64 protein-coding genes and 1 pseudogene (2 of these 65 running past the window's edge) are annotated in these 54,348 nt (G+C 58.4%); 22 read left to right on the top strand and 43 right to left on the bottom strand.

Going from position 1 to position 54,348, the window contains the following annotated elements; genetic code table 11:
* Positions 1-4,820, bottom strand: partial view of a DUF4011 domain-containing protein gene (locus AB8B33_RS06565; protein WP_439014735.1) — the 5' portion only. The gene continues 640 nt to the left of window position 1, outside the view; 4,820 of the gene's 5,460 nt are visible here — the first part of the coding sequence; its start codon is at positions 4,818-4,820; its stop codon lies beyond the left edge, outside the window.
* Positions 4,821-4,978: 158 nt separating this feature from the next.
* Positions 4,979-5,752: a thermonuclease family protein gene (locus AB8B33_RS06560; protein WP_439014734.1), complete on the bottom strand. Its 774-nt coding sequence runs from the start codon at positions 5,750-5,752 to the stop codon at positions 4,979-4,981.
* A gap of 538 nt (positions 5,753-6,290) precedes the next feature.
* Here AB8B33_RS06560 and AB8B33_RS06555 point away from each other — a divergent pair.
* Together AB8B33_RS06555 and AB8B33_RS06550 are read left to right on the top strand one after the other, a co-directional pair.
* Complete coding sequence (locus AB8B33_RS06555) at positions 6,291-6,596, top strand: hypothetical protein (RefSeq protein WP_439014733.1); 306 nt, start codon at positions 6,291-6,293, stop codon at positions 6,594-6,596.
* Between the two features lie 177 nt (positions 6,597-6,773).
* Positions 6,774-7,544: a hypothetical protein gene (locus tag AB8B33_RS06550; RefSeq protein ID WP_439014732.1), complete on the top strand. Its 771-nt coding sequence runs from the start codon at positions 6,774-6,776 to the stop codon at positions 7,542-7,544.
* Between the two features lie 75 nt (positions 7,545-7,619).
* Here AB8B33_RS06550 and AB8B33_RS06545 read toward each other — a convergent pair whose 3' ends face one another.
* From AB8B33_RS06545 to AB8B33_RS06515, 7 genes and pseudogenes are all read right to left on the bottom strand, one after another.
* Complete coding sequence (locus AB8B33_RS06545; RefSeq protein ID WP_439014731.1) at positions 7,620-9,770, bottom strand: hypothetical protein; 2,151 nt, start codon at positions 9,768-9,770, stop codon at positions 7,620-7,622.
* A gap of 283 nt (positions 9,771-10,053) precedes the next feature.
* Positions 10,054-10,690: pseudogene (locus AB8B33_RS06540) on the bottom strand (OB-fold nucleic acid binding domain-containing protein); the annotation flags it as partial.
* A gap of 41 nt (positions 10,691-10,731) precedes the next feature.
* Positions 10,732-11,496, bottom strand: coding sequence for a metallophosphoesterase (locus AB8B33_RS06535; RefSeq protein WP_439014730.1), 765 nt, complete (start codon positions 11,494-11,496; stop codon positions 10,732-10,734).
* Positions 11,497-11,590: 94 nt separating this feature from the next.
* Entirely contained in the window at positions 11,591-12,577 is a 987-nt protein-coding gene (locus AB8B33_RS06530) for a hypothetical protein (protein ID WP_439014729.1), read from the bottom strand.
* Positions 12,578-12,626: 49 nt separating this feature from the next.
* On the bottom strand, positions 12,627-13,397 hold the full coding sequence (locus tag AB8B33_RS06525) for a metallophosphoesterase (protein WP_439014728.1): 771 nt from the start codon (positions 13,395-13,397) through the stop codon (positions 12,627-12,629).
* A complete protein-coding gene (locus tag AB8B33_RS06520) occupies positions 13,397-15,331 on the bottom strand; it encodes an AAA family ATPase (protein WP_439014727.1) in 1,935 nt (644 codons plus the stop codon). Before AB8B33_RS06520 ends, AB8B33_RS06525 begins: the two co-directional genes overlap by 1 nt.
* A gap of 61 nt (positions 15,332-15,392) precedes the next feature.
* Complete coding sequence (locus AB8B33_RS06515) at positions 15,393-15,662, bottom strand: hypothetical protein (protein WP_439014726.1); 270 nt, start codon at positions 15,660-15,662, stop codon at positions 15,393-15,395.
* Positions 15,663-15,822: 160 nt separating this feature from the next.
* Between AB8B33_RS06515 and AB8B33_RS06510 the strand changes: the two genes are divergently transcribed.
* The 3 genes from AB8B33_RS06510 (at position 15,823) to AB8B33_RS06500 (ending at position 19,518) form a co-directional block, all read left to right on the top strand.
* On the top strand, positions 15,823-16,104 hold the full coding sequence (locus tag AB8B33_RS06510) for a helix-turn-helix domain-containing protein (protein ID WP_439014725.1): 282 nt from the start codon (positions 15,823-15,825) through the stop codon (positions 16,102-16,104).
* A 1,408-nt stretch (positions 16,105-17,512) separates the two neighbouring features.
* Positions 17,513-18,184 (top strand): response regulator transcription factor, encoded by a 672-nt coding sequence (locus AB8B33_RS06505; RefSeq protein WP_439014724.1) that lies wholly within the window; start codon positions 17,513-17,515, stop codon positions 18,182-18,184.
* The gene (locus tag AB8B33_RS06500) at positions 18,184-19,518 is read left to right on the top strand and encodes a sensor histidine kinase (RefSeq protein WP_439014723.1); all 1,335 of its coding nucleotides are present in this window, start codon (positions 18,184-18,186) and stop codon (positions 19,516-19,518) included. The genes AB8B33_RS06505 and AB8B33_RS06500 overlap by 1 nt, the downstream gene beginning before the upstream one ends.
* Before the next feature lie 292 nt (positions 19,519-19,810).
* Here AB8B33_RS06500 and AB8B33_RS06495 read toward each other — a convergent pair whose 3' ends face one another.
* Positions 19,811-20,800, bottom strand: a complete 990-nt coding sequence (locus tag AB8B33_RS06495; protein WP_113324646.1) for a potassium channel beta subunit family protein — start codon at positions 20,798-20,800, stop codon at positions 19,811-19,813.
* Between the two features lie 199 nt (positions 20,801-20,999).
* The gene (locus AB8B33_RS06490) at positions 21,000-21,191 is read right to left on the bottom strand and encodes a hypothetical protein (RefSeq protein WP_113324664.1); all 192 of its coding nucleotides are present in this window, start codon (positions 21,189-21,191) and stop codon (positions 21,000-21,002) included.
* Positions 21,192-21,460: 269 nt separating this feature from the next.
* Here AB8B33_RS06490 and AB8B33_RS06485 point away from each other — a divergent pair, with 269 nt between their 5' ends.
* Positions 21,461-21,829 (top strand): hypothetical protein, encoded by a 369-nt coding sequence (locus AB8B33_RS06485; protein ID WP_439014722.1) that lies wholly within the window; start codon positions 21,461-21,463, stop codon positions 21,827-21,829.
* Between the two features lie 8 nt (positions 21,830-21,837).
* On the opposite strand, the gene AB8B33_RS06480 is transcribed toward AB8B33_RS06485, so the two are convergent.
* Entirely contained in the window at positions 21,838-23,526 is a 1,689-nt protein-coding gene (locus tag AB8B33_RS06480; protein WP_439014721.1) for a dihydroxyacetone kinase family protein, read from the bottom strand.
* Between the two features lie 133 nt (positions 23,527-23,659).
* Positions 23,660-24,148 (bottom strand): GAF domain-containing protein, encoded by a 489-nt coding sequence (locus tag AB8B33_RS06475; protein WP_113324643.1) that lies wholly within the window; start codon positions 24,146-24,148, stop codon positions 23,660-23,662.
* Between the two features lie 117 nt (positions 24,149-24,265).
* On the opposite strand from AB8B33_RS06475, the gene AB8B33_RS06470 reads away from it, so the two are divergent.
* Together AB8B33_RS06470 and AB8B33_RS06465 are read left to right on the top strand one after the other, a co-directional pair.
* Complete coding sequence (locus AB8B33_RS06470; RefSeq protein WP_439014720.1) at positions 24,266-24,685, top strand: NUDIX hydrolase; 420 nt, start codon at positions 24,266-24,268, stop codon at positions 24,683-24,685.
* 97 nt (positions 24,686-24,782) lie between these two features.
* Positions 24,783-25,388, top strand: coding sequence for a carboxymuconolactone decarboxylase family protein (locus AB8B33_RS06465; protein WP_439014719.1), 606 nt, complete (start codon positions 24,783-24,785; stop codon positions 25,386-25,388).
* Positions 25,389-25,418: 30 nt separating this feature from the next.
* Here the strand turns inward: AB8B33_RS06465 and AB8B33_RS06460 are convergent, their stop codons facing one another.
* Positions 25,419-26,348: an alpha/beta hydrolase gene (locus AB8B33_RS06460; protein WP_439017193.1), complete on the bottom strand. Its 930-nt coding sequence runs from the start codon at positions 26,346-26,348 to the stop codon at positions 25,419-25,421.
* Positions 26,349-26,611: 263 nt separating this feature from the next.
* Here AB8B33_RS06460 and AB8B33_RS06455 point away from each other — a divergent pair, with 263 nt between their 5' ends.
* Complete coding sequence (locus AB8B33_RS06455) at positions 26,612-27,034, top strand: lipocalin-like domain-containing protein (RefSeq protein ID WP_439014718.1); 423 nt, start codon at positions 26,612-26,614, stop codon at positions 27,032-27,034.
* Positions 27,035-27,037: 3 nt separating this feature from the next.
* Here AB8B33_RS06455 and AB8B33_RS06450 read toward each other — a convergent pair whose 3' ends face one another.
* The gene (locus tag AB8B33_RS06450; RefSeq protein WP_439014717.1) at positions 27,038-27,925 is read right to left on the bottom strand and encodes a LysR family transcriptional regulator; all 888 of its coding nucleotides are present in this window, start codon (positions 27,923-27,925) and stop codon (positions 27,038-27,040) included.
* A gap of 125 nt (positions 27,926-28,050) precedes the next feature.
* On the opposite strand from AB8B33_RS06450, the gene AB8B33_RS06445 reads away from it, so the two are divergent.
* The 7 genes from AB8B33_RS06445 to AB8B33_RS06415 all read left to right on the top strand — a co-directional run bounded on the left by AB8B33_RS06445 (position 28,051) and on the right by AB8B33_RS06415 (position 32,255).
* Positions 28,051-28,890, top strand: a complete 840-nt coding sequence (locus AB8B33_RS06445; RefSeq protein ID WP_439014716.1) for an SDR family NAD(P)-dependent oxidoreductase — start codon at positions 28,051-28,053, stop codon at positions 28,888-28,890.
* Between the two features lie 153 nt (positions 28,891-29,043).
* Positions 29,044-30,048, top strand: coding sequence for a ketopantoate reductase family protein (locus AB8B33_RS06440; protein WP_439014715.1), 1,005 nt, complete (start codon positions 29,044-29,046; stop codon positions 30,046-30,048).
* A gap of 103 nt (positions 30,049-30,151) precedes the next feature.
* Positions 30,152-30,310, top strand: a complete 159-nt coding sequence (locus AB8B33_RS06435; RefSeq protein WP_439014714.1) for a hypothetical protein — start codon at positions 30,152-30,154, stop codon at positions 30,308-30,310.
* A 9-nt stretch (positions 30,311-30,319) separates the two neighbouring features.
* Positions 30,320-31,240, top strand: coding sequence for a 4-hydroxy-tetrahydrodipicolinate synthase (gene dapA, locus AB8B33_RS06430; protein WP_439014713.1), 921 nt, complete (start codon positions 30,320-30,322; stop codon positions 31,238-31,240).
* Between the two features lie 122 nt (positions 31,241-31,362).
* Positions 31,363-31,542 (top strand): hypothetical protein, encoded by a 180-nt coding sequence (locus AB8B33_RS06425; protein ID WP_113324636.1) that lies wholly within the window; start codon positions 31,363-31,365, stop codon positions 31,540-31,542.
* A gap of 22 nt (positions 31,543-31,564) precedes the next feature.
* A complete protein-coding gene (locus AB8B33_RS06420; protein ID WP_037106596.1) occupies positions 31,565-31,828 on the top strand; it encodes a hypothetical protein in 264 nt (87 codons plus the stop codon).
* 124 nt (positions 31,829-31,952) lie between these two features.
* Positions 31,953-32,255: a DUF1883 domain-containing protein gene (locus AB8B33_RS06415; protein WP_113324635.1), complete on the top strand. Its 303-nt coding sequence runs from the start codon at positions 31,953-31,955 to the stop codon at positions 32,253-32,255.
* Between the two features lie 18 nt (positions 32,256-32,273).
* Here the strand turns inward: AB8B33_RS06415 and AB8B33_RS06410 are convergent, their stop codons facing one another.
* Entirely contained in the window at positions 32,274-33,590 is a 1,317-nt protein-coding gene (locus AB8B33_RS06410; protein ID WP_439014712.1) for a replication-associated recombination protein A, read from the bottom strand.
* Positions 33,587-34,987, bottom strand: a complete 1,401-nt coding sequence (locus AB8B33_RS06405) for a DegQ family serine endoprotease (RefSeq protein WP_439014711.1) — start codon at positions 34,985-34,987, stop codon at positions 33,587-33,589. The genes AB8B33_RS06410 and AB8B33_RS06405 overlap by 4 nt, the downstream gene beginning before the upstream one ends.
* A gap of 279 nt (positions 34,988-35,266) precedes the next feature.
* On the opposite strand from AB8B33_RS06405, the gene AB8B33_RS06400 reads away from it, so the two are divergent.
* Entirely contained in the window at positions 35,267-35,617 is a 351-nt protein-coding gene (locus AB8B33_RS06400) for a lysozyme inhibitor LprI family protein (protein WP_439014710.1), read from the top strand.
* Positions 35,618-35,621: 4 nt separating this feature from the next.
* Here AB8B33_RS06400 and AB8B33_RS06395 read toward each other — a convergent pair whose 3' ends face one another.
* Entirely contained in the window at positions 35,622-36,083 is a 462-nt protein-coding gene (locus AB8B33_RS06395; protein ID WP_439014709.1) for a MarR family winged helix-turn-helix transcriptional regulator, read from the bottom strand.
* 75 nt (positions 36,084-36,158) lie between these two features.
* On the opposite strand from AB8B33_RS06395, the gene AB8B33_RS06390 reads away from it, so the two are divergent.
* Complete coding sequence (locus tag AB8B33_RS06390; protein WP_113324630.1) at positions 36,159-36,563, top strand: GFA family protein; 405 nt, start codon at positions 36,159-36,161, stop codon at positions 36,561-36,563.
* A gap of 58 nt (positions 36,564-36,621) precedes the next feature.
* Here AB8B33_RS06390 and ilvD read toward each other — a convergent pair whose 3' ends face one another.
* The gene (ilvD, locus tag AB8B33_RS06385) at positions 36,622-38,460 is read right to left on the bottom strand and encodes a dihydroxy-acid dehydratase (RefSeq protein ID WP_439014708.1); all 1,839 of its coding nucleotides are present in this window, start codon (positions 38,458-38,460) and stop codon (positions 36,622-36,624) included.
* A 321-nt stretch (positions 38,461-38,781) separates the two neighbouring features.
* Between ilvD and msrP the strand changes: the two genes are divergently transcribed.
* Entirely contained in the window at positions 38,782-39,729 is a 948-nt protein-coding gene (gene msrP, locus AB8B33_RS06380; protein ID WP_113324628.1) for a protein-methionine-sulfoxide reductase catalytic subunit MsrP, read from the top strand.
* Positions 39,729-40,397, top strand: a complete 669-nt coding sequence (msrQ, locus tag AB8B33_RS06375) for a protein-methionine-sulfoxide reductase heme-binding subunit MsrQ (RefSeq protein WP_439014707.1) — start codon at positions 39,729-39,731, stop codon at positions 40,395-40,397. The genes msrP and msrQ overlap by 1 nt, the downstream gene beginning before the upstream one ends.
* Before the next feature lie 7 nt (positions 40,398-40,404).
* Here the strand turns inward: msrQ and AB8B33_RS06370 are convergent, their stop codons facing one another.
* Positions 40,405-40,803 carry a DUF2809 domain-containing protein gene (locus AB8B33_RS06370; protein WP_439014706.1) on the bottom strand — a complete coding sequence of 133 codons (399 nt, stop codon included), beginning with the start codon at positions 40,801-40,803 and terminating at the stop codon, positions 40,405-40,407.
* A gap of 169 nt (positions 40,804-40,972) precedes the next feature.
* Here AB8B33_RS06370 and AB8B33_RS06365 point away from each other — a divergent pair, with 169 nt between their 5' ends.
* Together AB8B33_RS06365 and AB8B33_RS06360 are read left to right on the top strand one after the other, a co-directional pair.
* Positions 40,973-41,842 carry a DUF817 domain-containing protein gene (locus AB8B33_RS06365; RefSeq protein ID WP_439014705.1) on the top strand — a complete coding sequence of 290 codons (870 nt, stop codon included), beginning with the start codon at positions 40,973-40,975 and terminating at the stop codon, positions 41,840-41,842.
* Between the two features lie 96 nt (positions 41,843-41,938).
* Positions 41,939-42,322, top strand: coding sequence for a VOC family protein (locus AB8B33_RS06360; protein ID WP_439014704.1), 384 nt, complete (start codon positions 41,939-41,941; stop codon positions 42,320-42,322).
* Between the two features lie 76 nt (positions 42,323-42,398).
* On the opposite strand, the gene rplQ is transcribed toward AB8B33_RS06360, so the two are convergent.
* The 23 genes from rplQ to rplB form a co-directional block, all read right to left on the bottom strand.
* Positions 42,399-42,821, bottom strand: a complete 423-nt coding sequence (rplQ, locus tag AB8B33_RS06355; RefSeq protein WP_007812897.1) for a 50S ribosomal protein L17 — start codon at positions 42,819-42,821, stop codon at positions 42,399-42,401.
* Positions 42,822-42,945: 124 nt separating this feature from the next.
* Entirely contained in the window at positions 42,946-43,956 is a 1,011-nt protein-coding gene (locus AB8B33_RS06350) for a DNA-directed RNA polymerase subunit alpha (protein WP_007812895.1), read from the bottom strand.
* 97 nt (positions 43,957-44,053) lie between these two features.
* Complete coding sequence (gene rpsK, locus AB8B33_RS06345) at positions 44,054-44,443, bottom strand: 30S ribosomal protein S11 (RefSeq protein ID WP_003547577.1); 390 nt, start codon at positions 44,441-44,443, stop codon at positions 44,054-44,056.
* Between the two features lie 133 nt (positions 44,444-44,576).
* Positions 44,577-44,945, bottom strand: coding sequence for a 30S ribosomal protein S13 (gene rpsM, locus AB8B33_RS06340; protein WP_439014703.1), 369 nt, complete (start codon positions 44,943-44,945; stop codon positions 44,577-44,579).
* Between the two features lie 219 nt (positions 44,946-45,164).
* On the bottom strand, positions 45,165-45,815 hold the full coding sequence (locus tag AB8B33_RS06335; protein WP_113324623.1) for an adenylate kinase: 651 nt from the start codon (positions 45,813-45,815) through the stop codon (positions 45,165-45,167).
* Positions 45,812-47,152 carry a preprotein translocase subunit SecY gene (gene secY, locus AB8B33_RS06330; RefSeq protein ID WP_439014702.1) on the bottom strand — a complete coding sequence of 447 codons (1,341 nt, stop codon included), beginning with the start codon at positions 47,150-47,152 and terminating at the stop codon, positions 45,812-45,814. Before secY ends, AB8B33_RS06335 begins: the two co-directional genes overlap by 4 nt.
* Before the next feature lie 235 nt (positions 47,153-47,387).
* Positions 47,388-47,861 (bottom strand): 50S ribosomal protein L15, encoded by a 474-nt coding sequence (rplO, locus tag AB8B33_RS06325; protein ID WP_113324621.1) that lies wholly within the window; start codon positions 47,859-47,861, stop codon positions 47,388-47,390.
* Between the two features lie 16 nt (positions 47,862-47,877).
* Complete coding sequence (rpmD, locus tag AB8B33_RS06320; protein ID WP_007812887.1) at positions 47,878-48,087, bottom strand: 50S ribosomal protein L30; 210 nt, start codon at positions 48,085-48,087, stop codon at positions 47,878-47,880.
* A gap of 13 nt (positions 48,088-48,100) precedes the next feature.
* Positions 48,101-48,670, bottom strand: coding sequence for a 30S ribosomal protein S5 (gene rpsE, locus AB8B33_RS06315; protein WP_007812885.1), 570 nt, complete (start codon positions 48,668-48,670; stop codon positions 48,101-48,103).
* A 130-nt stretch (positions 48,671-48,800) separates the two neighbouring features.
* Positions 48,801-49,163, bottom strand: coding sequence for a 50S ribosomal protein L18 (rplR, locus tag AB8B33_RS06310; protein WP_113297886.1), 363 nt, complete (start codon positions 49,161-49,163; stop codon positions 48,801-48,803).
* 12 nt (positions 49,164-49,175) lie between these two features.
* Positions 49,176-49,709, bottom strand: coding sequence for a 50S ribosomal protein L6 (rplF, locus tag AB8B33_RS06305; RefSeq protein ID WP_439014701.1), 534 nt, complete (start codon positions 49,707-49,709; stop codon positions 49,176-49,178).
* Between the two features lie 41 nt (positions 49,710-49,750).
* Positions 49,751-50,149: a 30S ribosomal protein S8 gene (rpsH, locus tag AB8B33_RS06300; protein ID WP_004674934.1), complete on the bottom strand. Its 399-nt coding sequence runs from the start codon at positions 50,147-50,149 to the stop codon at positions 49,751-49,753.
* A gap of 12 nt (positions 50,150-50,161) precedes the next feature.
* Positions 50,162-50,467 carry a 30S ribosomal protein S14 gene (gene rpsN, locus AB8B33_RS06295; protein ID WP_007812880.1) on the bottom strand — a complete coding sequence of 102 codons (306 nt, stop codon included), beginning with the start codon at positions 50,465-50,467 and terminating at the stop codon, positions 50,162-50,164.
* A gap of 32 nt (positions 50,468-50,499) precedes the next feature.
* Positions 50,500-51,057: a 50S ribosomal protein L5 gene (gene rplE, locus AB8B33_RS06290; protein WP_007812878.1), complete on the bottom strand. Its 558-nt coding sequence runs from the start codon at positions 51,055-51,057 to the stop codon at positions 50,500-50,502.
* Positions 51,050-51,358 (bottom strand): 50S ribosomal protein L24, encoded by a 309-nt coding sequence (gene rplX, locus AB8B33_RS06285; RefSeq protein ID WP_037106636.1) that lies wholly within the window; start codon positions 51,356-51,358, stop codon positions 51,050-51,052. The genes rplE and rplX overlap by 8 nt, the downstream gene beginning before the upstream one ends.
* A gap of 12 nt (positions 51,359-51,370) precedes the next feature.
* On the bottom strand, positions 51,371-51,739 hold the full coding sequence (rplN, locus tag AB8B33_RS06280; protein ID WP_003573790.1) for a 50S ribosomal protein L14: 369 nt from the start codon (positions 51,737-51,739) through the stop codon (positions 51,371-51,373).
* A gap of 262 nt (positions 51,740-52,001) precedes the next feature.
* Positions 52,002-52,241, bottom strand: a complete 240-nt coding sequence (rpsQ, locus tag AB8B33_RS06275) for a 30S ribosomal protein S17 (RefSeq protein WP_007812872.1) — start codon at positions 52,239-52,241, stop codon at positions 52,002-52,004.
* A gap of 12 nt (positions 52,242-52,253) precedes the next feature.
* Positions 52,254-52,454, bottom strand: a complete 201-nt coding sequence (gene rpmC, locus AB8B33_RS06270; RefSeq protein ID WP_007812871.1) for a 50S ribosomal protein L29 — start codon at positions 52,452-52,454, stop codon at positions 52,254-52,256.
* Positions 52,455-52,466: 12 nt separating this feature from the next.
* Positions 52,467-52,880 (bottom strand): 50S ribosomal protein L16, encoded by a 414-nt coding sequence (gene rplP, locus AB8B33_RS06265; protein WP_003573792.1) that lies wholly within the window; start codon positions 52,878-52,880, stop codon positions 52,467-52,469.
* Positions 52,881-52,918: 38 nt separating this feature from the next.
* The gene (gene rpsC, locus AB8B33_RS06260) at positions 52,919-53,653 is read right to left on the bottom strand and encodes a 30S ribosomal protein S3 (RefSeq protein ID WP_007812868.1); all 735 of its coding nucleotides are present in this window, start codon (positions 53,651-53,653) and stop codon (positions 52,919-52,921) included.
* The gene (gene rplV / locus AB8B33_RS06255) at positions 53,653-54,042 is read right to left on the bottom strand and encodes a 50S ribosomal protein L22 (protein WP_007812866.1); all 390 of its coding nucleotides are present in this window, start codon (positions 54,040-54,042) and stop codon (positions 53,653-53,655) included. Before rplV ends, rpsC begins: the two co-directional genes overlap by 1 nt.
* Before the next feature lie 2 nt (positions 54,043-54,044).
* A complete protein-coding gene (rpsS, locus tag AB8B33_RS06250) occupies positions 54,045-54,323 on the bottom strand; it encodes a 30S ribosomal protein S19 (RefSeq protein WP_007531666.1) in 279 nt (92 codons plus the stop codon).
* A gap of 15 nt (positions 54,324-54,338) precedes the next feature.
* A protein-coding gene (gene rplB / locus AB8B33_RS06245) for a 50S ribosomal protein L2 (protein WP_007812864.1) crosses the window boundary here: on the bottom strand, positions 54,339-54,348 show its 3' end. The gene runs 827 nt beyond the window's last position; the window shows 10 of its 837 coding nt (coding positions 828-837); the start codon falls outside the window, past its right edge; the stop codon is at positions 54,339-54,341.

Below are 54,348 nucleotides of genomic sequence, written 5' to 3'. Positions count from 1 at the left end.
ACGACGCCGACCTGCGGGACGGCGGTGCATCCCATGGCTTCTATCTGCTGGGCTATGTACTGCTCAAGCGGTGAATCAAATGCACCGTGTGTTCCTGTGGAAGATTCAAGGAGCCCGCCGGCGCTGTATTCGAGCCAACGCTTGAGCATCAGCGCGCCTTCGTTGCCGCCTTCTTCCGCGAGAATATCGCCGCTTGTCATGGACGTGAACGTTCGGACCTGTTCCTTGGCGCGGCTGAAGAGAACGTTGAGACGACGCTTACCGGTCGCCCCGTTCAGCGGACCGAAAGCCTGGCGGATTCGTTCACCGGGTGCCGGTGGACCATAAACCGTCGATATGAAAATCACGTCGCGTTCGTCGCCCTGCACGTTTTCGAGGTTCTTGACGAAGAACTCCTCGAGACCACCCCTCTCTGCGTTCCAGCGCTCGACGTACTCGGTCGCCTTCTTATCTCTTGCGATAGCGTATTGAAGGCGCTCGTTTATAAAATCCGATTGCGACTTGTTCATCGCAACTATCCCGAGCGACCGATTGGGATCGGTTCTCATGAAATTCAGAGCGGCCTCGACAACTGCCTCGCCTTCGATAGGATTCAGGCCAGCTTTGTAGATGCCCGACGTGAACGTAGAGAAGACGCCCATGGACGGATCGTCTTCGTTCGATGATGGGAAAACGACCAGATCGTCGTCGTACATCATCCTATTGGAGAATCTGATCAACGCAGAATGACGCGAGCGGTAATGCCAACGGAGCATCCTACGCGGCCGGAAAGCACTATTTGCCATTTCCAGAACCGATTCCTGCGTGACCGCGTCGGGGTTCTCGTCATCTTCGTCGTCGCCCGCGTAAATCTTATGAAAGAAGTTCGTTGGCGGTAACTGTTTCGTGTCACCGACGATCATTGCCTGATGCGCCCTATACAACGCGCCGACGGCATCCTCGGGAGGCATCTGGGATGCTTCGTCGATCACACAGATGTCAAAGTGGATCGACCCCTTCGGAATGAACTGGGCGACGGCAAGTGGTGACATGATCCAGCAGGGCTTGAGTTCAAGCAGCGCGCGGCCCGCGCGACGGGTGATATCTCGCAGTGGAACGCGAATACGCCGCTGGCCTGCCAGGTGCTCAAGCAGCCCCATTTCAGCATAATCGGCAACACGGCCGCGCGAGTTTCCCGTCGCGGGTCTGGCTTTGGCGATGAGCTCCGACCTGAGCGCCTTGCGGGAGAGCTTCCTGACGTTGTCGTCGGCATGCTTGAATTCGGCCCGCATGTCTTCGATCTGCTTGCCGGAGTAACCAGACAATTCTGAGCCGTATTTCTCGTAGACGCGCTCCGCCGCGGCCCGACGCACGAGACCCTCGACTATTTCAGGGAGGTTATCAAATGTCGCGACCTGCGTTTGCAGCAGATTGACGGTTTCCTGCATTCCAAAGCGGGCGATATCTGTTCTGGTCTTTGCGATCAGGATGGCGGCTTCCAGACCCTCTTGGTCCTCGGCTGCTTCCGAAAGGAAATCAGCAACCGCGAATTCGTCGCGGTCGGCGGCGTTGGCGCGCAAATCGCACGCTGCCTCTCTCGACGCCTCGGCCAATGCCGTGCCAGCGATCTCCGCAGCCATCACGACAGCATTCGCTTCTTCGAGCAGGCGTGGGAACACTTTATCCTGCAGGGCTTTCCGAATGATAGCGCCGGATTCACCAGCCTCTGCAAGGAGAGTTGCGACAGCAACAAGCGGCTTCGTTGCGGGAACATCCGTCTTCCAGCCGGCAAAGCGTTGCCCAAGTCTGGCAGCCTGGGCGAAGCTATCCAGTTGGACTAGCGATGCCTGCCAACGCTCCACGTCGGTAGCAAGCGTTCGCATGGCGGATGGAGCGAGCGCCCGCCCGCCCAGCCGCAGATTTCCTTCTAAACGTGAAAGCTCCTCGTGCACACTTCGCAGTGTCGCCAAGGTCGCAGAGGAGCTCCTGCTCAAGTCTTCGACCGCTCCCAGTTTCGTCTCTGAAAGCAAGTCGCCGACGGCGGGCATGCTGTCGACGAGATCGGCATCAGCCGTCTTCAGGAAGGACCTGATCTCGCGATGCTCGAATCCGGGCAGCGCGCTATCTATTACCTCATAGAAATGGATCAGTTCGTTAAAGGTCTGAAAATCAGTGTCACGCCCCTCGAAGCTGGGGCCAAACACGCCGGTTCGGATGGCCCGTTCATTGAACGCTTCTTCTTCCTCAAGGAATGTTTGTAGTCGCTGGAGATCATCGATGGCCTTGCTCTTTTCAAAGGTGCCACGCTTTGAAATCGACAGGTAAAACGCCTTCGCCTGCTTGAAAGCCCCGGAGAGGAAGCTTAGCGCTCCGGCCTGTCGAATCGTGGCGAGGGGGCCTTCGATCTCGGATGCCTTCAGGCGGGGCTTGATGGTGATCGCAGCACTCAAATCCGTATGCTGTTGACGGAGGACGCGAGCCCGCTCCAACAGGCCTTTGAGCGCTTCCACCGAAGCGGCATCGATGAGGTTTGCACGACGCTGCGCGATTACACGTTTACTTGTCGCGGACCAAATCTCGACAGCCTTCCGCACATTCCCGACGGTCCATCCAGCCGCTCCCGAAATCCGGCTTACGAAAACCGAAACGTCGGCAACAAGCCGCTCTGCCGCTGACGCCGCGCTTAGATGGAACTCGATTTGCAGCAGCCGATCGGAAGCCTCCAGTTTATCCATCCCGTTTTCGCTGCAGATATTTGCAATGCGGGCTAGAGCCGCCGGAAGAGCCGGCTCGTGAGGGACGTTGACCAAATCAGCTAGCTTTGCTGCCTTATCCTGGGCGATCGAACACTGATCGAGGAACTCCGAGATCGATGACGGGAAGTCCGTAGTTGCAATCGACATGTCGTCGTCCGAAAGACCTCGCGGGTCACGTTCAGCTAAACGATTTGCCCATTGCGCGAGTTCGGCGATATCCCTGAGCGCGAGTGCCCGAACACCAACTCGTTCCCGCAGCACGGTGCATGTTTCACCGAGCTTCCTATAGGACGCCGCCGCCTTGTCAGTTCGAGCGATGACGGCGTTCATTTTGAACGGACTCGTGTCGAGACACGTGGTGCCGCGCCAGTATGAGCGCTTGGCGGCATCCGTGGACGATATCTCTGCAAGCCTCCGGATCGCCTCAATCAGGCTATTGATTTCATGCTCCTTGAGGTCCGCCTTTGGTAGCCGATGCTCTGAGACTGCTGTCGGTGGGAGGCTCGTCAGAGCGTCCTGTGTCGCGATCGCCGCGCCTAAAACGGCGTGAACCGTTTTTCCGCTGTCGTTCCACTCTTCTGAAAGGATGGCGACGTAACGTCCCAGTCGATCACGAGCCGCGATGAACCTTTCCCGCTCTTGCTGTAGGTGCCGGGGCGACGGCTCTATGGCGTCAAGGCGTGACCGGAGAGAGTCCATAAATTCTTCGCGGCTTCCCTTCCCCGCGAGAAGTGGCAGCACGAACTCGCCCAGGCCCACTTCTTCAAGGCGTGAATGCACGACCTTGAGCGCGGCGGACTTTTCGGCAACGAAGAGCACCTTCTTGCCTTTTGCCAACGCCGCGGCGATCGAGTTTACGATAGTGTCAGATTTTCCAGTTCCGGGCGGACCCTCGACAGCGATGTTGCTTCCCTTCACGAGATCGACCAACACGCTATACTGAGAAACGTCAGCCTTCTTGACCAAATAGGGAACGTGGACTTCGACGTCTGGATCGTCGACCTCGTACTCGTTCGCGATCGCACCGGTCTTACCGACCTCGGAGCCAACGAGCAGATTTTCGATCACGCCGTTTGCAGAGAAATCGGATATCGCTGTATTAAGGTCTTCGTACATCGCCATGCGCGCCGCCGGAAACACGCCGAACACGATCCAGCGGCGAACCCGCCAAGAGACTTTTGTCTGCTCGACAGCCGATACCTCTTCAAAATAGGCTTCGAGAGAGCCTCCCGCAAAAACCGGCAGTTCAATATCGAACTCGCGACGGAGCTTTTCACGCAAAACGAGATTTGTCTCCGCCTCTTCCCCTGCCCCCTCAACAGTGAATACGGGGCCTGCGGAGGTCTTCTGGCGAGACATCGAGGTCGGCAACAAAACCAGCGGCGAATAGTAGACTCTGTTATCCCCGCGCTTTGGGTCTTTCCATTCCAGAAAGCCAAACGCGCCTCGAAGTAGGTTCAGCCCGGTCTCTTGTTGCCACGTTTTGCCCTTGGCCATCAGTCCATTGAGTTTGCGCTCTAGGTCTGGTCCGAGATGAAGGGTTTGGATGTAACCGTCGTCATGTTTGGAATCGATGTCGTCACTGGGTTCGGGCAGATCGAAACCGGGATTGATTCCGTGATTTCGGGCATGTTGTGTGAGGGACTCGTCCTTCCGGGTAATGCGCTTAGGCATACCCAGATTTTCTCGGATGCGGTCTTTGAGGTCGCGTTCTAATTGACGGGCGAGGTCCGGATAGTCGATTGCGTCAGCATCTAGTTTCGAGTGCTGTTCGAGGTAGAAGGAGTCAGTGACCAGCCCTATCGCAAATGCTTCGAGGAACGATGCGCTTTGTTCGTCCGGCGGGCCGTCCTCCAGCGGTGGCAGAGCACGGAAATCAAGTGAGTCATCGGTAGATAGCGAAAAGAATAACTTGTCTGGAAGTTCGTCGATAACGCGGACGTACCCAGCAGAGCGCGAGCCGAAACTTAGGGATACCAACGGGTTCTTCGCGGAAAGATCGAGCAGCCTCGGTCTGATCTCGTCGATCTTCGACCTCACCAACTGACTGAAATCCTGCGTTCTTGATGAGATCGCACCGGACATGGGGGACTCGCATTACATTACCGTTCCGTGAAGATGTCTCATGTTACACGCCTGCAAATCAAGCGTGAATCGCGCTATGTCCACTGCCGCTCTATGATTGCGCAAAAGACGGTGTGCGTCGTATGTCGACACTATGAACCGTTAAGAGGACTGAGTGGCTAGCCGCACCACGGCCGTGGTATCGCAGGACACCTGGTCCCGGCGCAACCGAACGGGACGGCTAGCCCTTCCCTGATCAGAATGTCCCCGACGTCCTTTCCATCCACCAGAAGCGTCCCGCATGAACGGCCGTGATTGCATCGGTCGGTTCCTTCGGTCCCCGGCGGACAGGCACATGCAATCTTGGTCAATCTTGTTGCTCCACCTGTGACCAACTCTTTCAGCCGCGCCGACGCTCGCTCGCCGAGTTGTCGTTCGCTCTCGCATTGGGGGGCGAACTTTTCGGGCGTATTGTAACCGACGAGCCTTGTCCCCTTGGCTTCACCAACGACGTGGACGGTATCACCGTCAGTTATTGTAAACTGTTGTGCGACCGTGGGGGCTATCGTCTCGGAAACTGCCTCCTGCCATGGGCCGGCTCCCACTAAGAGTTGGACGACGGCGACGATAGCAACGAGCGCAAATCCAAACGCAAGACGTTGCAGACGCCAAAAGAACCGTCTGCGACTACGGAGAAACCGTGGTGAAGGAATCCGCATTTGGGGCTGCATTGATCGCGCGGAACTTTTCGAGGCGGGGAAGTCGACCGGGGTGTCTTGTCGACCGATAATTTCGAAGACCTTCGCCCACTGCTTTTCCGATAAACGCACCTTCCCCTTAGAGCGCTCGAGACGCGAATGAATGTCTGCCAGGAAATTGCGTTGCCACGTCGTGAGCTCCTGGCGCTCCAACGCCTGCTTTATGTCGCTGCGGAGATTTCCGGCCGGGTCCATGGCGCTCAATGCCGTGACTAAACGACGGCAGCCTAAGCCGGAGGTAGCAAAAATTCGTAAATGCAGCCGACGAGCGGCTATCTTCTACCCATGTCAGTTGGTCAATCCCATCCGGGCTGTCCCAACGAAGCGATTGCTTTATCCAATCCGTAGGGCAAAAACATCAACGCGAATTTGAGAAATCGAGCAGTTAACACTATATATAGCGTTTGCAGCCAGCCTCACCACAAATTATCAGACTCGATGTTAGCTCGTTGAGGTGCACGCGTGGAATTCGACTTCTCTGCAAAAGTGATCCGGCTTTCGGTCCGCCTAAAATTGCGGTTGCTCTTAGGACTGATCAGCTTCCCGGCTGCAATCCAAGGCCCTGAGTACATGACTGCGATGGCTGACATCCTGCGATCTCTTCATTGAACCTCCTAAACGCCAAGGAGCGAGAGCGCCTGCGGGTTGGCCAATCAGATTCTGGGCTTTAGTCTCATCTTCGGCACGCCGATTCTCGGTCGGCTAATCGATGTCCTAGTCGCAGAGGCTTTCAATGGCATTTGTTGATGACGATCGTGACGAAGACCACCTATTCAACAACCTCAATCCCGACCAGAAGCTCGACCTGGCTCAGCGATACGTTGATGAACTTCGGACACACTCCAGATCGATGGCTGCAGCAGGTCGACTTGATATGATCGGAATGCTTGACGAGGTCGCAAACGACCTTGAAGCCAATGCGAGCCAACTGTCCGCCGCCATGATTGGCATGGAGGTGCTTGCCCGCGCAGCAAGCCTTCTGGAAAGCATCGATGCGATGGAGATCGACGAAGACGAGCTAGGTTCAACGCTGCAATAGTGGTGGGGCTCAGGTCGTTGGTTGTCAGCTATTCTCACATTGGTCGGGTGCAGTCATGTTTGGCCGCTTCCTTGGGAAGATTTTAGATGGCAGTTTCTGCCGAAAACAACGGGCCCTGATCGTTGCAGATGAGAAAACTTTGTCGCTGAAGGCACAGATGAGCCGAGGATTCCTGCCATGACCTCCGACCTTATCCAGGAAGACAAGCAGACACTTCCCGATCCCAATTTATGGGCTTGGGACGATCGACTTCCATTGGAAGAGAAAGAAATGATTGACGAGGCGAACGATGTGTTGCTCCGTCTCTCGGACACGAGAGCAATCGAAATCAATGCCACTGGGCTATTCCTTCGATCCAAACTAGCGTGGAAGATCGCTGTTTATGCGCATGGTTTGCAGCATCGGATCGTGAGCCTGAGCGACGCAGTCGCCCTCTGCTGGAATAATCGAAACACGCTTGGCGCGATGTTAAGTGCACGTGCTTTGCTCGAAACTGTTGCGGTCGTTGTTCATCTCGAACGCGTCGTTCACCGTCTATTACCGACCCAGGATATCGGTGCGCTGAACGACTTTGTCGATAACGGCACGTTCGCGACCAAGGATCGAGAACTCCTCTCGAAGCATCCTGATGTTGAAGCGCGCAATATCCTAACGTCAATCGCAGTGCTCGAAAAAATGTTACCCGGCATCCGTGCCCACTACGACCGGCTTTCCGAGCGCTGCCACCCCAATTACGCGGGCCATGTGGCCCTGTTCTCAAAATTGAACCGAGAGGACGCTTCGGTGAGTTTCAGGAACGAGCGCCATCTCGAGGCCAATGCACATTCAGTGCTTGGAGCATATCTCTTGTTGCCGTTGGCGGAGGACAAACTGATCTCCGTCGCCAATCTCAACAACGACGTTTCCGAACTGCAACACCGACTGTTCCCAGTCGTTGACGGCAACTAAGGAAATTGCTGCTGGCTTGGATGTCGTCGGTCGCTGCTGGTGAAATTTCAGTTCGCCTTAGTTTAACACAGCAACTTACCGCCCTTCAGTCGCCGCCTCAGTGGCATCAGTCGGGGGCGCAAGATAGATGCGGTAAGTTGCTTCCGCCATATCAGACGCGCTGGATGCATAAATGTTTTCGACGTCTTTGTGCCGCTCATAGAGGTGGTATGGCTCGAGTTCTGTGTGCGCGAGAAGGATCACGCGGCGAGAAAACCCCGTGTTGAGTGACTTGGCCAGCTCGATTTCTGTCGCAGTAAACGCTGATAACTTGGCAAGCATGATATATGCCGCAAAGCGATCTTTCGGAAAAGCATCGGCAACTGCCCGCAAATGGTCAACGTCGTTGGCGTCGATTATGCCGCCCGCATCTTTGCATTCACCGACTATGACGGCGGGCTTCAGCAAGCGTGGCTCGTGTGTCAAAATCACGAAATCCGTCTCGCATGCGGGGAGACCACTGGCAGGATCGACGGGCTTCAGGTCGTACGACGTTCCATAGACATCAGCGCTAAATGTGCTGTTTAGGTTCACAGAGAGCTGTTGCAAAACTAAGGCTACGGGGACGGAACCTGCGGCGTTCTTTTCGACACCTAGTACGCCTGTTCGCCTATAGGCAAATTGCTCGTCAACCAGTTGTCGAGTCGCGTCAAAGCTTGCTCCACACAGCGAACACGAGGCCTTTTGCTTCAAACTATCGAGCGGAGTCCAGCTTGACAGGTGACATGTCGGGCATCGCAAGTCCGCACCAATCCGGAACAAACCTTTTTCGACTAGATGCGTGAATACCATTGGTGGCGTTAGATCGCCCTTTTCCCGCGGTTCAATATAAAGCCGCCGATGCTCTGAAAAAGCAGAACCAGTCGCGGAGTCCTTTGAGCCAATCTTGTTGATGGCGTCCTTTTTTGAAAACGAATGCGTAGGACCGAAAGATTTGATCAGCTTACGCACACCTGGAATCTTGAAGGCTCGGACACCATTGACACCGCCCATACTTGTTACAAGCTGACGAGCGATCAACCCGCTGCCACTCAGCTTTGCCTCAAATCCAGCCAACGCAAACGTGCGCTCGATTAGAGCCGGAACTGCCATGGCAGTTAGCTGGAGATCGACCTCCGTCGCGTCGATAATGACCCCGATGTGTCCGGGCTCCAGTCGCAAGTGATCATATCTCCAAATCATGGCGCGGCCGGTGAATTCGTTCAGCTCCGGGACGTAGGGTGGAACGAACGTATAGTTGGTGCCGTCGCCACGCGTGCCCATTACGGAAATAGAAGCCACGAGTTGTTGCTGATGGAACCAAGAGTCCGAAGAAAACGGCTTGTCCTTCAACGCGAAGCTTAGCCGCGGCAACTGATCCGGACCGCCAATCACCGCAAGCGCTGACTCCGTACCGAAATGCATCTTTGCCGGAGTAACGTTAAGTCCGTTCCACGACGTTTCGCTCACCCCGCAGAACGAAAACTGTCCATCACCAAATAACGCCGCTGCTGCCTCGCTATTTGCATCTCGAAACCAAATAGCGGGATTGTTGAGATGGTGAACCTTTCCAGCAAGGTTAGTGCGCAGATTTGCCTCGTGCTCTGCTTTGACCAGATCAAACCGACCATGGTGATCAAGATCGTGCCAAGTCATGTGGATACCGCACGCTCGAAGATTCCAGAACGTGACAAGGTCATCGACGTTGGCGGCATTGCCCACGTAGAAACCGGGGTAGTCCCATCCTATACGCCCTGAATAGTGGGGGGTTAGATCATATCGGCTAAGATGGGAAATGCCTGGGTGCCGCAATAGCTCTACAGGTAGGAGGCCGCCGTTTGGAATAGGAAGATCAATAGCCCGGGTCGCCTGATCAAGGCTGCCCCTGTAGTCGATCCCGACCACCTCTTGTTCAGGATATTGACCGAACTGCACAAGAAAAGCATCCGCCAGCGGATCGACGCTCTCCCATGTGGCAACTTGAACCCCATGCTCGACCATTGCCTTCCAATCGGGGTCATCCCTTCGATCAACCATAAGGTTTCGGACATCGAGCACGGTAGCAGTGCCTTCATGATCTCCGTGGGGCGGATGAAATAGCTTCGAAGGAAATCCGCTGTTTCGAAGAAAGGCATACCTCTCTTCGAATTGGGCAAGGCCCTCGTGAGTCCCTACCGAGGTCACGATATCAGGCCGGAACAACTCCATCAGCCGATGCGCTTCTGGTCTATCGATTAAGATGATGGGATTGTATCGACCGCCCCATAGGCAGTGACTGCATCTAACCGCGGCGCGGACGCCATCGAGATCATTGGAATGCACGGCGAAAGCTATTCGCAGCGGGCGGTATATTATGTCGACTCGGGCCGTTTCCATATTCCACTTGTGTCACTGGAGTCGCATCTTGCCAACGGACGAGCTCGACGTAAGCGAAGTCTTAAAATTTTTTTCGCTAGTTGCCAAAAACAAGGCTCCTGAAGGGTAATCGCAATCAGTGATAATTCCAGCTCCGTACGTTCAATGTGTCGATATGCAGGTCCGGAATTTATCCCGGGGCTTCACCGGATCGTGTGTGTCCGCTCTTCCCGGAGTGCCGTGAGCAAACTCGTCACCTCTTCCTGTCGGCAGTCGGAAGTCCAGATTGCGATCCGCTAGACCCGTTAGACTTGCCGATAGATCAAACAGCTGTTGACCAACCAGATGGACGACATCTCCCTCGCGCTGAATACGCCCGTTGATCGCCATCATCGATGCGCCAAGCGCAATCCGCCGCGATCGCTCGAATAGTTTCGGCCAGATGACGACGTTGGCAACGCCCGTTTCATCTTCGATCGTCATGAAGATAACGCCTTTTGCCGAACCCGGCCTCTGGCGCACGAGAACCAGTCCAGCGGCCATCAGCCATCTACCGTCTCGGGCGTTCATCCCTTCAGAACAGGTGACGATCCGCCGCCCGGTGAGGTCCCTGCGAAGAAACGCAATTGGATGTTCGCGAAGGGTCAAGCCAAGTGGCTGTAGTCAGCGACGACGTTGTGACCCTCGGTCATCTGCCGCAATTCCACCTCCGGCTCTCGCTGTTCGGCAATCGCACGTTCCTCTCGTGCGGCTGCAGCCGCGAATAGCCTCAGCAGCGCGATCAAGTGATGAAACATCGGAAGGATCAACTCCGCTAAACGTCCACCGCAAAAGCGGGATCGAACCCCGTCGCTTCGCCTGGGTACCCCCGCGGGTTTGACACTACCCTTGTTGAGCAAACCTCGTAGTCGTTTCGACGATGAACATGGCCGTGCACCCACAGCGTCGGTCTCGTCTCGCAAATCAAGTCTTCTAAATCCGAGGCGTAGCAAGCCGAGAGCGGATCATGACGAAACTCGCCGCCGACGGACCGTGGCGACGGGGCATGATGCGTCACGACAACGGTTTTTTGACCCACTCGTTTAAGAAGTTCGCCCGCGATGAAGTCCCGCGTTTCGACGTGCTTGCGATAGGCGTCTATCGGCTTGAACTTCGAATAGGGCATCTTCGAGAGCTTGATCTTCTTGTAGTCGTTCATTCCGCTTCGTGCATAGGACATCGCGACTTGCGGATCGCGTCCGAAGAGCCGGAAATCGGACCACAACGTTCCGCCGACGAAGGCGACGCCGTCGATTTCAACTACATCGTTCTCAAGGAAATGAAGGTTTGGATGGCTGCTGGCCTCCCTCACCTGGCGCATGCTTTGATCGATGGACGAATTGTAGAACTCGTGGTTGCCCGCCACGAACACGACCGGAACTCTGCAGGCAACGTTTTCGGTGAGCCACTTTAAGCTGGGAGTGACACCTCGGGTTAAGACATCGCCCGCGCACACCACCACGTCGACGTCCTTCAGCGGATCGCGATCAAACGGAACACCGAATTCGAGATGCAGGTCAGAGAACGTCCAAATATTCATTCTAGCACCATGGAACGACGCGTATGTAGCTTAGCGATTGCGCACAAGGCAGCTGGGTCGCGTTCCAACCACCACCGCAATAAACTGGCTTCCTTCAATCCATGGCTTCGCATCCGGACTTCGGAGGAACGAAAAGCCTGCCAAATTCCATGCTCATCTTAATTGAGAGAGGGTCCAACTCGAGAAACAAGGAGCGCTTGCATTCCTCCGCGGAGAGCCATCCGTCGTCCAGCCGCCATCGTTTTGCGAACAAGTGAGACAACAAGCGCCGGCTTCCGTCTTGCAAAAACACGAGCGCCTCATCCTTCGTCACATCGAGGTGTGCATATCGCCTTGCGAAATCCACCAGCTGCGCGGCTTCACTGGCCGGCATCGCCGCGATGTCGTTGATTTTCGCGACGATTTCCTCGGGAACGCTCTTGAGCGCAAATTCGAGCGCCTCGATGAAACGTTTGTCCTTCCAGAAATTCATTCCGGCCTCGTACGGATCATCGCGCCACAGGATCGTTTCAGCAGCGGCTGTCCAGCTGCGTTCCGAAATCAGTCCGAGACTCTCGAGGGCAGGAAACGCCTCCGCCCCCAGATAGGCAGGAGGACATCCATATCCAGCCGGTATGTTCGCTCTCGGAAACCTTGACGATCTTTTTCCGAAACCCGTTCTCCCTCGTCGCCGATATCTCAGCAGTCCCGAGTGGCTCGCCGCCCAGATGACGGCTGTGGCTATATCGTCCCATCGTGGAAGCGTCGCTGGCAATCCGGGATCGGTGACTGATATTGCACCGCCGTCGATAACGGTGGCGTGACCCAGCATCATCAAGGCTTGGCAAGCTACCTCGTGAGCCGCAATATTGAGATGTTCCCAGTTGCCATTCGGAGCGCGCGGGAGCGTAAACCGGAAGAACTCGATTGCGGGAACCGCCCAGTCAGTCGAAGTCCGAGGATGCCTTGCGGTTTGCTTTCCAATCATAATCCGGCGGCCCAGCGGCTGAAACCCGATCTCGTCGAGCGCCTCCCCCAGCGACCCCGGCAAGCCAGTCTTTACTTTCTCGCCTTCCGATGACGACCGCGAGCGTTTTGCCATGATATCCGCCCTTTCCTAAAACGATGCGGTAGAGTCAGTTTTCCAAGGGTCAGACTTCAATGACAAAGCCTCGGTCGAACTGCCGATAGCACTCCTCCCGGGGATACCCCCTCGGGTTGGCGATCACTCGCGTGTCGTTGACGGTGTAATCGACGAAATGATGGACGTGCCCATGTATCCAGAGAGCCGGGCCGCCCGGTGCCATCAAGTCATCGAGGTTCGACGCGAACGCCGTAGTCAGCAGATCGGTCCGATATTTTTCCTCGACCGACAGCATGCTCGGGGCATGATGTGTCACGAAGACAACTTTCCGGTCTCGATGTTTCGCAAGGACACCCTCCAGAAAACGGCGGCTTTCCTGGTGGATTTTCAACGAATGTATCGGCTTGAAGCGCTGCGAAGGTTCATCACCGAAGGCGATCAGCCGGAAATCGTTCATTGCGTCGGCGGCGTTCTGCATTCCCTTCTGCGACCACTCCGGTCCGAACAGGTCGAAATCCGTCCAGAGCGTTGCGCCGGCGAAAACAAACCCGCCAATCTCTACGCAACCGTTCTCGAGATAGTAGAGGTCTCCCCTTGCATCGTAGCGGGTCGCAGCGATGTGACCCTGCACGATCCCGCTGTGATAGAACTCGTGGTTGCCCGCGACGAAAACGACCGGCATCTGGGTGGCGATGCGGTCATCGAGCCAACGAAGGCTCGGAACGACGCCCCGGGTAAAGATATCGCCAGCGACGACGCAGACATCGGCCTCTGGAATATCGAGTTTGGCAAGCTCGCTCATGTCCAGGTGGAGATCGGACAGAATCCATAGCTTCATCAGTTTACCCTTTCCAGTCGTGGTCGCCGCAAACTTGTATCGTCGTGGTCCTCTTCCGTGAATTCCGTCGCTAGGGCGACCACGTAGGTTGCCGACTTCAAGAATTCCGAGACGTCCTTCCCGGTCATCGTTTTTCGAACCGTGAGCTCGGCCGCGAGCGCCTCGATCGCCGACCGATTTTCAGCGACGATCCTTCGCGTTTCGCGCATCCGGGATGCCAGCAATCGGTCCACGCGCGCCCACAAGTGCGGGCTTCTCAGCCGTAACCTCGAAAGCTCGTTGTAATCGTAGGGAGTGTGCTCGACGACCAGTGTCTCACCGAAACCGAGGACGCCCTCGACAAGGGTGGCCAGATACGTCGCCTTGTTGATATCCGCATCCGGATGGCCGGACGCGCCATCGCCATGCTCGCCCACGAGCTCAATCTCTGCGGCCACTCCCGCCAAAGCGACGCATATGTCTCCGTGACAGGTTCGAGCAGTGCGGCGGACGCCCGCGTTTTCAAGGCGGACGGTTCCCAAGTCAAAGCCTTGACCTGAGCCCGATCGATAGCGGTCCGCGATCCTGATGGTTTCGATAGTCCGACCGAAAGCAAGGGCAACAATTGCATGCCCGACCTCGTGAATCGAAAGGATTGCCAGTCGGTCCGGAGGGACGACCTGCGTCTCCGGCAGGCATGCCAGGACATCGTCGGCAACGACTGCCCGGTTCAGGCCTCTTGCTCGACGCCTGCTTTCTCTTGCCAGCTGCTCGAGCTCCGCGCCGGACATCCCTTCCGTCTCGTCTGTCAATCGCGTCTCTTGTGAACTCGGGATGACCGCCGGGATGTAATGCCGCAAGATGGCAACCCGCGCCGTTGCGTCCGGAAGCGTAATCGCAATGTGCCGATCAAACCTCCCTGGTCGAAGGACCGCCGGGTCTATCATTTCGGGATGGTTCGTGGTGCCGATGACGATAACGCCTGATCTCTGGGCCGCTCCGTCCAGGCACTCGAGAAAGCCGTTTACGACCTGGCGGGTATAGGTCCGCGAGTGGCTATCCTCGATCGCTCGCGACTCGAAGCTGTCGAGCTCATCGATGAGCAATATGGCCGGTGCCGCGGCTTTCGCCATTTCAAAGGCTTCGCGCATAGCGGCGAGCATTTCCCCTTGATGCCCTGCGCTTTGCCATCGCGCGTAGGAGCCGTGGATCAGGGGCACTCCACAAGTGGTCGCGAGAGCCTCGGCGAACCTGGTCTTCCCGACACCGGATGGACCGGACAGCAGCAGTCCTGGCTCGACGTCCGTCCACGCGATCTCGCCACGTCGATAGCGAGCAAGGTCGCGGGCTAATTCAAGACCCCAATGCTTGGCCTGCCCGTAACCGTGGAGTTCCTCCAGACGGATCGCCTTCGTTCTCCTTGCCTCGGCTTGTCGCTTCTCATCCATTGTCCTCAACAGTCGGAGCGACCGCTCGACCGGCCGCCCGCTCCGAAACGCCACCAACCAGTCGTCAAGCGGTTGCTTGGCGATGAATTGCGCGTCTCTGAACGAGACCTTGGTCGCAGACGCCTGGTAAATCGCAGCCTTCACCATGCGTGGGTCAATCTCATCGATAACGTGGTATGCGTCGGCGAATTCCCGAATTTGATACGGGACCTGCTTCTCGTCCCTGAATATCAATACGAGCGCTTTGGGCTCCTGAGCCCGGGCCAGCAGGGCTCGTTGCTTTTTCGGTTCAGTGATCTGCTCGACGACCGCATTGCGTCCGCCAGGGAAATTCCCGGTTTTCGCTTTACCGTGCAGGAAGGCTTCGCAAGCTGCCTCGATAGCGTCCGCCAATCCTTCGATTGCGACAACGATGGTCGCCAGGAACTTGGCATCCGGCTGATCCCTCCACGGCCTGAGAAGTCGATTGACGATGCAGAGCGCCAAGGCGTGCTTTAATGTCGGCAAGCGTTCAACTCCTTTGACGCACGGCAATGCGTTCCGAGACGCATCGGTTGCTGAGAGGTAATCAGCGATCGAAATTAAGGACCCCGCACCGAAAGGCGGCCGGGCAACCGATCGCTATATCTGCGGATTGCCGAGGCGATACCATCGCGACATTGTTCGAGAAAAGACACGGCACCTCTCGCCTGCTGACTTTCCATTTGTCGATCATCACTGGAATGCTTGAGGGATGCGGAAAGTCCGGTGCCGCCAAATCCGTTACCACAGACTGCAGCTTCGCGAGCAATGCCTGGCGATCGTCGCCGAGAAAGATACCGCTCCGGGTCGCCTTCATGTGTGTCTCCGTAATCCAGAATGTGAACCAATCGAGAATCGGGAGTCGATCCCGCTCTGTTGGCGTCTTTGATTACATCTTTATTAACGTATTTCAAGTCATTTAATACGTATTTTACGTCTTTTTTGACTTACTTCGCGCCAACCTGTTTCTGCAGGTAATGACGACTTTGTTGACAGGCGATCTAATAAGAGCCGCGCGAGCGCTCATTGGGATGAGTCAGGTTGATCTCGCTAAGAAGGCGGGCATCACCCAGAAGGCGTTGGGGGAATTCGAATTGGGGAAACGACAGATTACGGCAAGAGCTAACGATAAGCTCCGCCGATTCTTCGATGAAAAGGAAATCCAGTTTATTGCGGCGAATGTTGAATCCAGTCAACTGGAGGGAACGGGCGTGCGTTGGAAGCCGTCGCAGCCGAACTCTGGGATAAAGACTATATAGCCAGCGGGTGCGCAGGGGGTCTGGAATGCCTGTGCCATCCATAAAGCCTAGCAGACGAGTCCAAGCTGTCCGTAGCGATCGTCAAGGCTCTGGAAAACGGTGAGCAGTGGCAGGGTTCCTCTAAGAGCCTGCAAGCATACCAAGAGCGGAATGACGTCGAGTTCCTTGGCTGGAGCCATGCGTCGTCCAAGCTGTTTTATGGGGTCGCTGTACTTGGGAAGCAGGCAAATGACCTCAATTCGTGACCACGATCAATGGAATAACGATTGTTCGGAAATGCCACCTCATAGCCAACGCGTGCCGCTAGAACCAACTATCAAGTGCCTAAATTCGTTTTCTAATCCGCCACGAGTAACATCCCTGCTTCCCCGCGCTAAGAACATAGCGAGAATAGGCACAGATGACAAGAGAATTTTTCTCTAAGCGCCTGTTTCAGAAGGTTTTTTCGGATTTTTTTGGCCGCGGCTGCGCCGATTGAGCGCGTTGCGCACTTTTTTCAAGACCGGGGCTGCCTGCCCCTCACCCCCGAGGATATTGGGCAGCTTAGATGGCTGTATCAGATTTCGATCCACAAGAATGACTAATAGAATACCAACTGTACTCCTCGCCAGTTGGCAGATCATTCAGAGCAGCACGCGCGCTTCTGGGACAAGAGCAGGCTAGCGTCGCTTCTGAAGCGAACCTGACCATAGCTTTCAAACAGTTCGAAGCGATGTCGGTCGCCGGCAGGTCCGGACCAGATGGTTCTCAGCTTCGGTCAGGTTGCGCGTGTAGAACGCCTGATCGCATGACTTTCGCTCCCTCTTCCTAATCCCGACAACCTGGTTCGATTCAGGGCGAAAATTGGGTTTTGCCCTTTTATCCGATCGTTCGAGCTTCGCGGATGAGTACACCCTTGAGTACAATTTCATTAACGCATTGTTTTAGTTTCTCTTTTTATCAACCGCACAACATAATTACGGTGCGACCAGCGGCTGCAGCTGATTTCTTCGGGAAAATTCAGGTTTCCGCGCAGCTAAATCCGGTCGGCATTTGAAGAAAAGGGTGAATTTACATCTTTCGATTGAGCAATAAGAAGAGAACAGCCTTCATTGCAGCCAATCGAAAACTGATCCGCTCGGACAGAGGTCCGATTTCCTTCAGAACAGACCAATCAGAAATCAACTCCAGGTGCGCAGGCGCCTGGAGTTTTTTGTTCAGAGGCGATTGGCAATCTCATGGGATTTGCCAGGCTCAGATCATCGCGGGAACGAGTAACGGCCAATGCTCTTGTGGCGAAAGGCGGACGATCGTGCGATCTCGTTTATCCAATTCGTCGCGACCCATGACTTCCCTCGTTCGAAACGCTCACGCCGTAATCCTGTCGCAATGGTCGTCGTGAAGATAGGATCGCAAAGGTGGACGAGACATGAAGATCCTGTTGGTCGAAGACGAGACAAGGCTGGCGGAAGCGATTGCGGCCTCGCTCACTAAGAAGGGCATAGCGGTGGATCACACCGCTCTTCTTGGGGATGCAATCGAACTGGCTCGACAACAGACCTACGATGCGATCGTGCTCGACAGACGTCTGCCGGACGGCGACGGCATCACATTCATTCCCTGGCTACGAAGCTCCAGCGTCGTAACGCCGGTCATCGTCCTGACTGCCAGAAACGAACCGAAGGAAAGAGTAGCGGGCCTCGATCTCGGCGCCGACGACTATCTGGGCAAGCCGTTTTTGATGGAGGAGCTTTTCGCTCGACTGCGCGCTGTCATGCGACGCCCGTCGGCCTTGGCGGAGCCGTCCATAGTCCTGGGGCGGATGACCGTGGATCCGATCCGGATGGACGTCATGGTCGGCGAACTGCAGCTCGACCTGCCTCGTCGAGAGCTGATGGTGCTCGTTACCCTTGCAAAGCGAAAAGGCAAGACCGTCCTCAGATCGGTGCTGGAAACCGAAATCTACAATTACGAGGAGACGATCCAATCCAACGCGCTGGATGCCCATGTATCGCGACTGAGAAAACGCTTAACTGACGCGGACGCCGGCGTGTCCATCCACAACATCCGCGGGGTCGGATACCTGCTGAAGGAACATTGATGCGATTTCCGAATACGTCGTCGCTGTGGTGGAGACTGAGCTGGCAGCTCAGCGTGCCATTCGTCGTCATCACGGCATCGGAGATCGTCGGTCTATGCATCTATGGGGCGATGATCCATTCTCCGAACGTCGGTATGCAGCGCCGGCTTCTGAATGCCCTGGAAGGGTCCTTGAACTACGAACCTGGACAAGGACTTCGCATCAAGGACAGCGAAGAGCTCGCAGCGTTGAAGAATGATACCCCCAATCTCTTTTTCTACGCTGCGGCCCCAGACGGAACGGCTGTGGCATATGGGAATATTCCGCCTGCGTACACACAGCTCACCAAGTTCGTGCCGCTTATCAAGGACGCCGACATTCGCGGCACGTCGGCAAGTGGCCCGGTGCCGGCTTCAGTCGACGACTTTGAGATCAATAAGACCGAGATCCGGGTGCTTTATGGCGGTCGCAACGGAAGCGAGTCGACATTCCTTGCGATACTCGGCAGCGCATATCCGATCTACGTGCCTCTGCTCGCGGTTACGCTGCCCGCCCTCTTCTTCGCCGTGCCGCGACTGGTCAGGCGTTCGCTCTTAGGGCTGAGCCACGTCGTACAGAAAGCTCCGGAGATCGACCCTCGCCAGCCAGGATCCCGGCTGCCGGTGGATCGGGTTCCGAGCGAGGTCGTTCCGCTTATCCATGCGTTCAATTCCGTCCTAGAGCGCCTCGAGCAGCAGTTCGCAGCCAGAGAACGTTTTCTCATCGACGCCGCACACGAGCTCCGCACGCCGATTGCCGTCATGCAGACGCGTATCGATACGACCCTGGAAGGAAGCACGCGTGACACCATGATGGATGACATCGGGCGCCTGCGGGAGACGGCGGAGCAATTGCTCGACTTCGAGCGAAGCGAGCAGTCCCCGGAGCCGTTTGAACAAGCCGACCTAGTGGAAGTCGCCAGGAACGTCGTCGCCGACCAAGCCCCGCTTGCCCTCAGAAGCGGATATGAGATCTCGTTCGACACTGAAGTGGACGAGCTTTATCGCGTGGTAAGTCCGTCGGCCATGTCACGCGCGATAGGCAACCTTGTGCGCAATGCGATCGACCATGGCGGAAATGCCGGCACGATATCGGTGCGCGTGTCCGAACGTGGAGGCATCTCGGTTTCGGACGAGGGCCCCGGCATTCCAGCACCGCATCGAGACCTCGTGTTCGAACCATTCTACAGGGTCACACCGCGGAGCACGGGTGCCGGCCTCGGGTTGAGCATCGTGAAGCAGATCGTGACCCGTCACCGAGGGAGCGTAGCTCTCGACGGCAATCCGACAGGAACAACCGTAACCATCAGCCTGTGACAGATATATTTTCCGTCCGAATCTGCCCTTTATTGTAATAGCGTCGCAAGGCAGGACCGCAGTGTCCGGTCAACGAGTTCAAAACAGGTTCTTGGCCACAATGAAATCATCAACCCATTCCACGGCGCATGCATGAGAGACCGGTTGGCGCGATAAACCGGGCCGCCACTCGTCCTGACGCGCGGTCAACGAAGCGCAGTAAAAATGAAATGGCCGAACCAACGGGTCCGGCCATTTTCCTATTGGAACAACGATAAGAGCCAGATGCTTGATCTGGATAGCCTAGCCTTGCCTAGAAGCGGCGCGGTGCTTCCGGCTTGTTTCCGACGATGCTGTCGATCCGCTCCAGCACATCTGATGTCACCTTATCCTTGTGCGAGAGGGCCGCGAGATTGTCCTGCAGCTGGCTTGAGCGCGATGCGCCGAGGATGACGGTCGAGACGTGCTTGTTGGCAAGGCACCAGAGGAGGGCAAGATGGGTGATCGACAGGCCGATCTCGTTCGAGAGCTTGGCAAGCTGGCGAACCTGGTCCAGTTGGGCGCGGCCGGCGTCGGTGGACCATTTTTCCTTCAGCCATTCGTAGCCGGGCAGGTTCATGCGGCTGTCGGCCGGCACGCCGTCATTGTATTTGCCGGTCAGGACGCCCGAGGCGAGCGGTGACCAGATCGTGGTGCCGAGGCCGATCAGGTCGTAGAGCGGGAGGTAGTCAGCTTCGACTTTCTGACGTTCGAAGATGTTGTACTGCGGCTGCTCCATGGTTGGCGGCGTGATACGCAGGTCGCGTGCGACGGCGTAGGCTTCCGTCAATTGCTGTGCGGACCATTCCGACGTGCCCCAGTAGAGCACCTTGCCCTGGGCGACGAGATCATGCATCGCGCGGACCGTCTCCTCAATCGGCGTATCAATATCCGGGCGGTGGCAGAAGTAGAGGTCGAGATAGTCGACCTGAAGCCGCTTGAGAGCTGCGTGGCAGGCGTCCGTCACATGCTTGCGCGACAGGCCGCGTTGCGTCGGCTTCTGACCACCCCAAAAAACCTTGCTCGAGACGACGTAGCTGTCGCGGCTCCAGGCGAGCGACTTCAGCGCCTCGCCCATGACGATTTCGGACTTGCCGCTTTCATATCCTTCGGCATTGTCGAAGAAATTGATCCCGCTGTCGTAGGCGAGCTTCATGAGATCGACAGCGTCGCCGCCATTGACCTGCTTACCGAAAGTGACCCACGATCCGAAAGAGAACTCACTCACCTTCAGACCCGATTTTCCCAAACGACGATATTCCATCACATATCTCCCAAAACTCATAAAATCTGCCGCCCCAAAATTGAGGTCGGCTTCGTACAATCAGGCAATGACTGATTTCGCGTAACCTATCTTATTGTCAATAATATGCGAGGCCCCGCAGTCATAAAGTCCTGCGTCCTATTGCATCACTTTTTCCGTGAGCCTATTCGGGGCCCGCGGGGCAGAACCGCGCCTCTCGCTAGTAGCTGCAAGGGCGATCGTTGCCAAATCCGCCGAGGCACGCCGGTCGGAGCCCAAAGTCGGTGCTTTGGGGCCCATACCCGATCGAACCGGTTTGTATCGAACTATCCGAGCTGGTCGTGCAGGACGAAGCGATGATTGCCACGATGACAGCTGATCCAATGACCAGCAGTTTTCGAAATTGAGACATTTGATCTACCCCCATACCGATAATCGGCGACACCGGAATGCAGCGCATATCAGTGTCGGCTAAAGAAATAGGCCGGGCCGGAGTTCCGAGAACAGCGCTGTCGATCAAGATTTCGTCATTTGCGCAGTCTGCTGAGATCGACCGTCCAGCCTTGAGCTTCTGGCGACTGCCGGGAGGCGGCTGGTGTTTTTTGCAGCATCCAATACAACTTACGAAAAGTCAGCCTCTGAAACTCAATTGCGAACCATCGCTTTTTCGCCGGGACTTTCATGCAAATTTTCAAAGCATTGCGTAGCCGCCGTCCGGACTGCGCTGCAGTTATCGGCTTGATATTCGGCCCTGACGTCGTGATGGCCTATCTTGGCCGCGGTTTGATGGCAATCGCCTATTTCGTCGGTGGCGTCTCGGTGTCCGCAGCGCTGATCTGGCTCTTTATCAGGCTTTCAATTCCAGGCGCCTACGGGACGCTTGTGGTTCTTGCCTGGCATTCGTTCGGCGCCGTTCTCGGCTATCGTGTCGCGAAATCGCTTCCAAGCGGCGGCACCTTTCCGTGGTACTCGCGGTGGTACAATATCATCCTGCTGTTTTCGGCTGCTATCTTTCCCCTGGCTATGCTTGCCAGAGGTTTCGCCTTCTAGGCGCTCAATCAATCCGCCTCAATCGCCTTGAGCCAAACCGTAACCGCTACAGCTCCGCCATCCGGATGACCGAGGGCGCGGTCGCCGAGGTAACTTGCGCGGCCCAATTTCGGCCGCATCGCCTTCGTGGCTTCCGCTCCGGCAATGCCGGCGGCAACGGCCCCCTGCCATGCGTCACGGGTCGGCTGGCCCTTTGTCAGGCTTGCGATGAAGGTATCTGCGGCGGGGCGCAAGGCATCGATCATCGTCCGGTCACCGGGCTTTGCGCCGCCGAGATCGGAGACGGCCTGGACGGTGGCGGAGAAGGCCTCGGCCATCTCGACTGATGTCGGGGTCTCAATGCCTGCGAGCTGGCGTGATGCGCGCATCAGGGCGGTGGCATAGAACGGTCCGGAGCTGCCGGCGATTGCGCGTCTGAGAGCATCGCCCATCGCCATCAATCCGCTTCCGACATCCGCGAAGGCGGCATCGGGAAGTGCGAGAACGGCTTCGGCACCGCGTTTCATGCTGGCGCCAAGATCGCCATCGCCGGTGATGCTGTCGAGTTCGGTCAGATGCGCTTCTGCGGCGATCAACGCGTTTGCCACAGCCTGCGCTGTCTTCTGAAGTTGCTTGCCGGCGGCGGTAATCGTGCGGGATTCGGGTGGGCTTTCAGCTGATCTCAACGAGGGAAGTACTCGGATGCGATTGACCGCCCCGCTTCGGGGCCATGCACTTGCAGACGTCGGTGCATCGATCAGTTCAAGCGACCTGATATCGACATGCAGGATGGAGAGCGAGAAACCCGGCATGTCCAGGGCGGACAGGAGCGTGCCGGCCCAAGCCCTTTCGACCGTGACGCCTTTGCCTTCAAGTAAAGCGAGTGTGGAACGCGCGACTATTGACAATTCCATCGGCGGGGTTGCGCCAAGACCATTGACCAGCAGGACGACACGGTCGCCCTTCTTGAGCTTGCCATCGGCTTCGATCGTTTCCAGGACGAGCGAGACGAGCTGGTCGACCGGTGCGATCGGCATGCGGCGAACACCCTGTTCGCCATGGATGCCGAGACCGACTTCGATCTCCTGTTCGCCGAGAGAGAAGCCGGGTTTCCCGACTGCCGGCAGGGTGCAAGACCCAAGTGAAATGCCCATGGATGAGAGCTGTTCGGATGCTGACCGGGCGATGCGGGCCACTTCCTCCAGTGGCAGGCCTTGCTCGGCGGCAGCACCGGCAAGCTTGTGCACCAGAACCGTGCCGGCGATGCCGCGGCGGCGGTCGGCGGGAACGGTTTCCCGGAGCGCTACGTCATCGGCAACAACGACGATCTCGACGGGAATTCCTTCCGCGCGCGCCAGTTCCGCCGCAAGGCCGAAATTCAGACGGTCGCCCGTATAGTTCTTGACGATGAGCAGCGCACCGGCCGGGCCGCTTGCGGCCATGATGCCGGCCAGAACGGCATCGGTGCTCGGCGAGGTGAAGACATTGCCAGCAACCGCCGCCGTCAGCATGCCGCTGCCGACATAGCCGGCATGCGCAGGCTCGTGGCCGCTGCCGCCGCCCGAGAGAACGGCGACTTTACGCTTGGCAGGTTCAGGAAGATCGGACCGGATTACGACATTTTCGTCGGCCAGCAATATGGTTGCCGGGCTGAGCGCCACGACCCCTTCCAACATTTCCCTTACGACGGTGGAAGGATCGTTGATCAGCTTCTTCATGGTTCTCTCCAACAACCAGCGCACCTGAACGCAATCGTCGTTCGATCAGTGACCTAGCACGATTTCCCCGAAGGTGAATACACGATCAAATCCGACGGAAACGCAGCGACGGATCGTCGCCACACCAGTCCGCTCAGAAGCGGGTTGCCGCAGCAAAGATTTCCGCCAGGCGCTCGATGCCAGCCTGGTCTTCGGCATCGAAACGGGCGGGTATCGGGCTGTCGAGATCGATGACGCCGACAATCTCATCGCCGTTCCTGATGGGAACGACGAGCTCGGAGCGGGATGCGGCATCGCAGGCGATATGGCCGGGAAACGCATGGACATCTTCCACCAGAATGGAGGCGCGCTCCTTGACTGCCGTCCCGCAAACGCCGCGGCCGATGGGGATGCGCACACAGGCAGGCTTGCCCTGGAACGGTCCGAGCACGAGTTCCTCACCCTTCAGCAGGTAGAAGCCTGCCCAGTTGAGATCGGGCATCATCTGGTACATCAGGGCCGAAGTGTTGGCGGCGTTGGCGATCATATCCGGCTCGCCTTCGAGCAGACCCTGCAGCTGCTGGGCAAGCTCTCGATAGAACTCGGCCTTGTTGTCCACTTCGATCGACGCCGCCTGGAACATTGTCACATCCACTTCCTGTTACTGAGCCGCTGATATAGGCGGTCAGGCGGGTTTTGACAAACGGCCGATCCGACTACGGCAGTTGAATTGCGGCAGCGAATCCGGTCAGATTTGCGCATGATGGAGACGATCAGAATATCGGCCGCCCTCCTGTTGCGGGGCGACGGTCACACACTTCTGGTGCGCAAGCACGGCACTACGGCCTTCATGCAGCCGGGTGGCAAGATCGAGCCGGGAGAGACGCCCGAGCAAGCCCTGACACGAGAGCTCTCGGAGGAAATCGGCGTCACCGCGAGGGCTGCCGAACTCGAATTCCTGGGGCAATTCCAGGCGCTAGCCGCCAACGAGCCGGATCATCTCGTTGTTGCCGAGGTCTTCCTGCTGCAAGTGAAGGACAACGATATCAAAGCAACGGCGGAGATCGAGGAGGTCCGCTGGATATCGCCGTCTGAACCGGGCGAGATCATCATGGCGCGGCTGACGGAACACCATATCCTGCCATTCTACCGCCAGCGGCAGAGCCAAACGGCCGGCTGAGGCACCAGGCATCCATTTTGCGGAAAGCGATGGGTGGGCAGATTGATGTCGCCGGATGCCGCTCTATTCTCCCAGTGGATCAAGGGAGGATCGTACCATGGCCTTCATTCGTACCCCAGATGCTTCCGCCAGCGAGAAGACGGCCTCGATGTACGCTTCGGCCGAAGCGAGCTACGGCTATCTGCCGAATATGTACCGCGCCTTCGGCCACCGGCCCGAGGTGATGGAGCACTGGGGAACGCTGCTTGCCAGCATTCGCGGCCATATGAGCCAGCGGCGTTATGAACTGGTGACGCTGGCGGCGGCCAGGGAGCTCAAGTCGTCCTATTGTATGCTGGCGCATGGCTCCGCGCTGCTGCGCGACGGCTTTACCAACGACAGTCTTTCGGCAGTCGCCGGTGGCAGCGAAAAAGCGCCCATCGATGCCGTCGAGCGGGCAATTATGGACTTTGCCGCCAAGGTGGCGCGCGATGCCACCTCGGTGACTCAGCAGGACATCGATGGCTTGAAGCGCCTCCAACTGAGCGACGCGGAGATCTTCGACGTGACCGCGGCAGCGGCAGCACGCTGTTTCTTCTCCAAGATGCTGGATGCGCTGGGTGCTGCACCCGATCATGCCTATGCCGAACGGCTCGATCCCAAACTTCGTCAGAATCTCGCCATCGGCCGGCCGATCGAAGGGCTGAATTCGAACCATTCGTAAGAGCGGGGTCGCGCGGTGTTGGAATGGTCCTTACTGTGCTGGCGGGTCTGCAAAATGCGTGATCGCGAACTCGGCGATCTTCTGGCCGGCCTTGTCGGCGTCATCAAGCACTGATGGGAAAAGCTGCCACTGATGCGGCATTCCCGGCCAGACCTCAGCCGTCACATCGACGCCGTCCTTGCGCGCCTTGTCGGCAAGTCGCAGCGTATCGTCGAGCAGCAGCTCGCCGGAACCGACTTGCAGCAGTAATGGCGGAAAACCCGAGAAATCGGCATATAGCGGGGAAATGTCGGGATCCGTCGCGGAATTGTTGCCGAGGTAGGCTTTACGCAGCGCCTCCAGCACATTCTTGTCCAGGACCTGATCGTTGGCGGCATTCGACGTGACCGATGCGCCTGATGCCGCCAGATCAGTGATCGGGCTGAGCGCCACGACGGCGGCCGGCAACGGCTGTCTGGAGCGCATCTGCCGCAGCACGGTTTCGATTGCGAGATTGCCGCCTGCGCCATCGCCCATAACAATGATATTTCCGTTGCTGTAGCCGCTATCAAGCAAATAGCGGTAGGCGCTCAAGGCGTCGTTGACCTGCGCTGGATAGCCATATTCCGGCGCCCGCCGGTAATCGATGAGCAATACGTCGCTGGAAGCGGCCTTGGCAAGCGAGCCGGCAAGCAGGCTGTGGCTGCGAATGGAGCCGCTGTAGAAGCCGCCGCCGTGAATGAACAGGATCACACGCCGTCCGATCGGATGATGAAGGCGCGCCGGCCAGAGAAGTTCAGCCTCAACCCCGCCAGCATCGACATGCCGGATCTGGATGCGTGTCGGTTCCGGCAGCGTTTCCATGAAGTCACGGAACGCGGTGCGCCGGTCCCTGAGGGTCTCAGCGCCCTTGAAATGTTCTTTCCAGCGGGAAACTAGCTTTTCGACCTGCTCCCGGGAGGCGGGTGTCTGTGCCGACATTTCCTGCGCCGATATTTCCAGCGGAAAGGCAGACAGCACCACGGCTGCAAGCGCTGACAGCAGCGCTGCGCGACATCCCACTTTCCACCGACTGACAGCAGAAAAAAACGGTTTTCTCATTCGCCCCTCCGGCGCTGTTCTTCCTTCGTGCGGCGCATCTTCACCACTTCACCACCGAGAGTCAAAAGGGAGTTTTGACTGATCGCATAAGTTCGTAGCCCGTATTTCTCGTTGTGCTAAACTACTTTAAGGAGGGGAAGATCATGGACAGAGCCGCCCTGCTCGGGACGTGGCGCATGATCTCGTGGACGCGAACCGTCGTTGCGACGGGAGAAGTCAGCGACGCCATGGGTGCCGATCCCATTGGATACATCGCCTATCACGCCGACGGCCGGATGATGGCCTTCGTCACCAACCGACGCCGGCCTAAACCCAACGGCAAAGCCCCCAACGACAATGAAAAGGCCGCACTTTTCGATACGATGCTGGCTTACACCGCCGCCTATACTCTGGAAGGCGACAAAGTGATCCATCATGTCGAGGCCGCCTGGAACCCGACATGGGAGCGGCCCCTTATACGCCCTGTGCATATCGAGGGCGACATGCTCGTCATCAGCGATGCACCCGGCATCGATCCTGTCACGGGAGAGGATGTCGTCTACCGGCTGGAATTCCGCAAACTCTGATACTCACTCGCCGCGGATCGCATCGATCACTGTCCGGAAGCCCGCCGAAATATGCCGCCGACTGGGATAGTAGAGGTAGAGCGGCTCCTCCGGCTGGCACCATTCGTCCAGCACCTGGATAAGCTGGCCGCTCGCAATCAGCGGCACCACCCTGCCCTCCCAGACATAGGCGAGCGCCACGCCGCTCAAGGCCGCTGCCGTCATCAATTCGTGGTCGTCGAGAGAGAGCGGGCCGGTCGGGTGGAAGGTGATGGCCTGGCCGTCCCGCTCAAAATCCCAGGGGTAACGCGCACCCGAGGGGAACATGTTCTGAATGCAGATATGGCGCTTCAGATCATGCGGCGTCTCAGGCTTTGGCCGGGTTTCGAAATAGGCGGGAGAGCCGACGACGACGAGGCGCATGCGCGGCTTGATACGCACGGCGATCATACCCTCGGTGACACGTTCGCCGAAGCGGATTCCGGCATCAAAACCTTCCTCGACGATGTCCACCAGCCGGTCCGTTGCCGCGATTTCGAGCTGCAGGTTGGGGTTCTTCATCAAGAGCGGACCGATGATCTGGCCGACGACGAAAGGCGCAATGGAATTGCCGACATTGATGCGCACACGGCCGAAGGGGGTATCGCGGAAACGGTTCAGCGCATCGAGTGCAGAACTGATCTCGCCGAAGGCCGGATCGAGATGAGAGCGAAGCAATTCGCCGGCCTCCGTCAGCGAGACGCTGCGGGTCGTGCGGTTCAGCAAGCGGATGCCGATGCGGTCCTCCAGATTGAGGACGGCGTGGCTGACCGCGGAGGCGGTAACACCCCTCTCCTCTCCTGCCTTGCGGAAGCTCTTGTGCCTGGCGACAGCGGCGAAGGCTGCCATTTCGGAAAGTTCGGTCGCTCTCATTACTGAATTTCACTCATCATAGTCTCTCAAATAACAAATCTTATACATGAGCGCGATTTGCGTCAAATTCCTCTCCGTCAGCAACGAACTGCTGAAACAAACACTCTCAAGGAAAGGGAATTGCCATGAAAGTCTGGTTTATCACGGGTGCATCGCGTGGTTTCGGCGCGCTGATGACCAAGGATGCTCTTGCCAGCGGTGACGCTGTCGTTGCCACCGCCCGCAACCCCAAGACCATCACCGAACAGTTCGGCGATCATCCGAACCTGCTTGCCGTCGCCCTCGACGTCACCAATGAAGAACAGGCCAGGCAAGCTGCCGCTGCCGCCGTTGCCCGCTTCGGCCGCATCGATATCCTCGCCAACAATGCCGGTTACGGCTTGCTCGGCGCGGTCGAGGAAGCAACGGCCGAAGAGATCGAAAAGATCTACGCCACCAACGTCTTCGGCCTGCTGAAGGTCACCCGCGCCGTGCTGCCCTATATGCGCCGCCAGCGCTCCGGCCATATCCTGAACTTCTCCTCGATCGGCGGCTACTACGGCTTCCCCGGCTGGGGCGTCTATGGCTCCACGAAGTTTGCTGTCGAAGGCCTGTCGGAATCGTTGGCAACCGAAGTCGAACCCTTCGGCATCAAGGTCACGATCATCGAGCCCGGCTTCTTCCGCACGGACTTCCTGCATGACAACTCGCTGGCAATCAGCCCAGCCTCCATTCCTGATTATGTCGGCACGCCGGCCGGCAACATGCACGACTTCGCAGCCGGCGCCAACCATTCGCAGCCGGGCAACCCAGCCAAGCTGACCGCCGGCATCATCGAAATGGTGAGCTCGGCCAACCCGCCGCTGCGCATGCCTTTCGGCAGCGATACGGTTGCCAAGATCGAGGAAGAGCATGCCAGCGTGGAAAAGGAACTGGCCCAGTGGCGCAAACTCGCCGTCTCCACGGACTTCGGACAGACCGGCTGAGAAGGCCTGACTTTCCCCCAGCAACAAGCGCGCCCTCCGGCGCGCTTCGTTCATTTCGGCGTGAAGATCGTCGCATCGGCAAGATTTTCACTCGCGCTGGCGCTGCGATGACCTAAATCTACGGGCGTCATCACGAATGCGGAAAGGCAAGGTATGACTATCAAATCCATTTGCATCTACGGAGCTGGCGCACTCGGAGGCGCGATTGCCGTCAAGCTGGCAAGCCGGCTCGGCGATGACGTGACCGTCTCGGTCGTCGCGCGAGGTGCGCATCTCAAGGCTATCCGTGAAGGCGGCCTTTCACTTCATGAGGCCGATGCCGACAGGCCGATCAATGTGCGGATCACCGCAACGGACAATCCGACGACACTGCCGCCGCAAGACCTCATCATCACCGGCCTCAAGGGACATCAGCTCGGCCCGGCAGCCGAGGGCATGGCAGCGCTGCTGAAGGACGGCACACGCGTGGTCATGGTGCTCAACGGTATTCCCTGGTGGTATTTCCATCGCGACACGCAAAGCGGCCATGCCGAGCTGCAGCTCGGTGAACTCGATCCCGGCGGCAAGCTGTGGAGCCTGATCGGTCCGGAACGGGTGATCGGCTGCGTGGCGCTGCAGGGAGCGGAAGTCGTCAATCCCGGTGAGATCCGCCTTTCCAATGTTGGTCGTTTCGTGCTTGGCGAACCGTCGGGCGAGATGTCGACCGATCTCGAAACCGTTGCCGGCCTCTTTGCCAAGGCAGGCCTCAATGTCTCGACCACGCCGCGCATTCGCGACGAGATCTGGAGCAAGCTGACGGGCAACGCGGCTTTCAATCCTCTCAGTGCTCTGACGCGCGCCTTGATGACCGACATTATGGCCAACCCCGCGCTCTTCGACACGGTTGGCAAGATCATGAAGGAAGTACGCGCCGTCGGCAGTGCATTGGGTGCGCAGTTCAGCATCACCATCGAGGAGCGGCTGGAGCAGTCGCGCCATATCGGGGCGGTACGCACGTCAATGTTGCAGGATCTGCTGGCCGGCAAGGCGTTGGAAATCGTGCCGCTCGTCGGCATGGTCGTCGCGCTTGGGCGCACTGCCAAGGTGCCGACGCCCGTATCGGAAGTCGTGCTGGCGCTGGTGACGCAGCTCGACAGGGAAAACCAGCGCGGCGGGTGACGGCCGCCTCTTTATGCGATTCCTATATCTTCGATCTCCACTCCGAATGGATTTCCTATCGGAGGCGGCAGTAGCCTTTGCCACAACAGCAAAGGTTACCGCCATGCGTGATGTCATGTCCCCCCGATACTTGCCGCTTCGCCCCTACCGCATCACGCGCGGCAAACGGCAGATGCGTGAGAAGCGCACGGCCCAGGCGCTGATGATCTTCGGCATCGTGCTCGCCTGCGTCGAATTCTATGTGATCCTCGGCTCGCTCTGAGGCCCCATCATGAACAGCATGGGAAGACTGCGCCCGGGTGGCGCGATCACTGCGCTCGTCACGCCGTTCCGCAACGGCGAAGTCGATGGCGCAGCATTGGAAGCCCTTGTTGAATGGCAGGTGCTGAGCGGCGTCGATGGACTCGCTCTCTGCACGGCGGCGGGTGAAGGGCTGAGCCTCTCACCACAGGAACGCCGCATGGTGCTCGACATCTGCATCCGGGCCGCGGCGGACCGTATTCCGGTGATCGCCGCGGCCGGAACCAATTGCACCGAGAGTACGATCGCGTTTATCCGGGATGCGGAAGAACGCGGTGCCCGCGCTGTGCTTATCACCGTACCCTATTATTCCAAGCCAGGGCAGAAGGGCTTTCTGCATCATTTCCAGCAAATCGCTGCGGCAAGCAATCTGCCTGTTCTGATCGAGAATGCGCCCGCACGCACGGCGAGTGACCTGACGGTGGAAACGCTGGAGCGACTTGCCGAACTCGAAGCGATTGTCGCCATCATCGATGCTACCGGGGATATCGCCCGCTTCGCCAACGTGCCGGCGGCGCTGCGGCACCGCTTCCGTTTCCTGTCCGGCCATGACGGAGCGGCGCTTTCTTTTCATCTGGCGGGTGGCGACGGCATCGTGTCGGCGGCTGCCAATATCCTCCCGCGTCTCGTCACATCGCTGCAGCAGGCGGCCCATGGGAGCTATATTTCCGCAGCGCTGGCGCTCAGCGACAGGCTGAATCCGCTCGTGACTGCACTGGGTTCGGAGAGTGATCCAGCCCGGCTGAAATATGCGCTGCAGGTTCTGCGCGGCACGGAGCCCGATCTTCGCTTGCCACTCGTACCGGCAGAGGCCGAAAGCCGCTTCGCGATCGTAGCTGCGCTTTCTCCTTTTGTCGGCGGCAGCGCTCAGCGCATGGCGCTATCCCTATGAGATTTTAATATTTTCGCTTCCGGCGCCAAATGGAAACCCTATCCGCCAGCATCTATCTTGATGAGCGTGACACCGCCGCGACACTCAAACGGCGGTTGAGTTAGACTTCGAAAGGACAAACGATGTCACGCCTGACTGATATCAATGCCAAGACCGACCCGCTGCAACGTGGCGTAAGCGCCCATGCGGCCGATCCCTCCCATCCGCTGTTTGCCGGCCTGGTTGCCGTCGCACCGCGGCTCGGCGCCGTTATGGCTTTCGCCGGGCTCGTGCAGATGAGCTTCCATCTTATTTCCCAGTAAGCGCGGATCGAGGATCACGACAATGGCAAATGCACAGCAACGCCGGCAGATTTCGGCTCCTCTCACTCCTCGTCCGGCTCGCTTCACCGTCGGTCGCGACAAGGGCGGCCGCTGGATCGTCCAGGATCGGGAGGGGCTCGTCGGCGGTCTCTTCATCAATGAAGCCGCGGCCCTTCATTTCGCCGCGGAAGAGTGCAACCACAATCCCGATGAGATCTGCCGCGCCGCAACGGGCATAGTGCTCGATTTTGCACCTCTTGCGCGTAACACCGGCAATATCCACTAAATACTGTGCCGTTCCTGCCATTTTGAAACAGCAGGAGCGGCACCAGGCCCAGGATTTCCAACTTTTCCTTAACTGCCATCCTGATAGAGTCCCGCTTGCAGAGACTATATGTGCCGCGAGACCAATGCCGAAACCGAACTTCCGCTTCACCCATTACGATATCAAGGAACAGCGCGCCGGAACGATCGTCGAGGTGTCTCTGAGCGCCGTGAACAATGTGCGGCTGATGACGGCTCCGAACTTCCAGCGGTTCACCGAAGTGCTCGATTTCAAATATATCGGCGGTATCGCGCGCAAGTCGCCGGTCAGGCTCGCCATCCCCGAGAGCGGCCACTGGCATATCGTCGTCGATATGGAAGGCCATCACGGGCTGGCGGATTCTTCCGTCAAGCTGATCACCGCTCCGGCCGCACAGAAGCGCGCCTGACATTAGCGCTGCCTGATCTCAGCGCGGATTGCGCTCCTTGCGAAGTTTTGCCCACCAGTCCAGCCGTTTGCGGATCTCGCGTTCGAAACCGCGTTCCGGCGGATCGTAAAAAGTCTGGCGGCCCATCTTTTCGGGAAAATAATCCTGGCCTGAGAATGCATCCGGCTCATCGTGGTCGTAGCGGTAACCATCGCCATATCCCTCGCCCTTCATCAGCTTCGTCGGCGCGTTGAGGATATGCTTCGGCGGCAGGAGCGAGCCATTCTGCTTGGCGGCCATCGTCGCCGCCTTGAAGGCGGTATAGACGGCATTGGATTTCGGGGCGGTCGCGAGATAGACGCAAGCTTGCGCGAACGCCAGCTCGCCTTCCGGCGAACCGAGATAGTCATAGGCATCTTTGGCAGCGTTGCAGATTACCAGCGCCTGCGGATCGGCAAGGCCGATATCTTCCACCGCCATGCGCACCAGCCGCCGGCCGAGATAGAGCGGATCCTCGCCGGCATCGAACATACGTGCAAGGTAGTAGAGGGCGGCATCGGGATCGGAGCCGCGGACCGACTTGTGAAGCGCCGAGATCAGATTGTAATGGCCGTCCTGCGCCTTGTCGTAGACAGGCGCCCGGCGTTGGACGATGCGCGTCAGGCCTTCGGTATCGAAGGTCTCGCCCTCGCGAGCGGCGCGCCAGACTTCTTCAGCCAGCGTCAGCACCGCGCGGCCATCGCCATCAGCCATGCGGATCAGGCTGGCGCGTGCGTCCTCGGTCAACGGCAGTAGCCTGCCCTCGACCGTCTCGGCACGTTTCAGCAATTCCTCGAGGCTCTCTTCGTCATGCGACTTGAAGGTCAGCACCCGGGCGCGCGACAGAAGAGCGGCGTTGAGCTCGAAGGACGGGTTTTCCGTCGTCGCGCCGACGAGGATGACTGTGCCATCCTCCATGACCGGCAGGAAACTGTCCTGCTGGGCGCGGTTGAAGCGATGGATCTCGTCGACGAAGAGCAGCGTCTGGCGGCCATCCATGCGGCGCATGCGGGCGGCCTCGAACACCTTCTTGAGATCGGCAACGCCGGAGAAGATCGCCGAGATCTGTTCGAACGCCAGACCCGCCTCGCCCGACAGCAGCCGCGCGACCGTCGTCTTACCGGTTCCTGGCGGCCCCCAGAAGATCATGGAGCCAAGAGAGCCGCTCTCGATCATCCGGCGCAGAACGCCATCCTCACCGGTCAGATGTTCCTGACCGGTGACGTCGCCAAGTGTCTTCGGCCGCAGGCGATCGGCAAGCGGCCGCCGGCTGGCGACCTCTTCCGGAACACGCGGCGCGAAGAGATCGTCACTCATCGGAAGAACTGCCTGATGCGCTGACCATCGCGTTCGATCTCGACCCGCCAGAGGCTGGGATCGGAATCGGCGATCTCCTGCAGGTCGCGGCTGGTTTTCACTTCGGCCCCATTGATGGAAACGATGATATCCTTCGGCTCGAAGCCGAGTCGGGAAGCAGGAGACCCGCCCTCGACATCGGAGATAACCACACCCGCCGAATCGAGCGGCATCCTCAGTTCATCGGCCACACGCGGCGAAAGGTTTTCCACGACCGCACCGGTAAAGGGCGTGCGTCCGCCGATCGTGCGCTGATCGCGAGGCTGGGTTTCCGGCGCGCGGGCAAGGGCAAGCGTTATCTGCTGCTCGCGCCCGTTCTCCATGACCGTCAGGTTGACCGACCTGCCGAGGCCGGCCGTCGTCAATCGATAGAGAAGCGCATCCGGATGTTCGACAGAGACGCCATCGACGGCGGTGATGACCTCGCCCGCCTTGAGGCCGGCCTTGGCTGCCGGGCTATCCGCCGTGACCTTGGCGATCAGTGCACCGCGCGCCTTGTCGAGGCCGAGCGCATCGGCGACCTCAGAGGTCACCGGATCGAAGCTCGCACCGATATAGGGCCGCTCGAAGGATTTGACGCCGGAATCGGCCGAGGTCAGGAAGACCTTGACGAGATTGGCTGGAATGGCAAAGCCGATACCGTTCGAGCCGCCGCCGCGCGAGAAGATCGCCGTGTTGATGCCAATCAACTCACCCTTCATGTTCATCAGCGCGCCGCCGGAATTGCCGGGATTGATCGAGGCATCCGTCTGGATGAAAAAGCCGAACTCGTTCTTGACCACCTGATTGCGGGCAAGCGCCGAAACGATGCCGCTGGTGACGGTCTGGCCGACGCCGAAGGGATTGCCAATCGCCAGCACGAGATCGCCTACTTCCACCGCATCGGAATTGCCGATCGGCAGTGTCGGGAAATCCGCCTTGCTGTCGATCTTCAACACCGCGAGATCGACGCGGTCGTCACGCAGAACCACCTTGCAAGGGAATTCGCGGCCGTCGGACAGCGCCACCTTGATATCATCGGCGCCCTCGACGACGTGATTGTTGGTCACCACGGTGCCGTTCGCTTCGACGATGACGCCGGAGCCAAGCGAAGACTGCTTCTCGGAACGGTTCGGCATCTGTTGGCCGAAGAACTGTTCGAAGAAGGGGTCGCCGGCAAAGGGCGACTGACGCTGGACGGTCTTTTCGGCATAGACATTCACCACGGCACCCGAGGTCTGTTTGACCAGCGGCGCGAAGGAAAGCTGCATCTGCATCTGGCTTTCCGGCACGGTCTTGGTCTGCGCTTCGGCGACCGCCGGCAGCAGGAGCGTGAATGCCAGAAGAGAAACGGAGGCGTGTTTAAACAGGCCTTGCATGGGAATCCTTTTGAAATGCTCTCAAGAAAAATGTTGTAGCGCCCGACGCTAGAAAGGAAAGAGGGCGGAAGCATGGAAGATCGAGGCATCGCGGATTTGGGAATTTGAATCAGGAAAATCAAGCAGGTTACTGATATCTAAGCTCAAAAGCAGGACATAGTCACCGCGCAGGGACAACGTCCTCAAAGCCGGCGGACGGGTTTGATCCTTGCCATAAAACGGACCTGTATCATCTTTGCCGTGAGACCGAAACAGAGTGTCCTTGCAGCAGGAGAGACCATGAAGACCACCATCCTATTAGCAGCAGCCTGCGCCACGCTTCTCACGTTTGCACCACAAGGCGCGCAGGCAGCGAGCTTCAACTGCGATGCAAAGGAGCTGCAGCCAGATGAGAAGGTGATCTGTGAGAACCGGTCTCTCAACGACGCTGATGTGAAGATGGTGACGACCTTCGAGCTGCTGTCGGGACTGCTGGCCATGGGCGCGCGCGGTACGCTGCAGGACGAGCAGACCGCGTGGCTGAAGAAGCGGCAGGCCTGTGGCGCGGATGCTGCCTGCATTGGTGCTGCCTATCAGGAACGGTTGAAGCAGCTCGGCGAGACCTACAAGAACATCAATCGGCCCCTCTAAGGGTTCAGTCTTGATCTCCCCGGCCGCCCTGGAAATCGGCAATCATCTCGTTGATGAGGCTTGCGGCCTGGCGCAGACGTTCCTCGCCATAGGTAGCGCCATGTTCGTCTGCCCAGACAGCCTGGCGGCCGGAGATGTCGGCAAGCGCCCTCCTCCCCGCCTCGGTCAGTTCCATCAGCTTGGCACGCTGGTGGATCGGGTTGGCCCGGTAGGTAATCAGCCCCTCTCCTTCAAGAAGATCGGCGATCCGCTGCACGCCCTGGCGGGCAAGACCGAGCGCACGCGCCGTATCGGCAACCGACATCGGCGCGTGGTCGGCAGCAGCAAGCACCTGCCAGCGCGCGCTGGTCTGGCCGGCAGGTTTGGCAAGCGCGTCGCCTTCAGCCTGCAAGTGGGCGGAAAGGCGGATCACGGCGATGGAGAGGGCGGCAAAGGCATCGCCATCAGGCGTACGTTTTCTCGTCATCTTGACAACATATTGTCATGTGTTAATAATGACAATATGTTGTCATATGATGCAGCAACTCGCAAGGAGGAGCATATGAAGAAGACCTATCACGGAAGCTGCCATTGCGGCCGGATCCGCTACGAGGCCGATATCGACATTCAGGCCGGGACGGGAAAGTGCAATTGCTCGATCTGCTGGAAGCTCCGCTACTGGGGCACGAACATCAAGCCAGAGGATTTCCGCCTGTTGTGCGAGGAAACAGGCATCAGCGATTATCAGTTCGGAACCTTTTCGGGCCATCATCGCTTCTGCGCCAATTGTGGGGTACCTGCATATGGCGACGGTTACATCGAGGCAATGGGCGGCGCTTATGTCTCGATCAATCTCGCCTGCCTTGACGATCTCGATCCCGCCGAGCTTGCCGAGGCGCCGGTGCAGTATTTCGATGGCAGGAATAACAGCTGGTGGACCGTACCGGCAGAGACACGACATCTGTGAAAAAGAAAAAGCCCCTGATTTGCAATCAGGGGCTCTACCTAATCCACAATAAATCGGCTTATCGCGCGTTCAGATCACGTACAGCGCCGCGATCAGCGCTGGTTGCGAAGGCCGCATAGGCCTTGAGCGCGGTCGAGACGTTGCGCTTGCGCGGCTCGGACGGATGCCAGCCCTTCTGATCCTGCTCGGCGCGGCGGGTGGCAAGTTCCGCATCGCTGACACGCAGGCTGATCGTCCGGTTCGGGATATCGATGTCGATCATGTCGCCCTGGCGCACGAGACCGATGACGCCACCGTTAGCAGCTTCCGGTGAAGCGTGGCCGATAGAGAGACCGGAGGTGCCGCCGGAGAAGCGGCCGTCGGTGATCAGCGCGCAGGCCTTGCCGAGACCCTTCGACTTCAGGTAGCTCGTCGGATAGAGCATTTCCTGCATGCCGGGGCCGCCCTTCGGACCTTCGTAGCGGATGACGACGACATCACCGGCAACGACCTCGTTGCCCAGAATGCCCTTGACGGCGGCATCCTGGCTTTCGAAGACCTTGGCCGGGCCGGAGAACTTCAGGATCGATTCATCGACGCCGGCCGTCTTCACGATGCAGCCGTCGACCGCCAGATTGCCCTTGAGAACTGCGAGGCCACCATCCTTGGAGAACGGATGCTCGACCGAGCGGATGACGCCGCCGACGCGGTCGGTATCGAGATCGTCCCAACGGGCCTCCTGGCTGAAGGCGACCTGTGTCGGGATGCCGCCGGGAGCCGCGCGATAGAATTTGCGGACGGTCTCGCTGTTGGTGCGGGTAATGTCCCAGCGATCGATCGCATCGCCCAGCGTCTCGGCATGAACCGTAGGGCAGTCGCGATTGAGGAGGCCACCCTTATCGAGCTCGCCCAGGATCGACATGATGCCGCCGGCGCGGTGAACGTCTTCCATGTGAACGTCGGACTTGGCCGGCGCAACCTTGGAAAGGCAGGGAACGCGGCGCGACAGCGCGTCGATGTCGGCCATGGTGAAGTCCACCTCGCCTTCATGCGCAGCCGCCAGAATGTGCAGAACGGTGTTGGTAGAGCCGCCCATGGCGATATCAAGCGCCATGGCATTCTCGAAAGCCTGCTTCGAGGCAATCACGCGCGGCAGGGTCTTCTCATCCTCCTGCTCGTAATAACGGCGAGCGAGATCGACGATCAGGTGGCCGGCCTCAACGAAGAGCCGCTTGCGGTCGGCGTGCGTTGCAAGCGTCGAGCCGTTGCCGGGCAGCGACAGGCCCAGTGCTTCCGTCAGGCAGTTCATGGAGTTTGCGGTAAACATACCGGAGCATGAACCGCAGGTCGGACAGGCCGAACGCTCGATGATCTTGACGTCTTCATCGGAGATCTTGTCGTCGGCAGCAGCGACCATGGCATCGACGAGGTCGAGCGCATGGGTCTTGCCATGCAGGACGACCTTGCCAGCCTCCATCGGGCCGCCGGATACGAAGACTGTGGGTATGTTGAGGCGCAGCGAGGCCATCAGCATGCCGGGGGTGATCTTGTCGCAATTGGAAATGCAGACCATGGCGTCGGCGCAGTGGGCATTGACCATGTATTCGACGCTATCGGCGATCAGCTCGCGCGAGGGCAGCGAATAGAGCATGCCGTCATGACCCATGGCGATACCATCATCAACGGCGATCGTGTTGAATTCCTTGGCAACGCCGCCCGCCGCTTCGATTTCGCGGGCGACAAGCTGGCCGAGATCCTTGAGGTGAACGTGGCCGGGGACGAATTGCGTGAAGGAGTTCACTACAGCGATGATCGGCTTGCCGAAATCCGAATCCTTCATGCCCGTGGCGCGCCAAAGGCCGCGCGCGCCCGCCATGTTGCGGCCGTGGGTCGTGGTTCTGGAACGATAAGCTGGCATCGGTGTCTTCCTCAATATCCAGGAATTGTCTGGCGATGCGGGGCGGCAAAGGATTTGCGAAGGCCGGGCAGTCGCTGCTCTTTGGAATTGTCCTAATCCAATCGGCCCAAGCTGTCACTACCGGGAATGCCCAAAGCGGTACGGGCGGCACCATCAGGCATATACGGATACTAGGGCACATTTGTTACGGTCTATTCCATCACGGGCGAACACAAAAAATTGGCTTTTCGTCTCTAAGATTCAAGGCATACACACTGACCCAAAGCGCGCTATCTGCGTCTAAAGATTCACACGGGCCGCCCCGCCCAGGAGGAATTCGATATGCCAGCCTATCGTCCGCCCAAAATCCGCTCCTCGGAAATCACGCCGCGCGAGATTTACCTGAAGCGCCGGGAATTTCTCGGCGCTGCGACGTTTGGCGCGATCGCGCTCTACGGCGCTGGCAAGGCGAGTGCGGCAGCACTGACGACCGTCAAGAGCAAGTACACGGTCGATGAGAAGCTGACGCCGATCAAGGACGTGACCACCTACAATAACTTCTACGAATTCGGCCTCGACAAGGGTGATCCCGCAGCACTTTCCGGCAAGTTCAAGCCGCTGCCCTGGACGATCAAGGTCGACGGCATGGTCAACAAGCCCGGCACCTTCGATATCGAGGCGCTGATGAAGGAGTTCCCGATCGAGGAGCGCGTCTATCGCATGCGCTGCGTGGAAGCCTGGTCGATGGTCATTCCGTGGAACGGCTTTCCGCTTGCTTCACTTCTCGACAAGGTGGAGCCGCAGGGCAGCGCCAAATATGTCGCCTTCGAGACCGTTGTGCGCCCCGAAGAGATGCCCGGCCAGGCCGGCCTCTTCCAGTCGCTGAACTGGCCCTATGTCGAGGGCCTGCGCATGGACGAGGCACGCCATCCGCTGACGCTGCTCGCCGTCGGGCTCTATGGCGAAACGCTGCCGAACCAGAATGGCGCGCCGGTGCGCCTCGTCGTGCCATGGAAGTATGGTTTCAAGGGCATCAAGTCGATCGTACGCATAACGCTCACCGATCAGCAGCCGAAGAATACCTGGCAGGTGACAAACCCGCAGGAATACGGCTTTTATGCCAACGTCAATCCTGCAGTCGACCATCCGCGCTGGAGCCAGGCGACCGAGCGGCGCATCGGCGAAAGCGGTTTCTTCGGCGCCAACCGCCACCCCACCCTGCCCTTCAACGGCTATGCCGACCAAGTTGCCAGCCTTTATGACGGCATGGATCTGAGGGTCAATTTCTGATGACGGCGTTTTCGCTCGCCATTCCGAAGCGCTGGCAGCCGGCGTCCGTCTGGCTGCTCTATGTCGTCGGGCTCGTGCCCGCCGCCTGGTATTTCTATCTCGGCGCGACAGATCAACTCGGTGCCGATCCGGTGAAGACATTCGAGCTCTTTCTCGGCATCTGGACGATCCGTTTCCTGATCCTGACGCTTGCCGTCACCCCTGCCCGCGATCTCCTTGGCTGGAACTATCTGCGTTATCGCCGCGCGCTCGGCCTTCTGACCTTCTACTACGCGCTGATGCATTTCACCGTCTACATGGTGCTCGATCAGGCGCTGGATATCGCGGCCGTCATCAACGATGTGGTGAAGCGCCCCTTCATCATGTTCGGCATGGGCGCACTGGCGATGCTGGTGCCGCTCGCCGTCACATCCAATAATTTCTCGATCCGCCGCCTCGGCAAGAACTGGATCTGGTTGCATCGCCTCATCTACATCATCGGTGCCTGTGCCGCGCTGCACTTTGCACTGTCCACGAAGATCCTCGACCTCGAACAGTATATTTATGTCGGCTTGATCATCGCGCTGATCCTCTATCGCTCCTACAAGCCGATCGGGCGGAGCCGGAAGAAGGGGCAAGGGCAAGGACGAGCACGTGGCGGCCGCGCCGTGGTTTCATCGGCTTCGTAACGCCGCGTTAGGGCCTCGAAGGCGATGATTGCCTACGCGCCGGATCAAGCGCATAAGCGGCCGCTATTCCGAAAGCGTATGCGACAATATTCCAGAGCGAGAATACCCGCCCTAGCAGCAAGGCGCCTGCGGTCGTCAATCTGAAGGCATCGAGCCAGGGGGTGTGGTAGAGCCGGAAGAGCTCGACGCATATGGCGACAGCGAGTGCGATGGTGGCAATTCCTGCAGGCCGAATTCTTGTACTAAGGCCTCCAACAGCAAATGCCAGCAGGAAATACACCATCGATCCCCAAAGCAGCGAACCACCATATTTGACGACGACGAAGGGCAGATCGACGGAGTAGCCGAAGCGCCTGAGCAGCAGGCCCGAAATGATGATCAGGAATAGGGCTGCGAGGCGCTGCAACTGCCTGCCTTGAATCGCTCCGCTCAATTGCAATCGACCACCATGATCTCAACTGATTTGAACGCCTAATTGCGATGCAGCAAATTATCAAGCTGGTGCTGTCCTGGCCTAGCCGAGCCTGATAGCTTCCTACTGCTTCGAAACGAGTCTCGGGATCACTCGCAAGAACATGCCGAAAGTTGCCGCACTTCAAGGATTGCTCCCTCTACTGGACAGGCATCTGATCGACCGACCGGCCGATCTTCCGCGCAATGGCATCGAACGCTTCGTCGTCGAATTCTTCTATTTCGGAGTCAAGGAAGCGCGGGCATGCCTCTTCGCGGGTCTGTTTTTTCTATCGGTTTTTCTGGTGCCGCGTGCAGGCCTTATCGGTATCCCGCGCTACGATCTGCTGCTGATTATCGCTCTTGCGATCCAGGCCTGGATGGTCTGGGCAAAACTCGAGACCATCGATGAGTTGAAGGCGATTTCCGTCTTCCATGTGGTCGGTTTTGCATTGGAGGTCTTCAAGACGTCCGGCAGTATCCAATCCTGGAGCTATCCGGATTTCGCCTATACGAAGCTCTTCGGCGTCCCGCTGTTTTCCGGCTTCATGTACGCGGCCGTCGGCAGCTATGTCATCCAGGCCTGGCGCCTGTTTGATCTGCGTGTAAGACACCATCCATCCTACTGGATGGCCGGGCTCACGGCATTGGCGATCTACGCCAACTTCTTCACCCACCACTATATCGGCGATTATCGCTGGTATATCGCCGCCTGCACGCTCGGTCTTTATGCGCGCACCACAGTCATCTTCAGGCCCTATGATCAAGACCGCAAGATGCCCCTGCTTCTCGCCTTCGTCCTGATCGGCTTCTTCATCTGGCTTGCGGAGAATATCAGCACCTTCTTCGGCGTTTGGCGCTATCCAAACCAGATCGGCGCGTGGTCGACCGTGCATATCGGCAAGTGGAGTTCGTGGTGCCTGCTGGTGATCATGACCTTTACGATCGTTGCAAACCTCAAGCATATCAAACACAAGATCCACGTGCCTGAATGAATTTCCGAAACGGGCAGAGAACCAGGACATGTGTGGAGCGAACGCCGGGCCGGCTTTTATTTCGCCATCCCTATGTGCTCATAAGGAGCGCCAAGCTTGATTGACCATATCACCGTCGCTGTAAGCGATCTCACAAAGAGCAGGCTCTTTTACGAGAGAGCCTTCGCACCCTTGGGATACACATTGTCCTTCGGGAAGGAGAACGTGTTCTGGGCCTTCGATATCGGCAATGGTTGCCTGTTCGAAATCCAGCAGGCCGATAGCGCTCCGCCTCTGACACGCATCCACGTCGCTTTTCGAGCCAAGAACAGGGCTGACGTCGATGCGTTCTATCAAAGCGCTCTAGCAGCCGGCGCGCGGGACAATGGCGCACCTGGCCCGCGCCCGGATTACGCGCCCGATTACTCTGCCTGCTTTATTCTCGATCCCGATGGCTACAATATCGAAGCCATGATCAATCAGCCGCTCAACAAAGCTTGAACAGAAGCGAGCTCAAACGCCCAAACGAAAAAAGCCGGGCAAAGCCCGGCTTTCCTGTTTCCGTAACCGGAAAATCTTAGGCAGCGACAGACTGCTCTTCAGCAGCGACGCGAGCCTTGTCGGCTGCGCCCTTTGCATAGGTGTCGCGGTCAACGAATTCGATGACAGCAAGAGCAGCGTTGTCGCCCTGGCGGAAGCCAGCCTTCATGATACGCAGGTAGCCGCCGTTGCGGGTTGCGTAACGCGAGGCGATCGTGTCGAACAGCTTGTTGACGACGACAGCATCCTTGATCTGCGAAATCGCCTGACGACGAGCGTGCAGGTCGCCGCGCTTGCCGAGGGTGACGAGCTTCTCGACGATCGGACGGATTTCCTTGGCCTTCGGCAGGGTCGTGACGATCTGCTCGTGGGTGATGAGCGAAGCCGCCATGTTGGCGAACATCGCCTTGCGGTGGCTTGCAGTTCTATTCAGCTTGCGGCCGGCTTTACCATGGCGCATTGCTATTCTCCTTTAATGCAGGTGCCCTTACGCTAACCGGGCCTGCCGTTTCCTGGCACATGCAGGCGATAGGCCTGCTGTTTGACGGGGAAAGGCAGCCGTAAAAAGCCTGCCTTTTTGTTTCTTAATACTGGTCTTCGTAACGCTTGGCGAGATCTTCGATGTTCTCGGGCGGCCATGCAGGCACTTCCATGCCGAGGTGCAGGCCCATGGAAGCGAGAACTTCCTTGATTTCGTTGAGCGACTTGCGACCAAAGTTCGGGGTGCGGAGCATTTCTGCTTCGGTCTTCTGAATGAGGTCGCCGATGTAGACGATATTGTCGTTCTTCAGGCAGTTTGCCGAACGAACGGACAGTTCGAGCTCGTCCACCTTCTTGAGGAGCGCCGGGTTGAAGGCCAGTTCGGTGACTGCCTCTTCTTCGGTTTCCTTCTGCGGTTCGTCGAAGTTGACGAAGACGCCAAGCTGGTCCTGCAGGATGCGAGCCGCGAAAGCGACGGCATCTTCGCCGGAAATAGAGCCATCGGTTTCGATGGACATGGTCAGCTTGTCGTAGTCGAGAACCTGTCCTTCGCGGGTGTTTTCAACCTTGTAGGACACTTTCTTGACCGGCGAATAGAGGCTGTCCACCGGGATGAGGCCGATCGGAGCATCTTCCGCACGATTGCGCTCAGCCGGAACGTAGCCCTTGCCGTTGTTGACGGTGAACTCCATGCGGATCTCGGCACCCTCGTCGAGCGTGCAGATGACATGCTCGGGGTTGAGGATTTCGATATCGCCGACCGTCTGGATGTCGCCAGCCGTTACAACACCCGGACCCTGCTTGCGCACGACCATGCGTTTGGCATCGTCGCCATCCATCTTGATGGCGATTTCCTTGATGTTGAGCACGATGTCCGTAACGTCCTCGCGAACGCCCGGGATCGAGGAGAATTCATGCAGCACGCCGTCGATCTGCACGGCCGTAACAGCGGCACCGCGCAGAGAGGAGAGCAGAACGCGGCGCAGCGCGTTGCCGAGGGTGAGGCCGAAACCGCGCTCAAGCGGCTCTGCAACGAGAGTCGCCTTGGTGCGCGAGCTCGAAGAGAACTCCACCTTGTTCGGCTTGATCAATTCCTGCCAGTTCTTCTGAATCATAATTTTGCCTTCCGTTCGTTGCCACTATCCAATCGTGGCAACCGAGCTTGAAAACCACCGGGAGCGCCGAGGCGCTCACCAGTGACGATAGCGATGATCAGACGCGGCGCTTCTTGCGCGGACGGCAGCCATTGTGCGGGATCGGGGTCACGTCGCGGATGGACGTGATCATGAAACCGGCAGCCTGGAGCGCGCGCAGAGCCGATTCACGGCCGGAACCCGGGCCGCAGACTTCGACTTCCAGCGACTTCATGCCATGTTCCTGAGCCTTCTTGGCGCAGTCTTCGGCAGCGATCTGGGCAGCGAACGGGGTCGACTTGCGTGAGCCCTTGAAGCCCTTAGCGCCAGCAGACGACCAAGCAATCGCATTGCCCTGCGCGTCGGTGATGGTGATCATCGTGTTGTTGAAGGTCGAGTTGACGTGAGCGACACCCGACGAGATGTTCTTGCGCTCGCGACGGCGAACGCGGACGGCTTCCTTAGCCATGGTATTCCTTTCGTTGATCTCTTCACCGCCGTAATCCCAGCGGCTACACCGGAACGGCGCCTATATGACCCCGCTCCAAACTCAAAAGAGGCCGGCGCAGACCGCCAGCCTCCCCACTCCGGTTTCCCGGAAATTACTTCTTCTTACCAGCGATCGCCTTTGCCGGACCCTTGCGGGTGCGGGCATTGGTGTGCGTGCGCTGACCGCGGACTGGAAGGCCACGACGGTGACGCAGGCCGCGGTAGCAGCCGAGGTCCATCAGACGCTTGATGTTCATCGAGGTTTCGCGACGAAGATCACCTTCGACGTGATAGTCACGGTCAATGGTTTCGCGGATCTGAAGGACTTCAGCGTCCGTGAGCTGATGAACGCGGCGATCAGCCGGAATACCGACCTTCTCGACGATTTCCTGCGCGAATTTCGATCCAATCCCGTGAATGTAGGTCAGCGCGATGACGACGCGCTTTGCAGTCGGGATGTTGACGCCAGCGATACGTGCCACGCCTGTTCTCCTTGCATTCCAGTTGCCATCCGGCAATAGGGCTTCGTTATGCAGCCAAAGGCCGCTCGATTAAATTCGGGTTCGTAACATCACAAAACGATCGAACCCGGATTTCCTTCGGGAAATCCGCGCCGATCGCAGGGAATGTCGCGAGTTGGCGCGGTTTAGCGGAATCAGTGCAAAAAAGCAACCGCTCCCGCGAAGTTTATTTTCAAAGCTTTAAAGCTTGGAAAGAATGCGTTCGATCTCGGTGGTAACCTGATCGATTTCGGCCATGCCATCCACGGACTTCAGTTTGCCTTTGGCATAATAGTAGCCGATCAGCGGCGAGGTTTCCTTGTAATAGACCTCGAGACGCTTGGTCATGGTCTCGGCATTGTCGTCGGGACGACGCTTGAAGTGGGTCGAACCGCACTTGTCGCAGACGCCTTCCTTAACCGGGACCTTGTCCGAGTCGTGATAGACGGTGCCGCACTCGGCGCAGGAGTAACGGCCTGCCACGCGGCGGACCAGTTCCTTGTCGTCGACACGGAATTCGATGACGACCGAGAGATCGAGACCCTTGGCCTTCAGCATTGCCTCTGTGGCATCTGCCTGCACGAGCGTGCGCGGGAAGCCGTCGAGGATGAAACCGTTGGCGCAATCGGGCTGATCGATTCGTTCGGAGACGATGGCATTGACAATCTCGTCCGAGACCAGGTTTCCGGCGTCCATGACAGCCTTGGCACGCTTGCCGACTTCAGTACCAGCCTGAACGGCGGCGCGCAGCATGTCACCCGTGGAAAGCTGCGGAATGCCATGCTTTTCCACGATCCGCTGGGCCTGGGTCCCCTTACCCGCGCCCGGCGGCCCCAAAAGTATAAGTCTCATCGCCCCCTCTTTCCTCCACGCAGCTTCGATTTCTTGATCAGGCCTTCGTACTGCTGTGCGATCAGATGGCCCTGGATCTGTGCCACCGTATCAAGAGTTACGCTAACCACGATCAAAAGCGAAGTCCCACCAAGGGATAATGGGATGCCGGTTTGCGACACCAGAATCTCAGGCAGGATGCAGACGAAGACGAGATAGATAGCGCCGATCACCGTGATACGGGTCAGCACGTAGTCGATATATTCGGCAGTGCGATCACCCGGGCGGATGCCCGGGACAAAGCCGCCATGCTTCTTCAGGTTATCGGCCGTGTCCTTCGGATTGAAGACGATGGCCGTGTAGAAAAAGGCAAAGAAGGCGATGAGGGCAGCATAGAGCACCATGTAAAGCGGCTGGCCGTGGCCAAGCGCTGCAACGATGGAGGTCGCCCAGGCGGGCATCGCCGTCGTGCTGGCAAAGCCCGCGAGCGTCGCCGGCAGAAGCAGCAGCGAAGATGCAAAGATAGCCGGGATGACGCCCGAAGTGTTCAACTTCAGCGGCAGGTGCGAGGTATCACCCTGGAACATGCGGTTGCCGACCTGGCGCTTCGGATACTGGATCAGCAGACGGCGCTGCGCACGCTCGACGAAGACGATCACGGCGATGACCGCGATCGCGACGACGATGACGAGCAGAATGAGGCTCGTCGACAGCGCGCCAGTACGGCCGAGCTCCAACGTGCCGGCAAGAGCGGTCGGAAGACCAGCGGCAATGCCTGCGAAGATGATCAGCGAAATGCCGTTGCCGATGCCGCGCGAGGTGATCTGCTCACCGAGCCACATCAGGAACATGGTACCGCCGAGCAGCGTCAGAACGGTGGAAATCTTGAAGAACCAGCCCGGATCGACGACGAGGCCGTTGCCGCTCTCGAGACCAACGGCAATACCGTAGGCCTGAAGCGCGCCGAGGATGACAGTGCCGTAGCGGGTGTACTGGTTGATGATCTTGCGGCCCTGCTCACCTTCCTTCTTCAGGTTTTCGAGCGCCGGCACAACCGAGGTCATGAGCTGCACGATGATCGAAGCGGAGATGTAGGGCATGATGCCGAGCGCGAAGATCGCCATGCGCTGTACGGCGCCGCCCGAGAACATGTTGAAGAGGCCGAGAATGCCGCCAGCCTGGCCCTGGAAGGCCTGGGCGTATGCCTGTGGATTGAGGCCCGGAAGCGGAATATGCGTACCCAACCGGTAGACGAGGAGAGCTGCCAGTGTGAACCACAGGCGCTTCTTAAGATCCTCGGCTTTGGCGAAGGTCGAAAAATTGAGGTTTGAAGCCAGTTGTTCCGCTGCAGAAGCCATGCGTTTCTCCGCGCTACCAATTCCGGGCGCTCTCGAGTCGGCCGGCACCGGAATCAGTATGAATTTCTTTTAAAAACCGGGCTTCGGACGGATCGCTGGCGCAACCCTATGCCTCACCCTCGTTTTCAGTCTTACCGTCTCGACGCGGATGCGTCCAAGTAGGTTTTTGTGAGGCTCACATATGGGAGCAAAATCGCCCGGTGTGAAGCACCCCGGGCGATATATCATCAGTTTATTATTCTGCCGCTGCGGCAGAAAGAAGCGTTGCCGTGCCGCCAGCCTTTTCGATCTTCTCGACGGCAGGCTTGGAAGCGCCTGCAACTTCGAGGGTGATCTTGGCCTTGAGCTCGCCATCGGCAAGAACGCGAACGCCGTCCTTGGCGCGACGGATGACGCCGGCAGCCTTCAGAGCAGCCGCATCAATGGTCGCCTTCGCGTCGAGCTTGCCGGCGTCGATGGCAGCCTGGATGCGTGCCAGCGATACGACGACATAGTCGGCTGCGAAGATGTTGTTGAAGCCGCGCTTCGGCAGGCGACGGTAGATGGGCATCTGACCGCCTTCGAAGCCGTTGATGGCAACGCCCGAACGGGACTTCTGACCCTTTACACCACGACCACCGGTCTTGCCGGAGCCCGAGCCGATACCACGGCCAAGACGCTTGCGGCTATGGGTAGAGCCTTCGTTATCTTTAATTTCATTGAGTTTCATGAGCGTTACTCCGGACTCACTTCTCGTCGACGACGCGAACGAGATGCTGGACTGCACGGATCATGCCACGAACGGCCGGAGTGTCCTCCAGAGTGCGGCGACGGTGCATCTTGTTCAGTCCGAGACCGATCAGCGTGCGCTGCTGGACGTCCGGACGGCGAATCGGGCTGCCGATCTGTTCGATCGTAACAGTCTTCGCTTCAGCCTTCTTGGTAGCCTTGGCCATTGGTCAGCTCCTCTTATTCTTCAGAGGCGTTGCCAGAAGCGGCACGGCGAGCCTGGAGCGTAGCATACTTGATGCCGCGCTGAGCTGCGATGTCCTTCGGGTGAACCTGGTGCTTCAGAGCGTCGAAGGTAGCGCGAACCATGTTGTAGGGGTTCGACGAACCGGTCGACTTGGCGACGACGTCGTGAACGCCGAGCGTTTCGAAAACGGCGCGCATCGGACCGCCGGCGATGATACCGGTACCGACCTTGGCCGAGCGCAGCAGAACCTTGCCGGCGCCATGACGGCCATGAACGTCGTGATGCAGCGTACGGCCGTCACGCAGCGGTACGAAGATCAGTTCGCGCTTGGCTGCTTCGGTTGCCTTGCGGATGGCTTCCGGCACTTCGCGTGCCTTGCCATGGCCGAAGCCTACGCGGCCCTTCTGGTCGCCGACGACGACGAGTGCTGCGAAACCAAAACGACGGCCGCCCTTGACGACCTTGGCGACGCGGTTGATCGCGACAAGCTTGTCGACGAATTCGCTATCGCGCTCTTCGCGGCTCTGGCGGTCTTCCCGCTGCGGCCTTCTTTCCTGTGCCATTGTCCTCTTCCTTTTTCTTTTCCGGGTGCAATCGGCAAACAAAATGAGGACCGCATCGTCTTCCCCAAGGGAACGGTTTGCGGCCCGGTGAAATCCGGCCGAGGCTCGAGAGCCTTCGGCCGGAAACTGATTAGAAGGTCAGACCGCTTTCGCGGGCTGCATCTGCCAGGGCCTTGATGCGGCCGTGATAGATGAAGGCGCCACGATCGAATACGACCTCAGTGACACCTGCCTTGGAGGCGCGCTCAGCGACGAGCTTGCCAACGAGGGCAGCTGCTGCTGTGTCAGCACCGGTCTTCAGAGAACCGCGCAGATCCTTGTCGAGGGTCGATGCAGCGGCGAGGGTCTTGCCGGCAACATCGTCGATAACCTGAGCGTAAATGTTCTTCGACGAGCGATGAACCGACAGGCGCGGACGGCCATTGGCCACCGACTTGAGATGACGGCGCACGCGGTTGGCACGACGTGCAAGTGCTTCTTTCCTGCTAGCCATTTCGCGTGATCCTTACTTCTTCTTGCCTTCTTTGCGGACAATCCGCTCGTCGGCATACTTGACGCCCTTGCCCTTGTAGGGCTCCGGACCGCGGTATTCGCGGATCTCGGCGGCGACCTGGCCGACCTGCTGCTTGTTGATGCCGGTAACGACGATTTCCGTCGGCTTCGGCACAGCGATCGTGATGCCCTGCGGCGGTTCATAGACCACGTCGTGGCTGAAACCGAGCGCCAGCTGCAGGTTCTTGCCCTGCAGGGAGGCACGGTAACCAACGCCGTTGATTTCGAGCTTGCGCTCGAAGCCGTCCTTAACGCCCTTGAAGATGTTTTCGATCATCGTGCGGGACATGCCCCACTTCGAACGAGCTTCCTTCGTCTGGGACAGCGGCGTTACGACGACCGCATTGTTTTCGAGCTTGAGGCTGATTTCGTCGTTTGCGACGAAAAACAGCTCGCCCTTCGGGCCCTTAGCAGTAACCTTCTGGCCATCGACCGTAGCCGTGATCCCAGCAGGTACCTGAACGGGCTTCTTACCGATACGAGACATGTTTCAATCCTGTCTGTTCGCTATGGAGACCCTGCGCTGTCTTAGAAGACAGAGCAGAGAACCTCGCCACCAACGTTCTGTTCGCGAGCCTGGTGATCGGCCATCACGCCCTTCGGGGTCGAAAGGATGGTGATGCCGAGGCCGTTCGCGACCTGCGGAATGGACTTGACCGAGACATAAACCCGGCGGCCCGGCTTGGACACACGGCCGATCTCACGGATCACCGATGCGCCTTCATAGTACTTCAGTTCGATGTTCAGTTCGGACTTGCCGTTGCCGAAATCGACGACGGAGTAGCCACGGATGTAGCCTTCGGACTGGAGGACATCGAGAACACGTGCACGGAGCTTGGAAGCAGGCGTCGAAACCGACGACTTGCGACGCGAAGCGCCGTTGCGGATACGGGTGAGCATATCGCCCAACGGATCAGTCATTGTCATCTAACCTGCTCCTTACCAGCTCGACTTGACGATGCCCGGCACCTTGCCGAGATTGCCCAGTTCGCGCAGCGCGATACGCGACATACGCAGTTTACGGTAATAAGCGCGCGGACGACCGGACACTTCGCAACGGTTGCGAATGCGGGTCTTCGATCCGTCACGCGGCAGGGATGCCAGCTTGATCGAGGCCTTGAACCGCTCTTCGATCGGAAGAGCCTGGTTCATGATGATCGCCTTCAGGGCAGCACGCTTGCCGGCCTGGTTTGCGACCGTATTACGGCGGCGCTTGTTCTTTTCAACTGCGCTTGTCTTCGCCATGTCAGGTTCCTTTTCTACGCTCGTCGTTACGGTTACTGACGGAACGGGAAGCTGAACTCCGTGAGGAGCGCCCGAGCTTCGTCGTCGGTCGTTGCCGTCGTGCAAACGATGATGTCCATGCCCCACATCTGATCAACCTTGTCGTAGTTGATTTCTGGGAACACAATGTGCTCCTTGATGCCCATGGCGAAGTTGCCACGGCCGTCAAAGCTCTTCGGGTTCAGGCCGCGGAAGTCGCGAACGCGCGGAAGCGCGATGTTGACCAGGCGATCCAGGAACTCGTACATGCGGGCGCCGCGCAGGGTGACCTTCGCGCCGATCGGCATGTTTTCGCGGACCTTGAAGCCAGCGATAGAGTTACGTGCGCGGGTGATGACCGGCTTCTGGCCAGCGATGGCAGCCAGGTCGGCAGCAGCAACGGTCGGCTTCTTAGAGTCAGCCGTGGCTTCGCCCACACCCATGTTGATAACGATCTTGTCGAGCTTCGGGATCATCATCTCGTTGGCGTAGGAGAACTTCTCCTGCATCGCCTTACGGATCCGCTCGACATATTCCTTCTTGAGCCGCGGCTCGTACTTTGCCTCAGCCATCGATCACTTCTCCCGAACGCTTAGCCACGCGGACCTTCTTGCCGTCAACAACCTTGAAGCCGACGCGGGTCGGCTTGCCGTCCTTGTCGACGATGGCGACGTTGGACAGGTGGACCGAAGCTTCCTTGGAAATGATCCCGGCTTCCTGGGTCTGCGTCTGACGCTGGTGGCGCTTTACGACGTTAACGCCGCGAACCACGGCGCGATCTTCCTTCGGCAGGACCTGGATGACTTCGCCAGTGCGGCCCTTGTCCTTGCCTGCGAGCATGACGACCTTGTCGCCCTTACGAATCTTCTGCATCGTTCCCGCTCCTTACAGTACTTCGGGAGCCAGCGAGATGATCTTCATGTGGTTCTTCGCACGCAATTCGCGCGGAACCGGTCCGAAGATACGGGTGCCGATCGGCTCTTTTTTGTTGTCGATGAGGACTGCTGCGTTGGTGTCGAAGCGGATGACAGAGCCATCCGGACGACGGATGTCCTTGGCGGTGCGAACGACAACCGCCTTCATCACGTCACCCTTCTTCACACGGCCGCGCGGAATAGCTTCCTTGATCGAAACGACGATGACGTCGCCGATCGAGGCATACTTGCGCTTCGAGCCGCCCAGCACCTTGATGCACATGACACGACGTGCGCCGGAATTATCCGCGACGTCGAGGTTTGTTTGCATCTGAATCATATCAGGTCGCCTTCTTGTTCCTACCGGAATGGTTGGGCAAAGCCCCCCTCTTCCGGCTTATGAAAAATGTCTGCCGGCCGCTCGTCACAAGGACAGCGAAAACACGGCAATAGCTTGAATAGCGCGGGATAGATCGTTGCCAGGGTGGTTTCCCAGATGGGACCTTCCGTGCGCTTAAAGCAAAAGAACGCCCGGCATTCGAGCGTTCCGACGCTGCTTCATATAGAAATTTCCGCGAGACGCAAGGCCTCGCGCAAAATTCTTACTTGGCCTGGGCGGCAATAACCGTCCAGCGCTTGTCCTTGGAGATCGGCGCGCACTCCTCGATGGAGACGATATCGCCGATCTTGTACTGGTTGTTTTCGTCGTGGGCCTTGTACTTCTTGGAACGACGAACGGTCTTCTGGAGCAGCGGGTGAGCGAAACGGCGCTCAACGCGAACTACGACAGTCTTCTCGTTCTTGTCGCCAACGACGACGCCCTGCAGAATGCGCTTCGGCATGTTTTTCTTCCTTTACGCCTTTGCTTCCGCCGCCTTCTGGCGAGCAATGGTTTTCACGCGGGCGATGTCCTTGCGAACTTCATCGATGCGCGAGGACTTTTCGAGCTGACCGGTCGCCTTCTGGAAGCGCAGGTTGAACTGCTCCTTCTTCAGGTCGGCAAGCTTGTCCTTGAGCTGGTCGGCCGTGAGGCCGCGTACTTCTTCGGCTTTCATCGTGCCTTCTCCTTACTCTGCGATGCGCTGTACAAAGCGCGTCTTGACCGAGAGCTTGGCCGAGCCGAGGCGAAGCGCTTCACGCGCGATTTCCTCGGAGACACCGTCGATCTCGAACATCATACGACCAGGCTTGACCTTGCATGCCCAGTATTCCACGGAACCCTTACCCTTACCCATACGGACTTCGGTAGGCTTTGCGGTTACCGGAACGTCCGGGAACACGCGGATCCAAACACGGCCGGCGCGCTTCATGTAACGCGTGATCGCGCGGCGAGCCGCCTCGATCTCACGAGCGTTAACGCGGTTCGGCTCCTGAGCCTTCAGGCCGAATTCGCCGAAGGCAAGGTCGGAACCGCCCTTGGCAACGCCCTTGATGCGGCCCTTGAACTGCTTGCGGTACTTAGTACGCTTTGGCTGCAACATTTTCTTACTTCTCCGAGCTTATCTTTCGCCAGCGCTAATTACGCGTTGTCGCGTTCGCGGCGACGATCGCCACGGTCGCGTTCGCGGCTTGCCGGGCCCTGTGCGTCGCCTTCCAGCGCGCGGCGTTCGGAAGCCATCGGATCGTGCTCAAGGATTTCGCCCTTGAAGATCCAGACCTTGATGCCGCAGATACCGAATGCGGTTTCGGCTTCAGCCGTACCGTAGTCGATGTCAGCGCGCAGGGTGTGCAGCGGAACGCGGCCTTCGCGGTACCATTCCGTACGAGCGATTTCTGCACCGCCGAGACGGCCTGCGCAGGTGATCTTGATGCCTTCGGCGCCAAGACGCATCGCGGACTGAACGGCGCGCTTCATGGCGCGGCGGAAAGCCACGCGGCGCTCGAGCTGCTGGGCGATCGACTGAGCAACGAGCGTTGCGTCGATTTCCGGCTTGCGCACTTCAACGATGTTGAGGTGCGTTTCGGAGTTCGTCATTTCCGACAGCTTCTTGCGGAGCTTGTCGATGTCGGCGCCCTTGCGGCCGATGATCAGACCCGGACGGGCCGAGTGGATCGTGACGCGGCACTTCTTGTGCGGACGCTCGATGACCACCTTGGAGATACCGGCCTGTTTCAGTTCGCTCATGACGAACTTACGCATCTTCAGGTCTTCGTGCAGGAGCTGACCGTATTCGGCATTGTCCGCAAACCAGCGGCTATCCCAAGTACGGTTGATGCCAAGACGGAAACCAATCGGATTGATTTTCTGACCCATTATGCGGCCTCCTCTTGTGCCTGCACTTCACGAACGACGATCGTCAGGTGAGCGAACGGACGTTCGATGCGCGATGCGCGGCCGCGGCCACGAGCGTGGAAGCGCTTCATGACAATCGACTTGCCGACATAGGCCTCGGCGACGACGAGAGCGTCGACGTCGAGGTCATGGTTGTTCTCGGCGTTGGCGATCGCAGATTCGAGCGTCTTCTTGACGGCGCCTGCGATGCGCTTGCGGGAGAATTCCAGCTCAGCGAGTGCACGCTCGACCTTCTTGCCGCGGATGGCCGCAGCAACCAGGTTGAGCTTCTGTGGGCTGACGCGGAGCGTACGGGCGACTGCTTGCGCCTCGTTGTCCTTCAGCCGGCGTTCGGCTTTAGCCTTACCCATCGTTACTTCCTCTTTGCCTTCTTGTCCGCGCCGTGACCGTAATAGGTACGGGTCGGAGAGAATTCACCGAATTTGTGACCGACCATGTCTTCATTGACACTGACCGGAACATGCTTGCTGCCGTTGTAGACGCCGAAGGTGAGACCAACGAACTGCGGCAGGATCGTGGAGCGACGGCTCCAGATCTTGATTACTTCTGCACGTCCGCCTTCACGAACCTTCTCAGCCTTCTTGAGAAGATAGCCGTCAACAAACGGACCTTTCCATACTGAACGAGCCATTGAGGACTTCCTCTCTTACTTCTTA

The organism is Rhizobium sp. 768_B6_N1_8 (assembly GCF_051811225.1).
GTDB lineage: Bacteria > Pseudomonadota > Alphaproteobacteria > Rhizobiales > Rhizobiaceae > Rhizobium.
Note: the sequence above shows the minus strand (reverse complement) of the source record. Positions and strands in the feature narration are given on the sequence as shown.

Coding starts and splice junctions, on each gene's coding strand:
- AB8B33_RS06560 (WP_439014734.1), bottom strand. CDS start 5,752: ATGGACCCGGCCGGAAATCTCCGCAGCGACATAAAGCAGGCGTTGGAG.
- AB8B33_RS06555 (WP_439014733.1), top strand. CDS start 6,291: ATGGCATTTGTTGATGACGATCGTGACGAAGACCACCTATTCAACAAC.
- AB8B33_RS06550 (WP_439014732.1), top strand. CDS start 6,774: ATGACCTCCGACCTTATCCAGGAAGACAAGCAGACACTTCCCGATCCC.
- AB8B33_RS06545 (WP_439014731.1), bottom strand. CDS start 9,770: ATGGAGTTGTTCCGGCCTGATATCGTGACCTCGGTAGGGACTCACGAG.
- AB8B33_RS06535 (WP_439014730.1), bottom strand. CDS start 11,496: ATGAATATTTGGACGTTCTCTGACCTGCATCTCGAATTCGGTGTTCCG.
- AB8B33_RS06530 (WP_439014729.1), bottom strand. CDS start 12,577: ATGGCAAAACGCTCGCGGTCGTCATCGGAAGGCGAGAAAGTAAAGACT.
- AB8B33_RS06525 (WP_439014728.1), bottom strand. CDS start 13,397: ATGAAGCTATGGATTCTGTCCGATCTCCACCTGGACATGAGCGAGCTT.
- AB8B33_RS06515 (WP_439014726.1), bottom strand. CDS start 15,662: ATGAAGGCGACCCGGAGCGGTATCTTTCTCGGCGACGATCGCCAGGCA.
- AB8B33_RS06510 (WP_439014725.1), top strand. CDS start 15,823: ATGACGACTTTGTTGACAGGCGATCTAATAAGAGCCGCGCGAGCGCTC.
- AB8B33_RS06505 (WP_439014724.1), top strand. CDS start 17,513: ATGAAGATCCTGTTGGTCGAAGACGAGACAAGGCTGGCGGAAGCGATT.
- AB8B33_RS06500 (WP_439014723.1), top strand. CDS start 18,184: ATGCGATTTCCGAATACGTCGTCGCTGTGGTGGAGACTGAGCTGGCAG.
- AB8B33_RS06495 (WP_113324646.1), bottom strand. CDS start 20,800: ATGGAATATCGTCGTTTGGGAAAATCGGGTCTGAAGGTGAGTGAGTTC.
- AB8B33_RS06490 (WP_113324664.1), bottom strand. CDS start 21,191: ATGTCTCAATTTCGAAAACTGCTGGTCATTGGATCAGCTGTCATCGTG.
- AB8B33_RS06485 (WP_439014722.1), top strand. CDS start 21,461: ATGCAAATTTTCAAAGCATTGCGTAGCCGCCGTCCGGACTGCGCTGCA.
- AB8B33_RS06480 (WP_439014721.1), bottom strand. CDS start 23,526: ATGAAGAAGCTGATCAACGATCCTTCCACCGTCGTAAGGGAAATGTTG.
- AB8B33_RS06475 (WP_113324643.1), bottom strand. CDS start 24,148: ATGTTCCAGGCGGCGTCGATCGAAGTGGACAACAAGGCCGAGTTCTAT.
- AB8B33_RS06470 (WP_439014720.1), top strand. CDS start 24,266: ATGATGGAGACGATCAGAATATCGGCCGCCCTCCTGTTGCGGGGCGAC.
- AB8B33_RS06465 (WP_439014719.1), top strand. CDS start 24,783: ATGGCCTTCATTCGTACCCCAGATGCTTCCGCCAGCGAGAAGACGGCC.
- AB8B33_RS06460 (WP_439017193.1), bottom strand. CDS start 26,348: ATGTCGGCACAGACACCCGCCTCCCGGGAGCAGGTCGAAAAGCTAGTT.
- AB8B33_RS06455 (WP_439014718.1), top strand. CDS start 26,612: ATGGACAGAGCCGCCCTGCTCGGGACGTGGCGCATGATCTCGTGGACG.
- AB8B33_RS06450 (WP_439014717.1), bottom strand. CDS start 27,925: ATGAGAGCGACCGAACTTTCCGAAATGGCAGCCTTCGCCGCTGTCGCC.
- AB8B33_RS06445 (WP_439014716.1), top strand. CDS start 28,051: ATGAAAGTCTGGTTTATCACGGGTGCATCGCGTGGTTTCGGCGCGCTG.
- AB8B33_RS06440 (WP_439014715.1), top strand. CDS start 29,044: ATGACTATCAAATCCATTTGCATCTACGGAGCTGGCGCACTCGGAGGC.
- AB8B33_RS06435 (WP_439014714.1), top strand. CDS start 30,152: ATGCGTGATGTCATGTCCCCCCGATACTTGCCGCTTCGCCCCTACCGC.
- dapA (WP_439014713.1), top strand. CDS start 30,320: ATGAACAGCATGGGAAGACTGCGCCCGGGTGGCGCGATCACTGCGCTC.
- AB8B33_RS06425 (WP_113324636.1), top strand. CDS start 31,363: ATGTCACGCCTGACTGATATCAATGCCAAGACCGACCCGCTGCAACGT.
- AB8B33_RS06420 (WP_037106596.1), top strand. CDS start 31,565: ATGGCAAATGCACAGCAACGCCGGCAGATTTCGGCTCCTCTCACTCCT.
- AB8B33_RS06415 (WP_113324635.1), top strand. CDS start 31,953: ATGCCGAAACCGAACTTCCGCTTCACCCATTACGATATCAAGGAACAG.
- AB8B33_RS06410 (WP_439014712.1), bottom strand. CDS start 33,590: ATGAGTGACGATCTCTTCGCGCCGCGTGTTCCGGAAGAGGTCGCCAGC.
- AB8B33_RS06405 (WP_439014711.1), bottom strand. CDS start 34,987: ATGCAAGGCCTGTTTAAACACGCCTCCGTTTCTCTTCTGGCATTCACG.
- AB8B33_RS06400 (WP_439014710.1), top strand. CDS start 35,267: ATGAAGACCACCATCCTATTAGCAGCAGCCTGCGCCACGCTTCTCACG.
- AB8B33_RS06395 (WP_439014709.1), bottom strand. CDS start 36,083: ATGACGAGAAAACGTACGCCTGATGGCGATGCCTTTGCCGCCCTCTCC.
- AB8B33_RS06390 (WP_113324630.1), top strand. CDS start 36,159: ATGAAGAAGACCTATCACGGAAGCTGCCATTGCGGCCGGATCCGCTAC.
- ilvD (WP_439014708.1), bottom strand. CDS start 38,460: ATGCCAGCTTATCGTTCCAGAACCACGACCCACGGCCGCAACATGGCG.
- msrP (WP_113324628.1), top strand. CDS start 38,782: ATGCCAGCCTATCGTCCGCCCAAAATCCGCTCCTCGGAAATCACGCCG.
- msrQ (WP_439014707.1), top strand. CDS start 39,729: ATGACGGCGTTTTCGCTCGCCATTCCGAAGCGCTGGCAGCCGGCGTCC.
- AB8B33_RS06365 (WP_439014705.1), top strand. CDS start 40,973: ATGCCGAAAGTTGCCGCACTTCAAGGATTGCTCCCTCTACTGGACAGG.
- rplQ (WP_007812897.1), bottom strand. CDS start 42,821: ATGCGCCATGGTAAAGCCGGCCGCAAGCTGAATAGAACTGCAAGCCAC.
- AB8B33_RS06350 (WP_007812895.1), bottom strand. CDS start 43,956: ATGATTCAGAAGAACTGGCAGGAATTGATCAAGCCGAACAAGGTGGAG.
- rpsK (WP_003547577.1), bottom strand. CDS start 44,443: ATGGCTAAGGAAGCCGTCCGCGTTCGCCGTCGCGAGCGCAAGAACATC.
- AB8B33_RS06335 (WP_113324623.1), bottom strand. CDS start 45,815: ATGAGACTTATACTTTTGGGGCCGCCGGGCGCGGGTAAGGGGACCCAG.
- secY (WP_439014702.1), bottom strand. CDS start 47,152: ATGGCTTCTGCAGCGGAACAACTGGCTTCAAACCTCAATTTTTCGACC.
- rplO (WP_113324621.1), bottom strand. CDS start 47,861: ATGAAACTCAATGAAATTAAAGATAACGAAGGCTCTACCCATAGCCGC.
- rpmD (WP_007812887.1), bottom strand. CDS start 48,087: ATGGCCAAGGCTACCAAGAAGGCTGAAGCGAAGACTGTTACGATCGAA.
- rpsE (WP_007812885.1), bottom strand. CDS start 48,670: ATGGCACAGGAAAGAAGGCCGCAGCGGGAAGACCGCCAGAGCCGCGAA.
- rplR (WP_113297886.1), bottom strand. CDS start 49,163: ATGGCTAGCAGGAAAGAAGCACTTGCACGTCGTGCCAACCGCGTGCGC.
- rplF (WP_439014701.1), bottom strand. CDS start 49,709: ATGTCTCGTATCGGTAAGAAGCCCGTTCAGGTACCTGCTGGGATCACG.
- rpsH (WP_004674934.1), bottom strand. CDS start 50,149: ATGACAATGACTGATCCGTTGGGCGATATGCTCACCCGTATCCGCAAC.
- rpsN (WP_007812880.1), bottom strand. CDS start 50,467: ATGGCGAAGACAAGCGCAGTTGAAAAGAACAAGCGCCGCCGTAATACG.
- rplE (WP_007812878.1), bottom strand. CDS start 51,057: ATGGCTGAGGCAAAGTACGAGCCGCGGCTCAAGAAGGAATATGTCGAG.
- rplX (WP_037106636.1), bottom strand. CDS start 51,358: ATGCAGAAGATTCGTAAGGGCGACAAGGTCGTCATGCTCGCAGGCAAG.
- rplN (WP_003573790.1), bottom strand. CDS start 51,739: ATGATTCAGATGCAAACAAACCTCGACGTCGCGGATAATTCCGGCGCA.
- rpsQ (WP_007812872.1), bottom strand. CDS start 52,241: ATGCCGAAGCGCATTCTGCAGGGCGTCGTCGTTGGCGACAAGAACGAG.
- rpmC (WP_007812871.1), bottom strand. CDS start 52,454: ATGAAAGCCGAAGAAGTACGCGGCCTCACGGCCGACCAGCTCAAGGAC.
- rplP (WP_003573792.1), bottom strand. CDS start 52,880: ATGTTGCAGCCAAAGCGTACTAAGTACCGCAAGCAGTTCAAGGGCCGC.
- rpsC (WP_007812868.1), bottom strand. CDS start 53,653: ATGGGTCAGAAAATCAATCCGATTGGTTTCCGTCTTGGCATCAACCGT.
- rplV (WP_007812866.1), bottom strand. CDS start 54,042: ATGGGTAAGGCTAAAGCCGAACGCCGGCTGAAGGACAACGAGGCGCAA.
- rpsS (WP_007531666.1), bottom strand. CDS start 54,323: ATGGCTCGTTCAGTATGGAAAGGTCCGTTTGTTGACGGCTATCTTCTC.